This window comes from Mycobacterium sp. NPDC006124 (genome assembly GCF_040614235.1).
Lineage (GTDB): Bacteria > Actinomycetota > Actinomycetes > Mycobacteriales > Mycobacteriaceae > Mycobacterium.
This window is the reverse complement of sequence record NZ_JBEXUA010000016.1, coordinates 57,672-114,622: the sequence shown is the minus strand read 5'-3', so window position 1 is coordinate 114,622 and position 56,951 is coordinate 57,672. Positions and strand designations below refer to the sequence as shown.

Here is a 56,951-nt window from a genome sequence, read left to right as displayed (position 1 = left end):
CATTCAACGAGGGGTGTGGCCAAGACCCGCGCATCGGCGGCGCCGGACACGAGCAGGCTGACGCCCGCACGTTCGCCGCGTGGGGCGTCGACTACCTGAAGTACGACTGGTGCCGGCTCGACGCAGGCCACAACGACCAGGTGAAGTACTTCGGGGCGATGCGAGACGCGTTGCGCGCCAGCGGCCGTCACATCGTCTACAGCATCAACCCCAACAGTTCGGGTGACACCGACGCCGGCACCGAATACGACTGGTCCCGCATCGCCGACGTCAGCCGCGACGCCATCGACCTGGTGCCCGCCTGGGGGGACGAGGAACTGTGGGCCGAGGGGCTGGCCGGCGTCACCCAGGCATTCGCGGCCGCGGGTCCCAGCGCGCCTCACGACGGCCCGAGGCACGTCAACGACCCGGACATGCTGGTGGTCGGCATCGGATGGTCGCAGTTCGCCTCCGGCCACCCCACGATGGCGCTCGGCTCGCAGCGGCCCGACCTGACCGACGTCGAACAGCGGGCGCACTTCTCGCTGTGGGCCATGCTGGCGGCACCGCTGCTCGCGGGCAACGACGTGCGGTCGATGGACGAGCAGACCCGCACCATCCTGACCAATCGCGAGGTCATCGCGGTCGACCAGGACCCGCTGGTGCTGCAGGGATTACCGCTTCTGGAGGATCCGCGAATCATCGTCAAGCCGCTGGCCGACGGTTCGGTGGCGGTGGCGCTGTTCGATTCCGACGCGGTGCCCGTCGTCATCCACACCGACGCTCACGCCATCGGCTTGCCGGGCGCCGCGTGCTTCACGGTGCGTGATCTGTGGCAGCACGACGAGACGACGACGAAGGGCGCCCTGGCCCAGACGGTTCCGGCGCACGGCGTCGCGATGCTTCGCGTATCGCGGTGCCGCTGACGCTCAGTTGGCGTGCAGTGCGTCGTTGAGGGTGATGCCGGTTCCGTCGCGCGAGACCACCTCGACGGCTCCGGAGACCGAATTGCGCCGGAACAGAAGGTTGTTGGCGCCGGAGAGCTCCCGTGCCTTCACGGTCTGACCGTCCGACGTGGTCACCTTGGTGCCGCCGGTGACGTAGAGGCCGGCCTCCACGACGCAGTCGTCGCCAAGGGAGATGCCGAGTCCGGAGTTGGCGCCCAGCAGGCAGCGCCGACCCACGGAGATGACGTCCTTGCCCCCACCGGAGAGGGTGCCCATGATCGACGCGCCACCGCCGACGTCGGAGCCGTCGCCGACCACCACGCCCGCCGAGATGCGGCCCTCGACCATCGAGGTGCCCAGGGTGCCGGCGTTGAAGTTGACGAAGCCCTCGTGCATGACGGTGGTTCCGGACGCCAGGTGGGCGCCCAGGCGCACCCGGTCGGCGTCGGCGATCCGGACACCGGTCGGCATCACGTAGTCGACCATCCGCGGGAACTTGTCGACGCCGTACACGGTCACCGGACCGCGCCGCCGCAGCCGGGCGCGGGTCAGTTCGAAGCCGTCGACCGCACACGGGCCATGGTTCGTCCAGACCACGTTGGCGAGCAGTCCGAAGATGCCGTCCACGTTGGCCCCGTGGGGGGCGATCAGCCGGTGTGACAACAGATGCAGCCGCAGGTAGGCGTCGAACGCGTCGACCGGCTTGTCCTCCAGCGACGCGATCGTGGTGCGCACGATGACGACGTCGACGTCGCGTTGGTCGTCGCGGGTCTCCAGTTCGCCGAGGTCTGGGCCCACCTCGGCGACCGACAGGCGCACCGTGCCGGTGTCACCGTCGGTGCCCAACTCGGGTTCGGGGAACCACGCGTCGAGTACCGTCCCCTCGGCCGTGATGGTTGCCACGCCTACGCCTGATGCAGAAGTCACGGTGCCAAAGGCTACTGGAATGTCATCCCCGGTCGCTGCGCTCCCGCCCGCCGGAACTACCGTTGACCCCCGTGGGCCTGGACTTACGCGCCGATCCGATCGCACTCACCGCTGCACTGGTGGACATCCCCAGCGAGTCACGACACGAACGACGCATCGCCGACGAGGTCGAGGCGGCGCTGCGCGCGCAGGCACCTGGCTACGAGGTGATCCGCAACGGCGACGCGGTGCTGGCTCGCACCACCTTCGGTCGGCCCACGCGCGTGCTTCTCGCCGGCCATCTCGACACCGTGCCGGCCGCCGACAACGTGCCCAGCCGCCGGGTGGGCGACGATCTGTTCGGCTGCGGCACGTCGGACATGAAGTCCGGGGACGCGGTCTTCCTGCACCTGGCCGCCACCGTCGCCGACCCGTCGCACGACGTCACGCTGGTGATGTACGACTGCGAGGAGATCGAGTCGAGCGCCAACGGACTCGGGCGCATCGAGCGCGAACTGCCCGACTGGCTCCGCGCGGACGTCGCGATCCTCGGTGAACCGTCCGGCGGCTTCATCGAGGCGGGTTGCCAGGGCACCATCCGCGTCGTGGTCCGGACGACGGGCACTCGGGCGCACTCGGCGCGATCGTGGCTGGGCGACAACGCCATTCACAAGCTGGGCGCCGTTCTGGACAGGCTGAGGTCGTATCGGGCACGCAGCGTCGACCTCGACGGCTGCACCTATCGCGAGGGGTTGTCCGCGGTCCGCGTCGACGGCGGTGTCGCCGGCAACGTCATCCCGGATGCGGCGTCGGTCACGGTGAACTTCCGCTTCGCACCCGACCGCAGCGTCGAGCAGGCCACGGCGCACGTGCTGGAGGTCCTCGACGGCCTCGACGTCGAGATCGAACGGACCGACGCCGCCGCCGGAGCGTTGCCCGGGCTGACGGCACCCGCCGCGGCGGCGCTGGTGGCGGCAGCCGGCGGCCAGGTGCGCGCCAAGTTCGGTTGGACCGACGTCGCCCGCTTCGCGGCGCTGGGCATCCCGGCGGTGAACTTCGGTCCCGGTGATCCGAACATGGCCCACCGCGTCGACGAGCGGGTCGACGTCAGGCAGATCACCGCGGCGACGGAGATGCTGCGCCAATATTTGGTTGACTGACGCCGCTACCATGGAACACATGCTGGGTGACGACTTCTCCGGATAGCTCGGAGCACGTTCTCCGTCGTCGTCTGCCCCCGTGCGGGGCACCAGCAAGAAAGCTCTCCCATGTCTTCCATCGTCTCCTCGCGGCTGTCCTTCGGCTGGGCCGACGAGGTGCCCTTGTTCGCCGACCTGTCGTTCACCGTCGCGGGTGGTCGCACCGGTCTGGTCGCACCCAACGGCGCCGGTAAGAGCACACTTCTCGAAATCGTTGCGGGAGAACTGCTTCCGACCTCTGGTGGCGTGGTCGTCGACGGCACCGTCGGCTACCTGCCGCAGACCCTGACGTTCGACACCGATCGGACCGTCGCCGAGGTGCTGGGCGTCGCGCCCGTCATCGCAGCGCTGGACGCCCTGGCGGCGGGTGACGCGTCCGACGAGGTGTTCGCCACCATCGGCGACGACTGGGACGTCGAGGAGCGGCTGCGGGTCCAACTGGACCGCCTGGGTCTGGGACACGTGTCGGCCGATCGGCCCCTTGGCTCACTCAGCGGCGGGGAGGTGGTCTCGCTCGGGCTGGCGGCTCAGCTGCTCGCCCGGCCGGACGTCCTACTGCTCGACGAGCCGACGAACAACCTCGACGCCGAGGCCCGCGGGCGGCTCTACGCCGCGCTCGACGACTTCGGCGGAACGCTGGTGGTCGTCAGCCACGACCGGGTCCTGCTGGATCGGATGGATCGCATCGCCGAGCTGCGGCGCGGCGACATCCGTTTCTACGGCGGCTCGTTCAGCGACTACGAGGCGGCCGTCGACGCGGCGAGGAGCGTCGCCGAGGCCGATGTGCGCACCGCCGAACAGCTGTTGAAGCGCGAGAGACGCCAGATGCAGCAGGCGCGAGAACGGGCGGCGAAGCGCTCGAGCACCGCCGCACGCAACGTCAAGGACGCGGGCTTGCCGAAGATCGTGGCGGGCAAGCTCAAGCGCGACGCCCAGGAGTCGGCGGCCAAGGCCGACGACGTCCACGCCAAACGCGTCGACGGCGCGCGGAGTCGGTTGGATCAAGCCGAGCGGGCGCTGCGCGACGACGACGTCATCACCCTCGATCTGCCCGAGACCGACGTGCCGGCCGGTCGCACGGTGTTCTCCGCTCGCGGTCTTCAGGTGCGGGTCGGGGATCGGGACCTGTTCGCGCCCAACGGCATCGACCTCGACATCCGAGGTCCGGAGCGCATCGCGTTGACCGGAGCCAATGGTGCCGGCAAGTCGACGCTGCTGAGACTGGTCAGCGGTGACCTTCGGCCCGAACGTGGCGAGGTGCACCCGGCCGACGGACGGATCGCGTATCTGTCGCAGCGGCTCGACCTGCTCGAGCTCCGGCGCACCGTCGGGGAGAGCCTGGCCGCCTACGCACCCGGATTGACCCACACCCGGCGCATGCACCTGTTGGCGCAGTTCCTGTTTCGTGGCGAGCACGTCGACCTGCCCGTGGGAGCGCTCTCGGGTGGGCAACGACTGCGGGCGACGCTGGCCTGCGTGCTCAACGCCGAACCGGCACCCCGGCTACTGCTGCTCGACGAGCCGACCAACAATCTCGACCTGGTCAGCACCACGCAACTGGAGGCGGCGCTGAACGCCTACCGGGGAGCCTTCGTGGTGGTCAGCCATGATGAGAGCTTCCTCGACGTCATCGGGGTTCAGCGCCGGCTGCACCTCGCCCACGGCGTGCTGTCCTAGAGCGAGAACTGTTGCGGCCGTGTCTGTGCCGGCTGCGGACGTTCCGGAGCCGGCGGTGCCACGGGTGCGGGCCCGGACTCGGTCGTCCGGCCAGGCTGGGCGCCGTCGGCCCAGGCGGGCGGTCGCTGCTGGGCGCGCTCCTCCTCGGCGCGCTTGGCGGCGTCCTCCTCGCGCTCGCGCTCGTCGGCGTCGCGGTCCTCGTCGGTGCCGGTCTTCTCCTCGGCGGCCTTGGCCAGTGCCTCGGCGTCGGTGCCCTTGCCCGCTGAGCCGGCCATGCTCTGGATGCCCTGCATGATCTGCTGTGGCAACTGGGTGAGGCCCTGGGCCAGCCCCTGCACCGACTGCGCCATGCCCTGGGCGAGTTGGCCCACCTGCTGCCCGACCTGGCTGGCCATCTGACCCGCCATCTCGGCGCCACCGCCACCGGCCGCGCCGGCACCCGCACCACCTGCGGCCGCCCCGGGACCCGCGGCGCCGCCGGCCGCCGCTGCGCCGCCGGGGCCCTCGAGCGCCTCGGCGGCCGCGCGGAGCTTGGCCGCGCCCTCCTCGTCGCCGGCGGCGTACATCTGATCGGCCTTGCCCAGCAGTTCGGCGATGGTGTCGCTGGATCCCTTCGTGGCCTGCAACGTGTTGCCGCGGCTCTGAGTCACGCCGTCGAGGGCGTCGTTGACCGAGGACGCGATGTTGCCGAAGGACTTGGCGACGTCGGCCGCCTGCGGCCCGCCCGGCCCGGTCAACTGAGACAGTCCCGAGGCGACCTGCGAGTGGATCTGGGCCAGCGGCGCAAGGCCGTTGCCGTCGAGGGTGAATGGGCCGCCCATGGTCATCCTTCCGTGTTGCTCGTCAACCGATTCTATGGCCGGCGGCGACCGGTGTGGAGCGGCAGTTCGGCTGCGGCGGTGTTACGTGCCCTCGGTCGGCCAGCCGGGCACCGGGGGGTCCATCGTGGGCGGCGTCGACGCTGCGGTCTGCGCGCGACTCGCACGTCCTGCCGCGTCGAGCGGATAGCGGTCGAGACACTGCTGCCGCATCGCCGCCTCGGCATCCTGGGCTTCCTGAAACCGTTGCCGCTGTTCGGGACTGCCGTCGACGAGATTGGGGTGATCGCTGTCGGACCAGCCTCCGACGCCGAGCGCCCCCGTCACGAACCACGGACCGAACACGTCGTTTCGCGGTGCCGGCAGCGGGCCGGTCTGGGGTGCGTCGGGCGAGGCGGGCGCCCCCGACGTCACACGCGGATCGCGGTTGCTGAACTCGATTCGCCAGACCTTCATGTTCTCGTAGTCGGTGGGTTGGAACCCCGGGTAGGACTCGACGGGGACGTAGCGGGACTCGCTGGCGGACCACTTGTAGGTCTCGAAGGTCGCGTCGCACACGAATGCTCGGAAACCGTCCGCGAGGGGCTCGGTGCGGAGCACGTCGAAGTCCTCGTTGCCGGCGAGGCGTTGGCCGGGATCGTCGAACCTCGACGGGCCGCGCGGCATGCGGATCTCGCGCTGCGCGTACGGGAGCTTCAGCAACTCGGGCGAGCCGGGCTCGACGGGCGGCGGGGTGGCGCGCTCGAAACCCAGGTAAGCCGTGGCGACGTCGTCGGTGTATTCGACGACGCGCCGGGACTCGAGGTAGGCGCGCAGCGGCACCGCCCAGCCGGTCGCGAGATCGAAGCCCGGATCGGCCCACCATCTGAAGCGAAAGTCCGCCAGCTTCTCGGGCCACTGGTAGGCGCGCTGTGCCTGTGGCGGCGCGGAAACGGGTGGTGGCGCGGCCGGAGTCGACCGGCAGCCCGCTATCGAGACGAGCAGTATCAGCCCGAGCTGCAATGCAATTCGGCCTCGAGGCGTGACGCGTGACGCGGTCAGCTGACTCATCCCTCCGGTGGCTTGATCTTGTCGAATTCACCCTCCGACACGTAGATCGACGCCTGGTAGGCCTCCGACCACTTGAGGTAGGGAAACTCGTTACGGCCCGCGGCCTTCGACAGGTATTCGTCGATCAGGTATTGCGGCGTGTCGGGCGACAGCACGCCGGTCTGAGCCGCCGGGCCCAAAGTGGATAGGTCGCCGACCTTTTCGTGGACCAGGTAACTGGCAATGGAGCGCGTCACCTCGTCCATGTCGCGCAAGGGCATTGGCGTCACAGTTCCTGGCGTCGGTTCCTTGCCGACGAAGAGCTCCCTCAACGGATCGCCGGGGAGCTTGTCGTAGATCCCGACCGCATCCTTGACCCTGGGCACTTCCGAGGCGACGTCGTGGATGGTGTCGTACCACTCGCCCTTCTTCTTCCACGCTTCCTGCGAGGCTTCGTACTCGTTCTTGCCCATGTCGAGTTGGTGGATGTACTGGCCCATGTCCTGGGCGCCGCCGAGCTTGCCCGCGGCGGCCAGCAGGTCCCCGTTGGGAACGCCGTTGTGGGCGAGGTTCTGCGAGTAGTCGGCGACGATGTCACGCCACGTCGCGGTCGCGTGTTCGTTGAAGCTCTTCTCGGCCGTGGGATCGGAGTCGATCACGGCGAAGAGCCCGCGCATGTTGTTGGCGTTCGCTCCACTGTCGAGTTGCTCGAAGCCCTGGGTGCCGTCGATGTTCGCGCCGGCCATGTCGTCGAGGTAGGGCTTGTTCGCCTCGGCCAGAGACTGAACGAGATGGGGGTTGACCTCCCCGAGCGACTCCCTGCCGCCGTTCATGTTGAGCAGGTCCTGATACTTCTCGCCGGCGTAGGCGTCGAACGCGTGCATGGTCTGACCGGCGCGCGCCGAATGATCCGAGGTGTCGGGGAACAACTCGCCGGCCGCCCTGCCGTCGTCGGCCCAATCGTGCTGGTAGACGTCGCGGATGAACGCGTCGTTCGGCGATCGGCCGTCGACGCCGGCGAACGCGTCGTGCACGGCGATCGGGTCGTGCGACGACGCGGAGAGCAAGTCCTGCAGGGTCGGGTCGAGATTGCGATGGTTCCAATCGGTGCCCCAGTCGGGGAAGGTGTGTCCCTCGGCGTCCTCGAGCAATTCGCGCGACTCGGCCAGCATGCCCTCGTTCAGGGCACTGCTGCGCTGCATGTCCGGGTCGCCGTAATTGGAGATCGCGGCGATGTCGCGGTACTCGTCGAGGTACTTGTACGGCTTGTCGTAGTCGGGCGGTATGTGGGTCTTCGAGCCGTCGGGGTTGTGAATCCATTCGCCCGTCGGGTTGTTTCGCAGAGGCGCGTCGAAGACGTCCTGGATGCTCTTCGGCAGATTCTCCTTGCCGCCGGTCGCCGGCACGTAGCCGGGATCGCCGGGCTTGAGCGACGGGTCGACGGTGGTCTTGACGGCGTCGGAACCAACCAGGTGCAGTCCGTTGGAGACCGCCTTGGCGTCGGCGGGTGGAAGACCGTCCAGAGTGGCCTTGATCTCGGCGGGTGACTTTCCGTCCAGGGACTCGGAGAGACCGTTGAGGTAAGCCATCCGCTCCGGGGGAATGGTCACGTCACCGTGGTCGAGCGCCGCCTTCTGCTCGGGGGTCAGGGTGGTCGCATCCTGGAGTCGCTTCTCCTCCTCCGGAGAGAGCTTCCCGTCGGCGAGAGATTCGCCGTCCTTGCGGCCCTGCTCGGCGCCTTCCTCGGTCTTCTTCTTCTCGTCGTCCTTCTCGTCGTCGCCCTTGACGCCGAGAGGGCCGTCGCCCGTGCCCTCCTTGGCGAATTTCTGATTGCCGAGCGCGTCGTACTCCACGCCGAGGACGCGGATCTTGCCCCCGAGAGCGGCCAAGTCTCCGTTGGACTTGGTGACGACGTCGTGGATCTGGCCGAGGCCGCGATTCACGACCTGCATCACCATCTGGTCGTGGTTCTTGCCTGGCGGGATGGCCGCGGCCGTGTCGACGACCCACTTGCGAATGGCCTCGAGATTCTGCCGACCGGCCGCCACGACCTCGGAGGACGCGGTCACGTGGTTGCTCAGCTGCTTGTCCAGCGCCGCCAGTTGGCCGAAGACCTTGCCGTGGTCGGCATTGGCGGAGTGGTAGGCCGCCGCGGCGGTGCCGGTCCAGCGCGACCCGGGGGCTGCCGACTCCACCGTCGACTGCATCGTGGTGAGCGGCCCGCTCTGGTCGAACTGCTCACCCGTGGCGGGAACGCCCTGGCCAAAGGTGTCGCGAGCATTGGTCCACGTCGAGAGAAACCCGTCGAGCACGCCCACCGACAGCCCCCTTGATCGTTCGAACACCCAATTCTAAGTCCGCCGGCTCACCCGCCGACGCGTCAACTACCCGCTTGCCGGCGAGCGTCCGCGGCGACCCCTCGCATCCCGATGGCCTCGAAGTCGTTTGCTGCCACGATCAGGCCGTCGGCGTCCTTCGCCGCGGCGGCCTGCGCGTAGGCCAGCGCCAGCGGGCCGACCGCGCAGCGCACCTGCAGCCGCTCGATCGCATCGGCCGCTCGGACGTCGCCCAGCCGGACCGCGTCCACCAGTGCACGGAGGGCGACCGCCGACTGCCCGCCGCGTTCGGCCGCACGGGCCGACTCCCGCGCGGCGCCGATGGCGCCCGGCCCGTCACCCTGCGCCGCGGCCGTCCAGGCTCGCGCCAGCGACAGTTCGGGCGCGAAGAGCATCGACTTGAGGCCGTGACGCGCCTCGGCCTTGGCAAGTGCGCGCCCCGCGTCGGCGGTCCGCCCCAGCTGACCAAGTGCCTGCGCCAACGTCATCCACGCCAGCGGCCCCCACGAGTAACCGGTCGGGGCGAGCGTCGCCGCTGCCTCCTCCAGCATCGGCACCGCGGCCTCGGCGTCGCCGCCGGCGATCGACACGTCGGCCGTCAACAGCCGGGCGATCGCATGGCTCGGCTGCGACGGTGATGACGCGTCGACCAACTCCTGCGTCAGTGCGCGCGCACGGTCGAGTCGACCCGACATCAGCAGCGCCGTGGTCTGCCCGAACGCACTGGTGAAGCGCAGCAGGCCGGGATGGCCGGCGGCGATGGCCCGTTCGGCGAGTGCGTCGACGTCGCCGAAATTGCCCATCCTGGCGTTGCACAGAGCGGCCGCGGCGGCTGCCCAGCCGACGGCCTGCTCGTCGGCGTTCGGGGAGTCGAGCACCTCGTTCGCCAGCGCGATCGCGCGGACCGGGCTGCCGGCATTCATGGTGAACGTGCCCAACAGCGCGTCCACCGTCGCCCCGGCGCCTGAGGTGCCCACCCGGCCGCGGATGGTCTGCAGGAACGCGGTCGCCCGCTCCGGCTGGTCCAGCATCCAGAACTGGTTGGCCGCCCTCGGCAGCGCCCATGCCATCAAATCCGCGTCGTCCAAGGCGGTTTCGTCGACCTCGGACATCACCGCGTCGGCGTCGCGGCCCCGGCCCTGCCACGCCAGCGTCTGCGCGAGGGTCAACCGGGCCGTCAGCGATCCGTCGTCGCGCAGCGCGGCGCGGGAAAGCTCCTCGGCAGCGGCGAGGTCGCCCCGCGCCAACGCCTCCTCGGCTGCGGTCGTCTCGTCTGAACCATCGGACACCGCCGCAGTATGGCGGTTCGGGCCGCCGCGATCGGTTGAATCGGCGACCGGAGTATCGGGGTACCTTGCACCCGTGTCCGCTGAATCCTCAGATGCCCCAGAATCTCGCGGTCCGTGGGCGGTCTGCGTCTACTGCGCCTCCGGCCCCACCCATCGCGAGTTGCTGACGTTGGCCTCCGACGTCGGTGCGTCGATCGCCGACCGCGGTTGGACGCTGGTGTCGGGCGGCGGGAACGTCTCGGCGATGGGCGCGGTGGCCGGTGCCGCCCGGGCGCACAGCGGTCGCACCGTCGGAGTGATCCCGAAGGCCCTGGTGCACCGCGAGCTGGCCGACGTCGACGCCGAGGAACTCGTCGTCACCGACACGATGCGGCAGCGAAAGCAGGTGATGGAGGACCGGGCCGACGCGTTCCTGGTGCTGCCCGGCGGCATCGGCACGCTGGAGGAGTTCTTCGAGGCCTGGACGGCGGGCTACCTCGGCATGCACGACAAACCGTTGGTCATGCTCGACCCCTTCGGCCACTATGACGGCCTGTTGGCCTGGTTGCGAGGTTTGGTCGGCACCGGCTACGTCGGCGCGGGTGCACTCGACCGGTTGATCGTCGCCACGGAGGTGGACGCGGCCCTGGACGCGTGCGCGCCGGTGACCGGCAGCGACCCACCACCTGTGTGACGGTTGCCACGGCGCGGTTATGGTTGCGGCGTGAGCGACGAGAAATCCGGTACCCGCAGTAACGTCGGCCTCCTGGACATCGCCCCGCGGTTGCCCGGACTCATCAAGGACGCGCCGGTCATCGCACGCGGTGTCGTGACCGGATTTCTGGCTCGGCCCACGGCGAAGACCTCCATTGGCAAGGTGTTTCAGGACCGTGCCGCGCGCTATGGCGACAAGACCTTCATCACGTTCGAGGACGAGCGGCTGACATACCGCGAGGCCAACGAGACCGTCAACCGTTACGCGGCGGTGCTGGCCTCGCGCGGTGTCGGCCCCGGCGACGTCGTCGGCGTCATGTTGCGAAACTCGCCGCATTCGGTGCTCCTGATGCTCGCCGTCGTCAAGTGCGGTGCCGTCGCCGGGATGCTCAACTACCACCAGCGCGGCAAGGTGCTGGCGCACAGCATCGGTTTGCTCAAGGCCAAGGTCGTCGTCGCGGAGAACGACTTCGTCGACCCGATCGGCGAGAGCGAGGCCGACACCAACGGGCTGATGACGCTCGACGAGTTGATCCAGCAGGCCACCTCGGCGCCCTCCACCAACCCTGCCACCACGAGCTCGGTCCAGGCCAAGGACAAGGCGTTCTACATCTTCACCTCCGGCACCACGGGCATGCCGAAGGCCAGTGTGATGACGCACTACCGCTGGCTGCGCGCCCTGGCCGGTTTCGGCGGGCTCGGCATGCGCCTGACCAGTGACGACACCCTGTACTGCTGCCTGCCGCTCTACCACAACAACGCGTTGACGGTGGCGCTGTCATCGGTGCTCAACTCCGGCTCCACGATCGCCCTTGGCAAGTCCTTCTCGGCGTCGAAGTTCTGGGACGAGGTGATCCGGCACGACGCAACGGCGTTCGTCTACATCGGCGAGATCTGCGCCTACCTGCTCAACCAGCCGGAGAAGCCCACCGACCGCAGGCATCGCGTGCGGGTGATCGCCGGCAACGGTCTGCGCCCGACCATCTGGGATGACTTCACCAAGCGCTTCGGCATTTCGCGGGTCTGCGAGTTCTATGCCGCCAGCGAGGGCAACACCGCGTTCCTCAACGTCTTCAACGTCGACAAGACCACGGGCATCTGCCCGTCGCCGATCGCCTTCGTCGAGTACGACGAGGAGACCGGCGAGCCCGCCCGTGGCGAGGACGGTCGCGTGCACAAGGTCAAGACGGGGCAACCGGGACTGCTGCTGTCCAAGGTCAGCAGCTTCCAGCCCTTCGACGGCTACACCGACAAGGAAGCCACCGAGAAGAAATTGGTGCGCGACGCCTTCAAGGACGGCGACGTCTGGTTCAACACCGGTGACCTGATGCGCTCCCAGGGCTTCGGTCACGCCGCCTTCACCGACCGCCTGGGTGACACCTTTCGGTGGAAGGGCGAGAACGTCGCCACCACCGAGGTCGAGGCCGCGGTGTCCACCGACCCGCAGGTCGAGGAGGCGACGGTCTTCGGTGTCGAGGTCGAGGGTGCAGGCGGCAAGGCCGGCATGGCGGCCATCCAGCTCAAGGACGGCAAGGAGTTCGACGGCAAGGCGCTGGCCAAGGCCGTCTACGAGCACCTGCCCGGATACGCCGTCCCACTGTTCGTGCGCATCACCGGCGAATTGGCCCATACGTCGACGTTCAAGAGTCAGAAGGTCGACCTGCGCAAGCAGGGCTATGGCGGCAGTACCGGCGAGGGCGACGAGGACGCGGGCGAGACCGGCGACCTGGACGACCCGATCTACGTGCTCGCCGGCCGCGAGGAGGGCTACGTCGAGTTCTACGACGAGTACCCGGCCGAGGTCGTGGACGGAAAACGCCCCAAGAACTGAGCGATTCGTGGAGTCTTAGCGGCGCTCATCGCCGGTAGAACTCCACGAATCGCGAGAAAACGTAGCCTGGCAGGCATGCAGTCGACGTTTCTGGGCCGCCCCGTGGCGGGCGATCGCGCCATGATCATGGCGATCGTGAACCGGACGCCCGATTCGTTCTACGACCGTGGTGCGAACTTCACCGACGAGGCCGCCAAGGCGGCGGTGCACCGGGTCGTCGCCGAGGGCGCCGACGTGGTCGACGTCGGCGGGGTGAAGGCCGGTCCCGGGGACGCGGTCGACGCCGCGGAGGAAATCGTCCGCGTCGTTCCGTTCATCGAGTGGCTGCGCGACGCGTACCCCGACCAGTTGATCAGCGTGGACACCTGGCGCGCCACCGTCGCCAAGCAGGCGTGCGCGGCCGGTGCCGACATCATCAACGACACGTGGGGCGGGTCCGATCCTGACCTCGCGGGTGTCGCCGCCGAGTTCGGCGCCGGGTTGGTGTGTTCGCACACCGGGGGAGCCGTACCCCGGACGCGGCCGTTCCGAGTCAACTACGGGCTGTCCGAACGGGGGGTGGTCGACGACGTCGTCGCAGAGGTGACCTCGGCCGCGGAGAGGGCCGTCGTGGCGGGCGTCGCCCGAGACGCGATCCTGATCGACCCGACCCACGACTTCGGTAAGAACACTCACCATGGTCTTAGTTTGTTGCGCCACGTAAAAGACCTTGTAAACACTGGATGGCCCGTCCTGATGGCCCTGAGCAACAAGGATTTCGTCGGGGAGACTCTGGGAGTGGGCTTGACCGAACGCCTCGAGGGAACTCTGGCCGCGACCGCACTCGCCGCGCAGGCGGGTGCTGCCATGTTCCGAGTCCACGAGGTGGGGTCCACGCGGCGCGTCCTGGAAATGGTCGCGTCGATCCAGGGCGTGCGTCCACCGACGCGGACCGTAAGGGGACTGGCATGAGTCTGACACCTGAACTCGACGCCGTGGAGGCCATCGCACGACACCGCTGGCTCTCCGACCACACGTGGCGTCGGCCGCAGTGGACCGTCGCCGAGTTGGAGGCCGCCAAGGCCGGCCGGACCGTCTCCGTGGTGCTTCCGGCACTGAACGAGGAGGAGACCGTCGCGTCGGTCGTGGACACCATCACCCCGCTGCTGGGCGGACTGGTCGACGAGATCGTGGTCTTGGACTCCGGTTCCACCGACGACACCGAGATCCGCGCGGTCGCCGCCGGGGCCAGGGTGGTCAGCCGCGAGGCGGCGCTGCCGGAGGTGGCGCCCCAGCCCGGCAAGGGTGAGGTCCTGTGGCGCTCACTGGCGGCCACCACCGGTGACCTGGTGGTCTTCGTCGACTCCGATCTGATCGACCCCGATCCGATGTTCGTGCCCAAGCTGCTGGGTCCGTTGCTGACTGCCGACGGCGTGCACCTGGTGAAGGGCTTCTACCGTCGCCCGCTCAAGGTCAGCGGCAGCGAGGACGCCAACGGCGGCGGCCGGGTCACCGAGTTGGTCGCGCGGCCCCTGCTGGCGGCGCTGCGACCCGAGCTGACCTGCCTGCTTCAGCCCCTGGGCGGCGAGTACGCGGGCACCCGCGAATTGCTGACGGCGCTGCCGTTCGCGCCGGCCTACGGCGTCGAGATCGGGCTGCTGATCGACACCTACGACCGGTTGGGCCTCGACGCCATCGCGCAGGTGAACCTCGGCGTCCGTACCCACCGCAACCGGCCACTGACCGAGCTGGCCGCGATGAGCCGTCAGGTGATCGCGACGCTGCTGTCGCGCTGCGGGGTGCTCGACTCCGGGGTCGGGCTCACCCAGTTCTTCGCCGACGGCGAGGACTACACCGCCCGCACCTCGACGGTGTCGCTGGCCGACCGTCCGCCGATGAACACGATGCGCCCCCGCTGACCTCCTGGCTGTCATGACGGTCAGGCAGTATCGACGTCGTGACGTTGATCCTGCTGTATCTGGTGGTGCTCATCCTGGTGGCCGTCGTGCTGTTCGGCGTCGGCAGTGTGCTGTTCGGTCGCGGGGAGCGGTTGCCTCCACTGCCCCGCGGGACCACTGCGACCATGCTCCCCGCCGCGGAGATCACCGGCGCTGACGTCGAGGCGTTGAAGTTCACCCAGACGCTGCGCGGCTACAAGGTCGCCGAGGTGGACTGGGCGCTCGACCGGCTCGGTCAGGAGGTCGACCAGTTGCGCGGTCAGGTCGCGGCGCTTCGGGCTGCCTACGGGGTAGACGACTTCACCACGGGTCCCGAGGTCGACGGCGCGGTCGAGGAGCACGCGCATGCCGCCGAGGGACGCGACGAGTCATGAGCGAGGTCGTCGGCGACGACGGTCGAACGCGTTGCAGCTGGGCCGATTTCAGCGGCGAGCGCTGGGCGACCGACGATTCGGTGCTCTACCGCGACTACCACGACACCGAATGGGGTCAGCCGTTGCGCGGTGACCGCGAGCTGTTCGAGCGGTTGACGCTGGAAGCCTTTCAGAGCGGGCTGTCGTGGCTGATCATCCTCCGCAAGCGAGACGCGTTCCGCCGGGCGTTCCGGCACTTCGAGGCCGAGGAGGTCGCCCGTTTCGGCGACGAGGACGTCGAGCGGTTGATGGCTGACGCCGGGATCGTGCGCAACCGCGCCAAGATCGAAGCGACGATCGCCAACGCGAGGGCCGCCGTCGACCTCGACGTCGGACTCGGCGAGTTGCTGTGGTCGTTCGCGCCGCCGCCGAGGCCACGCCCGACCGCCATGACCGAGGTCCCGGCAGTCACGCCGGAGTCCAGAGCGATGGCCAAGGAGCTCAAGCGGCGCGGCTTCAAGTTCGTGGGCCCGACGACGGCATATGCCCTGATGCAGGCGACCGGGATGGTCGACGACCACGTGGCGTCGTGCTGGGTGCGCACCGGCGCGCGAAGCGGCCAACTCGGCGTCTAACCCGGGTCTTTGCACATCGACTGCCCCGGATAGGGAACAATGGTCGGAAGATCAGTTCAGTGCCGAGTGCTGTCGCCGAGTGGGCAGTCTCGGCCCCGACCCGTTTCGCGAACGCGAGACGGAGCACGCGGAAGGGAGCACTCGATGGCGGCGATGAAGCCCCGGACCGGCGACGGTCCTCTCGAAGCAACCAAGGAGGGGCGGGGCATCGTGATGCGAGTACCACTCGAGGGTGGCGGGCGTCTCGTCGTCGAATTGACTCCCGATGAAGCCGCCGCACTCGGCGACGAATTGAAGAACGTCACCGCGTAGTCGCGCGCCGGATGCTCCGCTAGGAGGAGACCATCCGGTAGATGTCGAGCGTCTGCTCGGCGATGCGCTCCCAGGAGAACTCGTCGATGCAGCGCTGACGTCCGGTCCGGCCGAACCGGGCCGCCCGGTCGGGATCGGCGACCAAGGTGTTGACCGCCTCGGCGAGGCGGGTCTCGAAACCGGTGGCGTCCGCGGCGTCGTAGTGGACCAGCAGGCCGGTCTCCCCGTCGTCGACGACCTCGGGAATCCCACCGACGTCGGAGGCGACGACGGCCGTCGAGCAGGCCATCGCCTCGAGATTCACGATGCCCAAGGGCTCGTACACCGACGGGCAGACGAAGACCGTTGCCGCGGAGAGTATTTCGCGGATCTGGTCGAGGGGCAGCATTTCCTGGACCCAGAAGATGCCGTCGCGTGACGCGGCGAGCTTCTCGACGGCGCCCCCCACCTCCGCGGCGATCTCCGGGGTGTCCGGAGCTCCCGCGCACAGCACCAGCTGCACGTCCGGCGCGAAGTGGTGGGCGGCGGCGACCAGGTGGGCGACACCCTTCTGCCGCGTGATGCGTCCGACGAAGGCCACGATGGGCCGGGCCGGGTCGACGCCGATGCGGGCGAGCGCAGAGCCGAACTCGACCGGGTACCACTTCTCGGTGTCGATGCCGTTGCGCACCACGTGCACGCGGTCGGGATTCAGTGCCGGATAGGTGGCCAGCACGTCCTTGCGCATTCCCGAACTCACCGCGATCACTGCGGCGGCCGCCTCGACCGCGGTGCGTTCCACCCACGACGACACCTGATAGCCGCCACCGAGTTGTTCTGCCTTCCACGGCCGCATCGGCTCCAACGAGTGCGCCGTCAAGACATGGGGGATGCCGTACAGCATCGCGGCCAGGTGACCGGCGAGCCCGGCGTACCAGGTGTGTGAGTGCGCGACGGTCGCCCCGGCCGCGGCGTTAACCATCACCATGTCGGCCGAGAGCGTGACGAGCGCGGGGTTGGCCCCGTCGAGGGCGGGGTCGGGCGCGGCGACGTAGACGTCGGGTTCGCCGGGACGCGGTGCACCCATGCAGTGCACGTCGACGTCGCACATCTTCTTGAGCTGGGCGACCAATTCGGTGACGTGTACTCCCGCGCCGCCGTAGACCTCCGGTGGGTATTCCCGTGTCATCATCGCCACTCGCATGTGCACGACGGTAGTTCACCGCAAGGGTGTCGTAGGCGAGTCGGACCCAATTGTCTTGACTGACAGTCCGACACCACTTTGGTCAATCGTGTCGGAATACCGTGAATGGCTAGCCGCGGCCCCTGAGGGCCGATAGGTTTGACGTATGAGGGAACTGCCAACCGTTTTGGGCATCGTCCTGGCAGGCGGCGAAGGCAAGCGGCTATACCCGCTGACCGCGGATCGGGCCAAGCCCGCGGTTCCCTTCGGCGGTGCCTATCGGCTCATCGACTTCGTTCTGTCGAACCTGGTCAACGCTCGCTACTTGAAGATCTGCGTTCTGACGCAATACAAGTCGCATTCGCTGGATCGCCACATTTCGCAGAACTGGCGGTTATCGGGGCTTGCCGGGGAGTACATCACCCCGGTTCCCGCCCAGCAGCGTCTCGGCCCGCGCTGGTACACCGGTTCCGGTGACGCGATCCTGCAGTCGCTGAATCTGATCTACGACGAGGATCCCGATTACGTCGTCGTCTTCGGCGCCGACCACATCTATCGGATGGATCCCGAGCAGATGTTGCAGTTCCACATCGAGAGTGGAGCCGGCGCGACGGTCGCGGGCATTCGGGTGCCGCGCGCGGAGGCAACGGCATTCGGGTGCATCGACGCCGACGAGTCCGGACTGATTCGCGCGTTCGTCGAGAAGCCGGCCGACCCGCCGGGGACGCCCGACGACCCCGAGCAGACGTTCGCCTCGATGGGCAATTACATCTTCACCACCAAGGTCCTCGTCGACGCGATCCGCGCCGACGCCGACGACGACGACTCCGACCACGACATGGGTGGCGACATCATCCCGCGTCTGGTGGCCGACGGCATGGCCGCGGTCTACGACTTCAACGACAACGAGGTGCCGGGGTCGACGGAGCGCGATCACGGCTACTGGCGTGACGTCGGAACGCTGGACGCGTTCTACGACGCACACATGGACCTGGTGTCCGTGCACCCCATCTTCAACCTGTACAACCGCCGCTGGCCGATCCGGGGCGAACCGGAGAACCTGGCCCCCGCCAAGTTCGTCAACGGCGGCTCGGCGCAGGAGTCGGTCGTGGGAGCGGGCAGCATCGTCTCGGCTGCCTCGGTGCGCAATTCGGTGCTCTCGTCGAACGTGGTGATCAACGACGGCGCGATCGTCGAGGGCAGCGTGATCATGCCCGGCGTGCGCATCGGGCGGGGTGCGGTCGTGCGGCACGCGATCCTCGACAAGAACGTCGTGGTCGGGCCAGGCGAACACGTCGGAGTCGACCTCGAACGTGACCGTGAGCGGTTCGCGATCAGTGCCGGTGGCGTCGTGGCCGTCGGCAAGGGCATCTGGATCTAGCGCTGGTAGCGGCCCGGCCGATCGTGCCGGGGCACCTTGGGTGTGTTGCTGACGGTCTTCCCCTTGCCGGCGACGGTCGACAATGCGCGGCGGCATCGCGGGCAGATCGGTTTGCCTGCGATGTCCACCGTCCACGGCTTGCCGGCGCCCATGCAGGGCTTCTCTACCTTCACCCGATCAGTATGAGGCGTCCTCAGGCGGCGTCGTGCCAGGCGAGGTGGTCGGCGAAGGCGATCTCGACGTCGCTTCGGTGGTGGGTGGTGCGGCCGGGTAGTGGTGGGGCTTGGGAGTGGTGGCGGGCGCCGGTGGGGGTGGTGAATTCTGCCGCGTGGCGACCATGTTCGAGGGTGGTGGTCACCACCCAGCCGGGTGCTTCCTTGGTGTAGTTGCAGGCTTCGCGGTCGCCGAGGCCGTTGACTGCGGTGGTGGGTCCACCGCGGGCGTGGGGGTGGGCGTGGTCGGTGTGGCGGATGGGGGCGTCGCAGTAGGGGGTGCGGCAGGTGTCGTCGCGGACGGCGGTGAACCGGGTCAACCCCTTCGGGAAGGTTCGGGCCCGAGATTCCATCGCGATCAGGTTTCCGGAGCTGGGGTGGCGGTAGAGCAGGGTGGCCTTGGATCGGGCGTCGGTGGCGGCGCGGTCGACCAGTTGGCAGGCGATGGCGGCGGGGATGGGTCCGTACCCGGGCACTCGGGCCGGGGTCTGGTCGCCGCCGAGGAGAGTCTCGTCGGTGATCACCGCCTCGACCGCGATCGGAACGGGCACCGCGGCGGGGCGGCCGGTGACGCGTTCGACCAGGGTGTCGGCCATGACCTGGCCGCGGGTGCGGCCGTCTCCGCACGTGTCGGCTTCCCTGCGCAGTGCGCCGTAGACCGCGACGCCCTGGGTCATGGGGAGCAGTGCGGTCACGTAGGTCATGGCGTCGGGTGCAGGTCGGACCCAGACCGAGCGTTCGGCTTCGGCGCGCACAGCCCGGTCCACGACGGCGTGCGGGTCGAGTTCGTAGGCGACGGCCTTGGCGTCCGCGGTGATCCGCTGATCACCCTTGCCGTCCAAACTCTCAAGGTCCGCACACATCCGGGCGTCGAGGATTGTGCGGTCGGTGACGTCGAGGCAGGCCGATTCGCGCACGATGAGGGTGGCCCGCCACTCCGACAACGCCCCGGCGCGCAACGCAGCTAGGGTGTGGGGCATCTCGTGGACCAGGGCGCGGGCCAATCCGAGGTGGCGGCCTCCCTGGTTGGGGGAGTCACGGCGGGCCAGGGCGATCTCACCGGACAACCCCTTGCCCCGCCTGGCCGCGGGTATTCCGGCGGCGGCTTCCCGTGCCCGGCGGGTGGTGTCGAGGCGGGCGGTCAGGACGGCTTGTTCGGCCGCGGCCGCGGACTTGGCGCGTTCGAGTGCGGCGATGCGGTCCACCAAGTGCGCTTCCTCCGCCATGTCGAACATGTGTTCGATTGTACAACGGCCCGCCGACACACACGTCACCACAAACCAGGCACCAACCGGTAGCGCACCCGTCCTACGTACTCGCCATACCCTGGCAACTCCTCGGCGAGCATCTTCTCTTCGTCGCCGATGCGGGCGGCGAGTGCGACTGCGCCGGGGATCAGGAGGGTCAGGCCCCAGAGGGAGTCGAGCGCCAGCGGAGCGCCCACCATCATGACCAAGGCCCCGAGGTACATCGGGTGACGCACCACCCCGTAGAGGCCCGTGGAGACGAGCGACTGATTGGCTTCGACGGTGATCGTCGCCGCGGCATAGCCGTTCTGGATGATGACGAACTGCGCGAGCAGCAGGCCGACGCCCACCAGGACATCGCCGCCGACGACGACGGCACCGGGCACCGTGGACCAGCCGAACCGGTGGTCGAGCGCGCTCACCACCACCTGCGCCAAGACCGCCAGAACCGTCGCGACCATGACGATCCGCTGTACGGGGCGAGTCTCGGCGGTCGGGCCACCCTTCATCCGACGCTGCAGCGCGGCGGGGTACTTCGCGGCCAGATAGAGACTCGGCAGCAGCGTTGCCGCGACGAACACGACGAGATACACCCACGCCTGCCAGTAGTCGAGCGTTCCGGCCGGCAGGAACAGCGCCAAGCCGAAGAAGGCGACGCTGAACCCGAAGGACGCGAGCAACTCAAGGGCGAGTTTCACTCCTGCTCCTCAGCGCAGGTCTCTACGACGGAATGCGATGGCGCCCAGCGCGATCAGTGCGGCGTCGATCGCCAGGAGCCACCCGAGCGCAGTGGCGTCGAGGTCGCCGCCACCGACGCGCGGTACGTGGGTGAACGGTTCGAGGTCGAGCAACCACTGCGGTGAATTCGACAGCGAGCCAAGCAGGTAGAGCCCGATGAAGGCACTCAGGACGCCCCAGGCCACCGGCGTGAACCGGGGCAGCAGGCCGAACAATGCGACCGTGACGCCGACCGAGAGCCAGACCGCGGGTAGTTGTACGGCCGCGGTCGCGAGCACCGTGGGCAGCTTGCCGGGCAGGTCGCCTGCGGCCGCTCCGTAGGTCAACCCCGCTACTACGGCCGAGAGCATCATGGCGATCCCGGTGGCGACGACGGCGAACCCCACATGGCTTGCCAGCCAACGACTTCGACTCACGGCGCCGGCCAACACCATCTCGGCGCGCTGGCTCGTCTCCTCGTGGTGGAGTCGCAGGGTCAGGGAGATCGCGAGCGCCGACGCGACCATGCCGAGCATCCCGAACGCCACCGCGACGAACGCCTGCTCGAGCTGATCGGTGCCGCCGAGGCGGGCCACGACGTCGCGGGCGGTCTGACTGCCGCCGATCTCGCCACCCACTCCTTTCGCGACGCTGCCGATCAACAGCCCGTAGAGGCACAGGCCCACCGTCCACAGCGTCGTCGCGGCCCGGTTGAGCCGCCACACCAGGCTGCTCGGCCCCCGTAGGCTCCGTCCGGCACTGGGCGCACCCGGGCGCTCGGCGATCATCCCAGCGCCCACGTCGCGTCCCGCCAGCAGCCGGTAGGCAACCGCGACCAGCACGGCCGTCGTCAGCACGTGCAAGAGGAGGATCCACAACCGGTCACCGGCATAGGGGCGCACCTGCAGCGACCAACCCAAAGGCGAGAGCCACGACAGGAATTCGGCTCGTGACCCCGCGTCACCGACGGCGCGAAGCGTGAATGCCGCGGCCAGCACGCTGAATGCCGCGCCTCGGGCGAACCGAGCACTCGGCGACAGCTGTGCCGTGACTGCGGCGACGGCGGTGAAGACGAGTCCCGTCGCGGCCAGTGCGAGACCGAAGGCCACGGAACCGCCGGCGGGCACGTCGACCGGCAGCAGGCCGATGATGCCGATGACTCCGGCGGCGATCGAGCCGCCGCCGACTAGCAGCAGTGCGGCAGTGAGGCTGGCGTAGCGTCCGACCGCCGTCGAGTCGACGAGCTCGGTGCGGCCGGACTCCTCCTCGGCGCGGGTATGCCGGACCACGGTCAAGATGACGGCCACGGCGATCAGCACGTGGAACATGCCGGCCTTCCAGATGCCGGCGGCGCCCAGGCTGTCGCCGTATACGTTGCCGTAGAGGGCCCGCTGAGCGGGGCTGGCCATGATCGTCGCGGCGAAGTTCGCGCGGTCGGCGGCCGTCGGATAGACCGCGGCGATGCTCTTGACGTAGACCGTGCCCAGCGGCACCGACAGAAGCAGCACCCACGCCGGCAGCACGATGCGGTCGCGACGAAGGTAGAGACGCAGCAGCGCAAGGGTTCCCGCGAAATTGGATCCTTGGGGCGGCGCCTGATGGGCGGGGTGGTGGGGGCGCTCCAGGATCGTCATGCGGTCACCTGCTGCGAGGGCTCACTCTCGTCGTTCCCGTAGTGGCGCAGGAACAGATCCTCCAACGTCGGGGGCTGGCTGATCAGGCTGCGCACGCCGGCATCGCCGAGCATCTTGATTACCTCACCGAGACTCTCGCCGTCCACCTGAGCGCGCAGTGTGTGCCCCTCGACGGTGACGTCCTCGACGCCGTCGAGGCGGCCGATGTCACCGGGATCGCCGATCATCTCAGCCTTGATGGACGTGCGGGACAGGTGGCGCATCGACTCGAGCGTGCCGCTCTCGACGGTCCGCCCGGCGCGGATGATGGTGACGCGCTGGCACAGCGCCTCGGTCTCGGCGAGGATGTGGCTCGACAGCAGGACCGTGGCGCCGCGGTCCCGGGCCTCGGTGACGCACTGCTGAAAGACGTTCTCCATCAACGGGTCCAGGCCACTGCTGGGCTCGTCGAGGAGTAGCAGTCGGGCGTGGGAGGCGAAGGCCGAGACCAGCGACACCTTCTGCCGGTTGCCCTTGGAGTAGGTGCGCGCCTTCTTCGACGGGTCCAGGTCGAAGCGCTCGACGAGTTCGGCTCGCCGCGTCTCGTCGACGCCGCCGCGCATGCGGGCCAGGAGGTCGATGGTCTCGCCGCCGGTCAGCGAGGGCCACAGGGTGACGTCGCCTGGTACGTAGGCGATCTGGCGGTGCAGCGCGACCGCTTCGATCCACGGGTTTCCGCCGAGCAGGCGCACGGTACCGGAGTCGGCGCGCGCCAGACCGAGCAAGATTCGGATGGTCGTCGACTTGCCGGCGCCGTTGGGGCCGAGGAACCCGTGCACTTCACCCTCGGCGACCTCCAGGTTCAGCCCGTCGAGGGCGCGTACCGAGCCGAAGTCCTTCCGCAGATCACGGACGTCGACGGCGACGCCGTCGTTGTCGGTTCCCATCGATCACTCCTCCTTCGTCGACGCGGCGATTGCGTCGAACATCGTCGAATCCGTCATGAGCCCTTCGGTGTAGAGCTCCAGGGCGGGCAGCACCGAGTCCCGGGCATAGTCGTGCAGCACGGCGCGCATGTCGCCGGGGTCGTCGTGCATTTGCAGGTAGAGCAGGAAGCCGCCGCCGTTGGACAGGGCGAGGAATCTGGCCCGCGCCTTGGGATCACGGCTTGGCTTGACCGTGCCGGCCCGCACGCCGTCGTCGAGATATTGCTCGGTGTTGTCGATCATGTTGCGCCACAACGCCTTCGCCAGTTCGCCACCGGACTGCATGCTGCGAACCAGATAGGCCATCAGGGGCGCGAAGGACTCGATGTCGGCCAACTGGGCAAGCCAGGAGGCCGGGTCCGAGGATTGAATGGACTCACTCTTGGCTGCTCGCACGGACTCGGCGACGAAGTCGTCGCACGCCTTGCGTAGTCCGTCCTTGGAGCCGAAGTGGTGGATCACCAGGGCGGCGCTCACCCCAGCGGCCTTGGCGATGACGCGCAAACCCACGTCGAAGCCGTGTTCGCCGAACTGTTCGATCGCCGCATCGCGGATGCGGGCGGTGGCCGTCAGATCGTCGGCTGAACGCATGTTTAGTACGCTAAACGCGCGTTCAGTCGGGTGTCAAGGGGTAGCGCCGAGACAGCGTCGACGGTCGTCAAGGGTCGGTCTAGACGACCGTGAACGCTGGCTGGGCGGGAGTTGCGAAGAGAACGTGCTCAGTCGCGGGCGGCGGCCAGCAGGCCGTCACCCAGGGGCACCAGGACGGGCGTGAGCCGCTCGTCCTCGGCGATCAGCCGAGCGGCCTCCCGGACGGCGGTCACGTCGCGGTCGCTGGCGTTCGCGTCACCGGCCCGGCCGCCGAGCGCCGCGCGGTGGATCACGATCGCACCGCCTGAGCGCAGCAGGCGCACACCCTCGGCGACGAACTGAGGTTGGTCGACCGGATCGGCGTCGATGAACACCAGGTCGTAGGACTCGTCGGCGAGGCGCGTCAACACCTCTTCGGCGCGGCCGCTGATGAGCCGGGTGCGCGACGGCCCGATGCCCGCCTCGAGGAAGGCTTGCTTGGCGAGGCGCTGATGCTCCGGCTCGACGTCGATGGTGGTGAGCACGCCGTCGTCACGCATGCCCGACAGGAGCCACAACCCGCTGACGCCGACGCCGGTGCCGACCTCGACGACGGCCTTGGCCTGTGCGACCTTCGCCAACACGCTCAGCAGGGCACCGACGGCCGGCGTCACGGCGCCCGCGCCGCTGTCGTCGGCGCGTTCCCTGGCCGCAGCCGTCAGCGCGTCCTCGGAGATCGAATTCTCGGCGTGCGCGACGATCGCGTCGGCCCGGCTTGGCCGCGGTGCGCCGCCCTCGGGCTGACCCGTCGAATCATCGCTGCTGGTCATGCCCGCAGCGTAGAGCGAAGGCCGAATGCTCGCCGTCCCGACACGCCCGCGCGCCAACGCGGGATTGACCGGAAATTCCGTTGTTTGCGCTGTTCGCGTGGTGGAGGATCGACATTCTCAGGGAAAGCTCAGTTTGCTCATATGCGGACCCTAACGGGGTCGGGAACGGTAAGTGCATGGAAGACGGCGCGAGCTCGGGCCCCGGGAATATTGATGCTCGCGTGGCAGTTTCCGCCGATGCCGATACGGGAACAGTCTCCGGCATCGGCACGAATGATCTGGAGGATCCGACGACCACCACCAGCACGTCCCCCGTGTTCATGGCCCACTTCGAGCAGGCCGGCGATGGCGACTGGGTGCAGCCCGCCGACGAACTGTCGGGTACCGCCGTATTCGACGCCACCGGCGACAAGACGACGATGCCCTCGTGGGACGAACTAGTCCGGCAGCACGCCGACCGGGTCTACCGTCTCGCGTACCGCTTGTCGGGCAGCCAGCACGACGCCGAGGACTTGACGCAGGAGACGTTCATCCGCGTCTTCCGGTCGGTGCAGAACTATCAGCCTGGCACCTTCGAGGGCTGGTTGCACCGCATCACCACCAACCTCTTCCTCGACATGGTCCGCCGCCGCAGCCGCATCCGCATGGAGGCGCTGCCCGAGGACTACGACCGCGTGCCGGCCGACGAGCCGAACCCCGAGCAGATCTACCACGACTCGCGGTTGGGCCCCGACCTGCAGGCGGCGCTGGACTCCCTGGCGCCGGAGTTCCGCGCCGCGGTGGTCCTGTGCGACATCGAAGGCCTGTCCTACGAGGAGATCGGTGCGACGCTTGGCGTCAAGCTGGGCACCGTCCGTAGCCGCATCCACCGCGGCCGCCAGGCGCTGCGCGACTACCTCGCCAGCCACCCGGACGCCTACGCCGAGGGCGCTGCGCGCTCGGCCTGATCTCGATGCCGTCTCGTGCGTGATCAATCCCGCCGGCCGCGCTACATTCGATTGTGTTGGGTTTGACGGTTCAGAGAGGAGCAGGTCGATGGCGGACCCGGGACACGTGTTCCGTCGTGCATTTTCGTGGCTGCCCACTCAGTTCGCGTCGCAGAGCGACCACCCCGTCGGCCCGCGGAGGTTCGGCTCCACCGAGCACCTGTCCACCGAGGCCGTCGCGGCGTTCGTGGACGGTGAGCTGCGGATGAGTGCCCACCTCCGCGCCGCCCATCACATGTCGATGTGTCCACAGTGCGCGGCGGAGGTCGACGCGCAGGGGCAGGCCCGGTCCGCGCTGCGCGACTCGTGCCCGATCAGCATTCCGTCGTCACTGCTCGGGGCGCTGTCGGAGATTCCCCGGCACGCGCCGCTGCAACCCCCGGTCGAGGACGCTACGGCGCAGTTCCTCGCTGGCGAGACGCGGTCTCGTCGCAAGCGCCGGTAGGCTGAAAATCGTCCAAGGTAGAGGCGTGCGTCGTTGACGGCGGACGCTCCAACGGAGAGTGAACACGGGTGACCAACCAGGACCAGTTTGGAAACCGTCCCCGGATGGAACCGAAGCCCGTCTCGCGCCCCCCGGTCGATCCGGCGCAATGCCGCGCGTTCGGTCGGCCCGACGGTGTGTCCGGTTCGTTCCTCGGCGCCGACCAGCACCGCGACCAGGGTGACTACACCCCGCGCGACCAAGCACCCGACCCCGTGCTCGCCGATGCCTTCGGCCGGCCCGACGGGGTGTCGGACACTCTTCAGCGTCATCCCGCCGACGCGGGCGCCCTTCAGGCCGAGCAGAACCGCGCTGAAGGCGACGTCGAGCCGGATCCGTGGCGCGACCCCGCCGCCACCCCGTCACTCGGCGTGCCTGCCCAGTCGGCTCCGGCGCCGGTGGCCGTCGACGCCGCACCCACCGGCAAGCTCGGCGTCCGCGACGTGTTCTTCGGTGGCCGCGTGTCCTGGGTGGCGCTCGCCGCCATCGTGATCGTCGCCCTGGTCATCGGCGCCCTCGGCGGCGTCATCGGCAACAAGACCGCCGAGATCGTGCCCGCATTCACCACCTCGAAGGTCACGCTGCAGACCGGGGCCACCGACGAGCAGGAGCCCACCAGCAGGTTTGCCCAGGTCGCCGCCAACGTCGCCGATTCGGTCGTGACGATCGAGGCGACCAGCAAGGGCGAGGGGTCGCAGGGCTCGGGTGTCGTCGTCGACGGCCGCGGCTACATCGTGACCAACAACCACGTCATCTCCGACGCCGCGAAGAATCCCGCGGACTACCAGATCTCGGTGGTGTTCAACGACGGTCACGAGGTGCCCGCCAACCTCGTCGGCCGCGACCAGAAGACCGACCTCGCCGTGCTCAAGGTCGACAACGTCGACAACCTCGTCGTCGCCCGATTCGGTGACTCCGAGAAGCTGCGCGTCGGTGAAGAGGTCATCGCGGCGGGCGCCCCGCTCGGCCTGCGCAGCACCGTCACCCACGGCATCATCAGTGCCCTGCACCGGCCCGTCCCGCTCTCCGGCGACGGATCCGACACCGACACCGTCATCGACGGCGTGCAGACCGATGCGTCGATCAACCACGGCAACTCCGGCGGCCCGTTGATCAACATGAACTCCGAGATCATCGGCATCAACACGGCCGGAAAGTCGTTGTCGGACAGCGCGAGTGGCCTCGGCTTCGCCATCCCCGTCAACGAGGTCAAGGAAGTCGTCGAGGGTCTGATCAAGGACGGCAAGATGTCGCACCCGACCCTCGGCCTCAACGCCGTGTCGGTGAGCAACGACGTGGCCTCCGGCGCGCTGGTGAAGAACGTCGTGGCCGGTGGGCCCGCGGACCGGGCCGGGGTCAAGGAGAACGACGTCGTCGTCAAGGTCGGCACCCGCAAGGTCGCCGACGCCGACGAGATGGTCGTCGCCGTGCGTCAGCTCAAGATCGGCGTCGACGCCCCCATCGAGGTCCTCCGAGACGGGCGCCCCGTCACGCTGACGGTCACCCCCGGCTCCGACAACCCCGCCGCGTAGCCCCGTGTTCGGCAACATCGGCTGGGGCGAGATGCTGGTGCTCGTCGTCGCCGGTCTGGTAATCCTTGGGCCGGAACGACTTCCGGGTGCCATCCGATGGACCACCGGCGCGGTGCGCCAAGCCCGGGAGTATCTCAGCGGCGCGACCAGTCAACTGCGAGAGGACCTGGGCCCCGAATTCGAGGACCTCCGTCAACCGCTGAGCGAATTGCAGAAGCTTCGGGGCATGACGCCGCGCGCGGCGCTGACCAAGCACCTGCTCGACGGTGACGACTCGTTCCTGACCGGAAACTTCGACAAGCCGGTCAAGCCGGTGTCGGACAATGCGCCCCAGCCGCACACCCCGCCGCCGACGCCCGAACCGCGAACGCCCGGCGTCACGCCGTTCGACAGCGACGCGACCTAACGGCCGATCGGATTGAGGCCGAGCGACACCCCGGCCAAACTGCGCTTGCGCGCGGTCAACGCGTCGGCGATGGACCGAAGTTCCTTCGCGGCGGCCGAATCCGGAGCGCTGAGCACCAGCGGCACGCCCGCATCGCCGGCCTCCATCAGTGCCTGGTCCAGCGGGACCTGGCCGAGCAGCGGCACGTCGGCACCGATGGAGCGGGTCAGGCTCTCGGCGACCTGCTTGCCGCCACCCTCGCCGAAGACGTTCAGCACGGTGCCGTCGGGAAGTGTCAGACCGGACATGTTCTCCACGACGCCGACGATGCGCTGGCGGGTTTGCAGTGCGATGGCGCCCGCGCGCTCGGCGACCTCGGCGGCCGCGAGCTGAGGCGTGGTGACCACCAGGATCTCGGCGCCGGGTATCAGCTGGGACACCGAGATGGCGATGTCACCGGTGCCGGGCGGCAGGTCCAGCAGCAGGACGTCGAGATCGCCCCAGTACACGTCGGCCAGGAACTGCTGAAGAGCCCGGTGCAACATCGGTCCGCGCCACACCACGGGCGTGTTGCCCTGGGTGAACATCGCGATGGAGATGACCTTCACGTCGTGGGCGATCGGCGGCAGGATCATGGAGTCGACCTGCGTGGGCCGCTCGGCGGTGCCCATCATCCGCGGCACCGAATGGCCGTAGATGTCGGCGTCGAGAACACCGACGGACAATCCGCGGGCGGCCAGTGCCGCCGCCAGGTTCACCGTCACGCTCGACTTGCCGACGCCGCCCTTGCCCGAGGCAACGGCGTACACGCGGGTCAGGGATCCGGGCTGGGCGAACGGGATCACCGGTTCGCGGGAGTCTCCGCGCAGCTGCTTGCGCAGTTCCGCGCGCTGCTCGTCGTTCATCACGTCCAAGGTCACCTTGACCGTGCCGGTGCCCGGCACGTCGACCACGGCCTGCTTCACCCGGTCGGTGATCTCGGTCTTCTTGGGGCAGGCCGACGTGGTCAGGTAGATCTCGACGTGGACGGCTGCGTCAGCGGGGTCGACCGTGACGTCCTTGACCATGCCGACCTCGGTGATCGGCTTGCGAAGTTCGGGGTCGACGACCTTGGACAGGGCCGAGCGGACGGCCGATTCCAGCGCGTCGGAGTCGTGTGACGAGTGCGGAGACATCACCCGCTAGTGTAGGCGCAGCCCTCAGCCGGTCGGACCGGGCATCGGTCCCGTCGGCGTCGCGGGTGCCGCAGGTGGCAGTGCAGGTGGTGGTGGCGGCGGTGCCTCCGCGGGTGGTCCGCCGAACGGGAATTGCATCGGCGCGGGCGGCGCGACCATGGGCGCCGGAGCCGCTGCCGGCTGTGGCGTCAGGCAGAACACCTGGCAATTCTGCGGCGGTGCCGCGGGTGCCTGTGGCGTCAGGCAGAAGACCTGGCAGTTCTGCTGAGGTGCCGGGGGCACACCTGCACCCGGGCCCGGCGGAATGCCGAGCTGATTCTGGCCGCCCAGGTCGGCGACGTTCATGGCGGCGAGCGGATCGTTGGCGGGCAGCCCGATGCCGGGGCCGAGGCCCTCGGGACTGGTGGCCAGGTGCGCGTCACCGATCGGTGGGGCAACGCCAATGGGCGGCAGGTCCACCGGTGCCACGCCGGTGGCGTAGGCGGCCGCCCAACCGAGCACGTTCTGGGCGTAGGCCATCGAGTTGTTGTAGCGCAGGATCGCCGAGAGCACCTGGGAGCGGTCACGGAGGTTGAGGTTGCCGCTGCACAGGTAGCGGGCGGCTCCCAGCGAGGCGTCGTAGAGGTTCTGGATGTCGGCCTTGCCGTCGCCGTTGCCGTCGGAGGCGTAGCGCGCCCACGTGCCAGGCAGGAACTGCATCGGTCCCATCGCCCTGGCGTAGGTCACCCGGCCTGCGGCGACGCTCTGCACGATGACCTCGTTGCCGGCGAGGGTGCCGTCCAGGGCGGGGCCGAAGATGCCCTGCAGAGGATTGCCCTGCGGATCGGTGGCGCCGCCGTTGGCGTGCATCGACTCGATGCGGCCGATCCCGGCCAACAGGTTCCAGCTCACCCCGCACCCGGGGTAGGCCGAGGCCATCATGCGCTCGGCGTTGCGGTACGCACTCAGGGCAATGGCAGGAATGCGAAGACTGCCAGGCGAACTCACCACGACCGGCGGTGGGGGAGCCGAGAGATTGGCCATGGCGAAGCGGAACGGGGTCGGCGGCCGGGGGGCTGCGACGACGACGACGCCCGCGTCGTCACCGGTGCTGGCCACTGCCGCCAGGGGGGTGATGCCGGCGTCGGCAACGGCGTGCCGCGGGGTCGGTGCCGACGCTCCGACGGCCATCAGAAGGATCAGCGGTGCCAGGACGACGACGCCCAAGGCGGGGGTCGCCTTGGCGCGGCGCACGTGGCGTCGCAACGCTGCATACGCCGACCCGCCTCGAATCTGCACTCGACCGTCCTCGATCCAGGTGACCAAACGTCGCCCCGGGCACACCATGGCAAACGTCGTGAACGACGCCACCATACCGATCTGGTGTTGCCCGTGTTACGGCATTGACTAGACGGATTCATCCCATTCACGGACGGTCTTGGATGGAGCGTTCTTCTTGGGCTTCTTGGCGGCCTTGAGCTCGTCGAGCAATTCGCGAACCTCTTCGAGTTCGCGGCGGAGGTAGTCGCGCGTCACGACCTCGCCGACGGCGATGCGCAGCGCCGCCAACTCACGGGCCAGGTATTCGGTGTCGGCCTTGGTCTGCTCGGCGCGGCGCCGGTCCTCCTCCAGCGCCACCCGGTCGCGGTTCTCCTGCCGGTTCTGCGCCAACAGGATCAGCGGCGCCGCGTAGGCGGCCTGCGTGGAGAACGCGAGGTTCAGCAGGATGAACGGATAGGGGTCGAACCGCAGCGACACCGCGATCAGGTTGAAGGCGATCCACACGATCACCAACACCGTCTGCATGGCGAGGTAGCGCCCGGTGCCGAGGAACCGGGCGATCGACTCGCTGTACCGGCCGACGGCCTCGATGTCGACTCTCGGGGTGAACCGCCGGCGGCGGGTGCGCGGGGTGTCGAGCCGTTGCCGTGAGGACAGGTCGCTCACGACGGACCCCCCGCGGCGGGCACGGGCGAATCGGTCAGCTCGTCCTCACCGGGCAGCTCGGGATCCTCCTGGCGAACCCGCCAGTCGTGAGGCAGCAGATGGTCGAGGAGGTCGTCGACGGTGACGGCGCCCAGCAGGTGCTTCTCGTCGTCGACCACCGGACCGCACACCAGGTTGTAGGCCGCGAAGTAGCGGGTCACCGCGGCCAGCGTCGTCTCGGGGTCCAGGCTGGGCAGGTCCGAGTCCATGATGCCGCTGACCAGGGACGCCGGCGGTTCCCGGAGCAGCCGTTGCAGATGGACGCAGCCGAGGTAGCGACCGGTCGGGGTGGAGGTCGGCGGCCGCACCACGAAGACCAGCGACGACAGTGCCGGGGTGAGCTCGGGATCGCGCACCCGGGCCAGTGCCTCGGCCACGGTGGTGCCGGGGCCGAGCACCACGGGCTCGGAGGTCATCAGACCGCCTGCGGTGTCGGGGGAGTGCTGCAGCAGCCGTCGCACCGATTCGGAGTCCTCGGGATCCATCCGAGCCAGCAGGGCCTCGGCCGCCGAGGCGCCCAACTCGCCGAGGAGGTCGGCGGCGTCGTCGGGGTCCATCGCCTCGAGCACGTCGGCGGCCCGTTCGGGCTCGAGCCGCTCCATCAGATCGGCCTGCTCGCTCTCGGGAAGCTCCTGCAGGATGTCGGCGAGGCGTTCGTCGTCGAGTGCGTTGACCACCTCGTAGCGACGCTTGGCGGGAAGCTCGCGGATGGCGTCGGCGACGACTATGGGGCGCTGGCCCGCGAACTGCGCCAGCAGGTAGGCCACGCCCTGGCCGGGCAGCGACATCGCCGAGTGGGTCAACCCCGTCACGTTCTGCCAGTCGACGATGTGCACGGCGGTGCGACGGCCGAGACGGCGGTGGCTGCGCACGGCGACCCTGGTCACCACCCAGTCCCTGGTACGGATCTGCTCGAGGGCGAGGTCGACCACCACGAGGTCGACACCGGCGAGCTCTTCGAGCTCGGGATCCTGCACGCGCACGCGGGTGTCGAGCACTTGACCGAAGACCAGGACCTCACCGGGCCGCTGCGCGAAGCGGCGCAGCGAGACGTTGGCGGTGTTCAGGGTGACGGCGTTGGGTTCGATCGCGGTGACCCGCAGCAAACCAACGAAGATCCTTCTGCGGGTGAGCAATTCGACGACCAGGCCGAGCACGCGCGGTTGTTGGCGGCCGATGCCGATGCTGATCACCACGTCGCGGACGCGGCCCACCGACTCACCGTCGGGGCCAAGCACCAGCAGCCCCGCTAGTCGGGCCGCATAGACCCTGTTCACCGCCACCATGGGTCAAAGAGTAGAGAGTGATCTCGTGGAGAACCTCTATCGCCCCCGCAGAACGTGCCTTTCGGTTCCCGGCAGCAGCTCCAAGATGATCGAGAAGGCCAAGCAGCTCCCCGCCGATCAGGTGTTCCTCGACCTGGAGGACTCGGTGGCCTCAGATGCCAAGGCGCACGCCCGCACTCGGGTGGCCGAGAGTCTCGCCGCCGGCGGCTGGGCCGGGCAGCTGCGCGGGGTGCGCGTCAACGACTGGACGACGCCGTGGACGCACGCCGACGTCATCGAGGTCGTCGCGACGGCGGGCAGCGTCCTCGACGTCGTCGTCCTGCCGAAGGTGACCGACGTCTCCCACGTGCACGCTCTGGACCTCCTGCTGACCCAGCTGGAGATCACCCACGGATTGCCGTTGGGGCGCATCGGCGTCGAGGCGCAGATCGAGAACGCCCAGGGGCTCACCAACGTCGACGCGATCGCCGCGGCACCTCGGGTGCAAGCCCTCGTGCTCGGCCCCGCCGACATGATGGCGAGCCTGAACATGCGCACCCTGGTCGTCGGCGAGCAACCCGAGGGGTACGACGTCGGCGACGCGCACCATCACGTGTTCATGCGCATCCTCGTCGCGGCGCGGGCCCGGGGGATCAACGCGATCGACGGCCCGTTCCTCAAGGTGCGCGACGTCGAGGCCTTCCGGCGGGTGGCCGGGCGCGCCGCGGCGCTCGGTTACGACGGCAAGTGGGTGTTGCACCCGGACCAGATCGCGGCCGGCAACGAGATCTTCAGCCCGAGGCAGGCCGACTACGACCACGCCGAGCTGATCCTCGAAGCCTACGAGTGGCACACGTCGAGGGCCGGTGGGGCCAGGGGCGCGGTGATGCTCGGCGACGAGATGATCGACGAGGCGAGCCGCAAGATGGCGCTGGTGGTCGCGGGCAAGGGTCGGGCCGCGGGCCTGGCGCGGACCTCGGCCCCGTTCGAACTGCCGGTTCAGTAGCCGTACGTGGGCGTCGACGTGACCGCGATCGCCAGGAAGATGACGACGGCGTAGACCACCCAACCCGCGACGGCGAGTGCGCCGACGATGACACCCGCCAACGCCATGCCGTGGCCCTCCTGCCCCGTCCGCCGGGTCTCGCGCATCGCGATGACGCCGAGGATCAGGCCGAAGATGGCGGGCACACCGCAGAAGAACAGCCCGACCAACGACGTCACCAACGCGGCGATGGCCTTGCCGTTGGTGCCCGCGGGTCGCGCCGGGGCGTAGGGGTCGTAGGCGTAGCCGCCTTGATACTGAGGCGGGTAACCGGGCGGCGGGTAACCGGGCGGCGGGTAACCGGGCGGCGGGTAGCCACCTTGGGGATGGCCCGGCTGGGGATACCCCGGCGGTGGGTAGCCGGCCTGCTGGTAGGGGGCCTGCTGGTAATCGGGTTGCTGATAGCCGGACTGCTGATAGCCGGGCTGCTGGTACTCGGTCGGCGCGCCGTAGTTCTGTGGCGGGTTGGTCGACTCGGTCGGATAGTCCACTGGCGCATACGGATCGCCCTGCTGCGGGGAGTTCTCCAGCGGCGGGTACTCCCGGCCGTGGTTGGGTTCGTCGGATCCAGTGCTCATAGCGTGCTCAGTCCCATCACGATTGCCGTCATGCTCAACAGGAGGGTGACGGCGCCGACGAGGATGCCCGCCGTCGCCAGTCCGCGACCGCGTTCACCGGTCACCACGATCTGATTCAGGGCGAAGACGCCCAGGGCGATGCCGAGGATCGATCCGATCCCGAACACCGTCACCACCGACGCCGCCAGCGACGCGACGGCCGTGCGATTGGTGCGCCTCGCCGTCGTGGTGGGCGGTGTCATGGGGTCCAAGACTACCGGAGCACGGATTTGCCAGAGTTCCTCGCCCGGACGGCACTCATCGGGTACCTCGAACGTTGAGAATGGCAGGAGGGATCACCCTCGACCACGACCCGATACGACAGAACGAGGACACAGACGATGACGAACCCACTTCAGAATCCGGGGCGGGCTGGGCAGAACCAGGGCCGTGGAGGATTCGCTTCGCTTCCGACTCCGCCCAAGGGCTGGCCCATCGCCTCCTACCCGACCTATGCCGAGGCGCAGCGCGCCGTCGACCACCTCTCCGACCAAGAGTTCCCGGTGCAGCAGGTGACGATCGTGGGCGTGGACCTCATGCAGGTCGAGCGCGTCACCGGCCGGCTCACCTGGCCACGCGTGCTCGGCGGCGGCGCGTTGACGGGCGCGTGGTTGGGTCTGTTCATCGGACTCGTCCTCGGATTCTTCGGTCCGAGTCCGTGGGGATCGCTGATCGCGGGGCTGATCGCGGGCGTGTTCTTCGGGCTGATCACATCGGGGCTGCAGTACGCGATGGCGCGGGGCACAAGAGATTTCAGCTCGACGATGCAGTTGGTTGCCGGGCGCTACGACGTGCTGTGCGATCCCCAGAGCGCCGAGCAGGGCCGGGATCTGTTGGCGCGCTTGACCATCTAGGGTCACGCGGCGCCGCGCGCCCACCCGCCGGTGATAACGCACGAAGGTTGCCGGAGCATCACGATCGAGACGCGATGGTGCAGAAGTGTTGCGCATCGCTCGTAACTCGCTCTACGGTTCGAGCGCGGGACGGTCCCGCCCGAAGCTGCCCCGGCGGCGACCTCGGGGATGCGGACGGGAGACGGTGTGCGGGTTGGGCGGCTGGGCGCTGCGGCGTTGGCTGGACTGACGGCCGCGTCACTCGTTTCGGCTTGCGGTGCTGCCAGCGGCGGCATCGTCGTCAATTACTACACCCCCGCCAACGAGATGGCGACCTTCACCGCGGTCGCGAAGCGGTGCAACGACGAGCTCGGCGGCCGCTTCACCATCAAGCAGATCAGTCTCCCCAAGGGTGCCGACGATCAGCGGCTTCAGCTGGCGCGCCGGCTGACGGGCAACGACGCGTCGCTCGACGTCATGGCTCTCGACGTCGTCTGGACCGCCGAGTTCGCCGAGGCGGGTTGGGCATTGCCGTTGTCGGACGATCCGGCCGGCCAAGCCGAGGCCGACGCCCGGGCCGACACGCTGCCCGGACCGCTGCAGACGGCCACGTGGCACGACCAGCTCTACGCCTCGCCCATCACCACCAACACCCAATTGCTGTGGTATCGGGCCGATTTGATGCCCAGCCCGCCGCAGACCTGGGACGACATGATCAGTGAGGCGACCCGCCTGCACGACGAGGGCAAGCCGAGCTGGATAGCGTTGCAGGCCAAGCAGTACGAAGGCCTGGTCGTCTGGTTCAACACGCTGCTGGCCAGCGCCGGCGGCCAAGTGCTCTCCGACGACGGCAAGACCGTCACGCTCACCGACACCCCCGAACACCGGGCGGCCACGGTGAAGGCCCTGCAGATCATCAAGGCCGTCGCCACCGCGCCGGGGGCCGATCCGTCGATCACCCAGACCGACGAGGCCTCTGCGCGACTTGCTCTCGAGCAGGGCAAGGCCGCCCTGGAGGTCAACTGGCCGTTCGTCCTTCCGTCGATGCTCGAGAACGCCGTCAAGGGTGGCGTGCCCTTCCTGCCGCTCGACGAACGCGACGACCTCAAGGGCAGCATCGACGACCTCGGGACGTTCAAGCCCAGCGACGAACAGTTCGACGCCGCCTACGACGCCAGCAAGGCGGTGTTCGGGTTCGCCAACTATCCCGGCGTCGTGCCCGGGCAGCAGGCCAAGGTGACACTTGGCGGCCTCAACCTCGCGGTGGGCAAGAACACCCGGCATCGCGCCGAGGCGTTCGAGGCGATCCGCTGCCTGCGCAACGTCGAGAATCAGCGGTACACCTCCGTCGAAGGTGGCCTGCCCGCCGTCCGCACGTCGCTGTACGACGACCCCGAGTTCCAGAAGAAGTATCCGCAGTACGCCATCATTCGGGACCAGCTGACCAACGCCGCCGTACGGCCCGCCACGCCGGTCTACCAGTCGGTGTCGACCCGGATCTCGGCGACGCTCGCCCCGATCACCGGCATCGACCCGGAGCGCACCGCCGACGAACTGGCCGAACAGGTGCAGAAGGCCATCGACGGCAAGGGCCTGATCCCGTGACCGCTCCCGCGCAGGACGACCGCAAATCCGAACGCCGCCTGGCGTTCTGGTTGATCAGTCCCGCCGTCGTGCTCATGCTGGCGGTGACCGCCTATCCGATCGTGTACGCCGTGTGGCTCAGCCTGCAGCGCTACAACCTGGCGGCGCCCAACGACACCGCGTTCGTCTGGTTCGACAACTACGCGACCATTCTCGGTGACCGGTACTGGTGGACGGCCTTTGGCGTCACGCTGGCGATCACCGTCGTCTCGGTGGCCATCGAGTTCGTGCTCGGCATGGCGCTCGCCTTGGTGATGCACCGCACGATCTTCGGCAAGGGCGTCGTCCGCACGGCCATCCTGATTCCCTACGGCATCGTCACCGTGGCCGCGTCCTACAGCTGGTACTACGCGTGGACCCCGGGCACCGGCTATCTGGCCAACCTGCTGCCCGCCGGTGTGGCCCCCCTGACCGAGCAGATCCCGTCCCTGGCCATCGTGGTGCTCGCCGAGGTGTGGAAGACGACCCCCTTCATGGCGCTGCTGTTGCTGGCCGGTCTGGCCCTGGTGCCCCAGGACCTGCTCAACGCGGCCCAGATGGACGGCGCCGGCGCGTGGAAGCGGCTGACCAAGGTGATCCTGCCGCTCATCAAGCCGGCGATCCTGGTGGCCCTGCTGTTCCGCACACTGGACGCGTTCCGGATCTTCGACAACGTCTACGTGTTGACCGGCGGCGCGAACGACACCGGATCGGTGTCGATCCTGGGCTATGACAACCTGTTCAAGGCCTTCAACCTCGGACTTGGTTCGGCCATCAGCGTTCTCATCTTCCTGACCGTCGCGGTGATCGCGTTCGTCTACGTCAAGCTGTTCGGGGCGGCGGCACCCGGTGCCGACCAGGAGTCCCGATGAGTGAACGGGTGAGCCCGCGTCGCGCCACCGGGTGGATCGTCGTCAACGTCCTGGTCGTCCTCTATGCGCTGTTCCCGGTGCTGTGGATCCTGTCGCTGTCGCTCAAACCCACCTCGACGGTCAAGGACGGCAACTTCATTCCGACGCAGGTGACGTTCGACAACTACAAGGCGATCTTCCAGGGCAACACGTTCAGCTCGGCTCTGGTCAACTCCATCGGCATCGGGCTCATCACCACGGTGATCGCCGTCGTCGTCGGCGGCATGGCCGCCTACGCGATCGCCAGGCTGGCGTTCCCGGGCAAGCGGGTGCTGGTGGGAGTCGCGCTGCTGATCGCGATGTTCCCCCAGATCTCGCTGGTGACACCGCTGTTCAACATCGAACGCTCGATCGGGTTGTTCGACACCTGGCCCGGGCTCGTCATCCCGTACATCACGTTCGCCCTTCCGCTGGCCATCTACACCATGTCGGCGTTCTTCAAGGAGATCCCGTGGGATCTGGAGAAGGCGGCGAAGATGGACGGCGCCACGCCGTGGCAGGCGTTCAGCAAGGTGGTCGCCCCGCTCGCGGCGCCGGGTATCGTGACCGCGGCCATCCTGGTGTTCATCTTCGCGTGGAACGACCTGTTGCTGGCGTTGTCGCTGACCGCGACGCAACGGGCCATCACCGCGCCCGTGGCGATCGCGAACTTCACGGGCAGTTCACAATTCGAGGAGCCGACCGGATCGATTGCCGCGGGCGCGATGGTCATCACGGTGCCGATCGTCGTCTTCGTACTCATCTTCCAACGACGTATCGTCGCCGGGCTGACGTCCGGCGCGGTGAAGGGGTAGGCCATGGCCGAGATCGTGTTGGACCGCGTCGCGAAGAGCTACGCCGGAGGCGCGCCGGCGGTGAAGGACCTGTCCATCACCATCGCCGACGGCGAGTTCATCATCCTGGTCGGCCCGTCGGGATGCGGAAAGTCCACGACGCTGAACATGATCGCCGGGTTGGAGGACATCACCTCCGGTGAGTTGCGCATCGGGGGCGACCGCGTCAACGAGAAGGCCGCCAAGGACCGCGACATCGCGATGGTCTTCCAGTCCTACGCGCTCTACCCCCACATGACGGTGCGCCAGAACATCGCCTTCCCCCTCGTGTTGGCGAAGATGGCCAAGGCCGACGTCGCGGCCAAGGTCGAGGAGACCGCCAGGATCCTCGACCTGACCGAACTGCTCGATCGCAAGCCCGGGCAACTCTCCGGCGGTCAGCGGCAGCGCGTCGCGATGGGACGTGCAATCGTCCGCAGCCCCAAGGCCTTTCTGATGGACGAGCCGTTGAGCAACCTCGACGCGAAGCTGCGGGTGCAGATGCGGGCCGAGATCGCACGGCTGCAGAACCGGTTGGGCACCACCACCGTCTACGTCACCCACGACCAGACCGAGGCCATGACGCTCGGCGACCGCGTCGTGGTGATGCTCGCCGGGGTGGCTCAGCAGATCGGCACGCCCGACGAGCTCTACCACCGACCGGCCAACCTGTTCGTCGCCGGCTTCATCGGGTCCCCGTCGATGAACTTCTTCCCGGCCACGTTGACCGACGTCGGGGTGCGGTTGCCCTTCGGCGAGGTCACCCTGACCACCGAGGTCCACGACATGCTGGCGCGGCATCCCAAGCCCCGCAACGTGATCGCCGGTGTGCGGCCCGAGCACATCGACGACGCGGCGCTGATCGACACTTATGCCCGCATCAAGGCGCTGACCTTCGAGGTCACGGTCGACCTCGTCGAGTCGCTCGGGTCCGACAAGTACGTCCACTTCCACACCGAGGGTGAGGGCGCCCAGGCCGCTCAGCTCGCGGAGCTGAGCACGGAGTCCGGCATCGGTGCCAACCAGTTCGTGGCACGCGTTCCCGCCGAGACGAAGGCCGTTGCCGGGCAGCCGGCCGAGCTGGCCTTCGACACCTCGAAGCTGACGCTGTTCGACGCGGACACCGGCGCGAACCTGTCCATCCCGCCCGCCGAGTGACCGACGTACTCGCCGCGGTCCGCGCCCGGCTGGCCGAGCACTTCGACCGCATTGGCGCCGGAGGTGAACCGACCGTCGCCAGCGTCACCTTCCTCGGTGCCGAGTCGATCGACGTGCTGCGCTTCGGGCCGGATCCCGACGGCACCATGCACCACGTGTCGCTGGGCTGTTCCCGACACGCGATGCTCGACCCGACCTCGATGGTCGTCGACTCGACGAGCGGTCCGCGTGCCGAAGTCGTAGTGGCGCTTCGTGGTTCGACTCCGGCGGGACTGGCTCGCTCGATCGCCGTCGTCGCGGCGGCACCGGCGGTCGAGGGTCTCGTGCTGGTGCCGGATGCCCTGGTCGACCTCGAGACGCCACTGTGGGAGGGTGCGCCGTTCACGGCGGTGCTGCTGGGTCCCGGCGACGTCGACGACGTGGAACTGCCGCCCCCCTTCGAGCCGGTGCGGATCCTGTCGGCGATCCCGATCACGCCGACGGAGGCGGCCTGGGTGCGGCTCAAGGGTGCCGAGGCGATGCGGGAGGCCTGGAGGGTCGACGGGGTCGACGTTCGGGACCAACGGCGGCGGGCGGCCAGCCCGAGCTGAGTCAGTCGGTCACAGCCAGTGGTTGCGACGGAAGGTGAAGTACAGGCCCGAACACACCGTCGCCATGATCAGCAGCACCATGGGGTAGCCGAAGGTCCAGGCCAGCTCGGGCATGTGCTCGAAGTTCATCCCGTAGATACCGGCGATCGCGGTCGGAACGGCCGCGATCGCCACCCACGCCGAGATCTTGCGCATGTCCATGTTCTGCTGCATCGACACCTTGCCGACGGCGGCCTGCACCAGCGAGCTGAGCACCTCGTCGTAGCTGGCGATGCGGTCCGAGGCCTGGGTGTTGTGGTCGACGACGTCGCGGATGTAGCGCCGGACCTCCTTGGAGATGAGGTCGTTGTGATCGGTGCCAAGGCGTTGTAGCGCGAGGTTCAGCGGGCCCACCGCCCGCCGCATCTCGACGACCTCCCGCTTGAGCAGGTAGATGTGCTCGATGTCGGTCTCGGAGGTGGGGGAGAAGACGTTCTCCTCCATCGCGTCGATGTCGGTCTCGACGAGGTCGGTGACCTCTAGGTAGTGGTCCACGACGTGGTCGGCGATCGCGTGCAGCACCGCATACGGCCCCAGCGCACAGTTGGCCGGGGTGGCGTCCATGCGCTTGCGCACGGTGGCCAGGCCACCGTGGTCGCCGTGGCGGACCGTCACGACGAAGTCCGGGCCGACGAAGATCATGATCTCGCCGGTCTCGACGATCTCCCTGGCCTTCGCCACCGATTCGTGCTCGACGTACATGATGGTCTTGAGCACCAGGAACAAGGTGTTGTCGTAACGCTCCAGCTTGGGCCGCTGGTGGGCGTGCACGGCGTCCTCGACGGCGAGTTCGTGAAGGCCGAACACGTCGGCGACGGCCTGCATCTGGCGGTCGTCGGGTTCGTGCAGTCCGATCCAGACGAAGGCCTTCACCTCCTCGCGCTGAAGCTCCCTGACCTTGGCCAGCGCCGCGGCGTGGGTGTACTTGCCGGGCAGGCGCCCACCGTCGGCGTAGACGCCGCAGTCCACCATCGCCCTGGCGACCGGGACGTGGATCGAACTGGCATCCGGCTCGGACGTCCGCCGGTTGGGCGGACGCAGCATCGACGGCTGCAAGGCACGAAAAGACGGCACGAACGTCCTCCCCTCGGCGGGCGGAGCAGCTCCGTTGAGCCCCGAATTGACCGCTGCGAATCGTACGCCCAAAGCCTGTGTGGCGGGCCGACGCGGACGGTCGGCGGCCGGCGGTCGTGAAGTAGCCTGGCGCGGTGGTCTTGGCACGGGTGGCGGCGCTGCTCGCCGTGCTGGTGGTCGCCGCGTGCGGCAATTCGACGCCGGCGACGTCGCTGGCCGTCGGGACCGGGCCGGACGCCGTCACCACTCTGCTCGCCCACCTCTACGCGGCAGCGCTGCGGTCCTACGGCAGCGCGGCTCACGTCGAGCAGGGTCCCGATCCCCTGGCCGAACTCGACACCGGCGACGTCGAAGTGGCGCCGGGTTTCACCGGACGGCTGCTGGTCCGCTTCGATCCCGATGCGACGGCGCGCGCACCCGAACAGGTCTACCGCTCGATGATCTCGGCGCTGCCGGAGGGCATCGGCGCCGGCGACTACGCGCAGTCCGCGCAGGACAAACCCGCGCTGGCGGTCACCGAGGCGACGGCCCGCACGTGGGGTGGCCGCGACGTCGCGGCGGTGGCCCGTCGCTGCCCGGGGCTGACGGTCGGCAAGGTCGCCGGTGCCCCCGCCCCGACGGCGGTGGCGACGTGCCGGCTGCCCGCGGCCGTCGAATTCCCCACGGCCGCAGCGTTGGTGGCAGCCCTGCGATCGGGCCGGGTCGTCGCGGCGTGGACGTCGACCGCGGTGCCGCAGACTCCCGACGACGTCGTGGTCCTCAGTGACGAGACCTCGGCCATTCGCGCCGAGAACGTGGTGCCGCTGTATCGGCGCAACGAGCTCGACGAGCGGCAAGTGCTGGCGCTCAACGAGATTGCCGGCGAGCTGGACACCGGCTCACTGGCCGACATGCTGGGCAAGGTGGCCAAGGGTGCCGAACCCGGTGCGGTCGCCGAGGACTGGCTCTCGGCGCATCCGCTGGGCCACTAGCCCTAGTGGACGTTGGGCAGGGCCCTCGAGATCGCCGAGGAGAACAGTCGCTGGTAGCCCGAGCCGGTGAGACGCACGATGACGTCGAGCACCTTGGCGTCGGCGCCGACGAGCACGCGGGGCTTGTTCTTGCGCACGGCCTCGAGGATGATCTTCGCCGCCTTCTCCGGTGAGGTGTAGGCCAGCTTCTTGTCGAACACCTTCGCGAGTTCTTGGGCGTCGATGCCCTCGGCCGCGGTGGCGTTGCGGGCGATGGCGGTCTTGATGCCACCGGGATGCACCGTGGTCACCTTCACGGGACGCTTGCCGGAGATCATCTCCTGGCGCAGCGCCTCGGTGAACCCGCGCACCGCGAACTTGGCCGCGTTGTAGGCGGCTTGGCCGGGCACCGCGAAGATGCCGAAGAGGCTCGAGACGTTGACCACGTGCCCGTCGCCGGACTCGATGAGGTGCGGCAGGAAGGCCTTCGTGCCGTTGACGACGCCCCAGAAGTCGACGTCCATCACGCGTTCGATGTCCTTGTACGAGCTGACCTCGACGTCGCCGGTGTAGGCGATGCCGGCGTTGTTGTAGATCTGGTTGACCTTGCCGAAGTGCGCCTTGACGGCGTCGGCGTACAACTCGAACGCCTCGCGCTCGGTGACGTCGAGGCGGTCGGCCTTGACTGGCGCCCCAATCGCCTTGAGCCGAGCCTCGGTCACGGCCAGACCCTCGACGTCGACGTCGCTGATGGCGACCTTGGCCCCCGAGCGGCCAAGCTCGATGGCCAGTGCCTGGCCGATGCCCGACCCGGCGCCCGTGACGACGGCGACCTTACCGGCGAAGCCCTCCATGAACACTCCCTCGTCTCGCGTATCGAACTGGCGTCGACCTTAAACGGTACCGACGGTATCGACCGCGCCGGGTAACGGATGCCACCTCCGATGCGAAGGACGACTCGTGAACCGCTTCCACAGAATGACCGTTGCGTCGCTGGCCGCGTCCGTAACGATCATGGGTGCCGCGAGCACGCTGGCCGCTCCCGCCGGGGCCGACACCGGTGCCGACGCATTCCTCGGCGCGCTCACGTCGTCCGGCTTCGGAGCCGTCGATCCGACGACCGCGGTGTCGGTCGGCCAGTCGGTCTGCCCGATGCTGTCCGAGCCGGGACAGCAGGTGGCGAACGTGGCGGCGAACGTGTCCGACGCACTTGGGAAGCCACTGGGACCCGCGACCATGTTCACCGGTATTGCCATTTCGATGTTCTGCCCGGCGGCGGTCGCGTCCCTGGTCAACGGGCAGACCCCGATCCCGCTGGCGATGCTCGGCATCTAGTTGGAACGAGGGACTGGTTCGGTGACTCCGACGGTCAGTTAACTGACGAGTAGGGAACTGGCACGGGTTGACCACGACCCACTCGACACGGAGTCGCACCTACCTGGACGCCAGGTCATTGTGCGCTCTCGACGCACAACCCGTCGTCACCCGATCGACCGCATGTTGACAGCAATAACATCGGGTGCCATGCTCGCAATGTTACTTCTGTCAACATTACGGCGGTAGATTCGTGACCACTGAGATTCCCAAGCACCCCTCCGATGGTGTGGACTCATCTTCCAAAATCGTGCGGCCCGCGCTGGTACTGACCGTGGTGCTCATCGCGGCACTGGCCATCAACGTGGAGACCACGATCGTGAACGTCGCTCTGCCAACCCTGAATTCGGAACTCAACGCATCGACGCGCGGGTTGCAGTGGATCGTCGACGCGTACAACCTCGCATTCGCCGCGCTGGTTCTGGCTGGCGGCACGGCCGGCGACAAGTTCGGCAGACGCGGCACGCTGATCACCGGACTCGCGCTCTTCGTGGCGAGCAGTATCGGCGCCGCGTCGTGCACGTCGACCGAAGCGTTGATCGGCATGCGCTTGGTGATGGGGATCGCCGCGGCGTTGATCTACCCGACCACGCTGGCGATCATCACCGAGACCTTTCGCGACCCCAAGCAACGCGCCGCCGCGATCGGAATATGGGGTGCCGTTACCGGGTTTGGCGTCGCGCTCGGACCGATCCTCGGCGGGGCCCTACTCGAATCATTTTGGTGGGGAAGCCTTTTCCTGGCCCTAGCCCCCATCGCCTTGGTTGCCGCCGCAGGCGCCGTGCTATTCCTGCCCGGCTCTTCAGCGACGGAGCCGGGCGCCCGCGTCGACCGCGGTGGCCTCCTGCTGTCCGTCGTGATGCTCGGCGCGTTGGTCTACACCATCATCGAGGCACCCGAACGCGGCTGGACGGCATCCCGGTCGCTGCTTGGGTTCGGCGTCGCGCTGACGGCAGCGGCCGCGTTCGTCTGGTGGGAACGACGCCAGCGCGACCCACTGATCGACGTCAGCTTGTTCGCCAACCTGCGGTTCAGTGCGGCCAGCGGCGCGGTCACCGTCGCGTTCTTCGCGCTGTTCGGCTTCATCTTCCTCATCACCCAGTTCTTCCAGCTATTGCAGGGGTACGGGCCCCTGGAGACCGGTGTGCGCATCCTGCCGGTGGCGTTGTCGATCGCGGTGGGATCCGTTCTCGGCACCCAGCTGGCCGTGACCCGTCTCGGCACCAAGGTGGTGGTGTTCAGTGGCCTGCTCATGCTCGCCGCGGCGTTCGCCTGGGTTACCACGATCCAAGTAGACGTGTCCTACCTCCAGGTTGCGGCGCAGATGGTGCTCCTCGGCGGCGGCCTCGGCTTGACGACCGCGCCAGCAACGGATTCGATCATGGGGGTGGTCAGACCTGAGCAGGCCGGCGCCGGGTCGGCGGTCAACGACGCAACTCGTCAGATTGGCGGCACGCTCGGCGTGGCCGTGGTCGGCAGCATCTTCGCCACGCTGTACGTCCGCCAGCTCGCCGAGAGCGAGGTCCTTCGCACGGCCCCGGCTGCCGCCGAGGCCACCGCCCGCGAGGGATTGGCCCAGGGCCTGCAGGTGGCAGCTCAATCTCCGCCGTCGGTCGCCGGCGCGCTGCGCGACACGGTCAGCGATGCGTTCATCACCGGACTGCACGCCGGCTGCCTGACCGCCGCCGCGGTGTGCCTGGTCGGCGCGTTCTTCGTGCTCGCCGTCCTGCCCGCGCACCCCGCCGAGGCGGTGCGGGCATGAGCAAACGCAGCCTGGTTCGGCACATGGGCGCTCGTCACCGAAGCCAGTTACGTCCCAGCGTGAGCGTGAGCGTGCACGTCGCGGCGCCGGCTCCGCTGGTGTGGACATTGGTATCCGACATGGAACTGCTGCCGAGATTCAGTGACGAATTGCAGTCGGCTCGCTGGATCGACGGCGCCTCGGCTCGGGTCGGAGCGCAGTTCGCCGGCACCAACACCCATCCGTTGATGGGAACGTGGACGACGCATTCGCGCATCGTGGAGTGCGATGAGCCGAGGTGTCTGGCGTGGGCGGTGGGCAATCCCGAGAAGCCAGCCGCAACATGGCGTTTCGACCTAGACGCTGTCGGCGCCGAGACGGACCTCCGCTACACGGCGTGCATCGGTCCGGGACGCTCGGGGGTGTCGATGATGGTGGCTCGCGAGCCGCATCGGCGCGATGACATCGTCGCCAGCCGGCTACGCCAGTTCGAGCGCGGCATGACGGCCACCCTCGCTGGAATCAAAGCGCTCGCCGAGTCCGTTTCTCGCTCGGAGGGATGGGCCGGACCTGCTCTCGACGCGGGGAATGTGTGAAATCCCGTATGCGTCAGGTGTCCTTTTCGGCTGCGCTCCGTTCGTCTCCTTGATGAGATCCCAGCACGGGGATCCAACGAATCAAGGAGTAGTCATGCCTCAGTACGCCGCAATCCTCTACACCGCCGACGTCGACTGGTCGGCTCCCGAACGGGCCGCCGAGACGGCCGAATACGGCGAGTTTGGCGTTGCACACGCTGACGCCATCCGCGGCGGTGCCGCGCTCCACCCGACCAGCACCGCGACCACGCTGCGAGTGAACGGCGCCCGTGGTGGGGACGTCGTTCTCAGTGACGGGCCGTACGCCGAGACGAAGGAGGCCCTGACGGGCTTTTACCTCATCGAGGCCGCCGATCTGGACGAGGCACTACGAATCGCCGCCGACATCCCGGCGGCGTGGGGCGGAGCGGTCGAGGTCCGCCCCGTCATCGACTTCGGCGGATGACCCACGTCCCCGATCGGCTCGCCGAGGTGATTCGGACCGAGGGCACGCTCATCCTGGCCACCCTCGTCCGGATCCTCGGCGATCTGCAGATCGCCGAGGACGCCGTGCAGGAGGCGGCGATCCGCGCCCTGCGGCAGTGGCCCGTCAGCGGTGTACCCGACTCGCCTCGGGCCTGGCTGACCGTGACGGCGAAGCGCGCCGCCATCGACGCGCTGCGCCGTGAATCCGTCCGAACCAGCAGGGAGCGTGACGCGGTGCACCTGGACTTCGACGAACCGTCGGAGCAAGTCCTGCGCGACGACATGCTCAGGCTCATCTTCACCTGCGCTCATCCTGCGTTGTCGCTGGAATCCAGGGTCGTACTCGCGCTGCGCACGCTGTGCGGGCTCAGCACCACCGAACTCGCCGTGGTGCTGCTCACCACGGAATCCGCTGTCGCCAAACGGCTCACGCGAACCAGAACGAAGATCGCCCGCGCCGGTATCCCGTATGAGATTCCACCTGATGACGAGCTTCCGCAGCGTCTTTCCGCGGTGTGCGCAGTGCTGCACGCCGCCTATACCAGCGCGCACACTGCGTCGGGACGCGCTTGGCTCTCCGACGTCGACGGTTGCCGGGAAGCGATCCGTCTAGCCCGGCTGGTGTGCACGCTGATGCCCGACGAGGCCGCACCGATGGCGGTGCTGTCACTGATGCTGCTCACAGAAGCCCGGCGGAGCGCCCGCACGGACGGCAACGGAGGCCCGGTTCCGTTGGCCGAGCAGAATCGTCACGCATGGGACGCAGCGATGATCGAGCAGGGCCGCATGCTGCTGAACGAATCGCTGCGACGCACCGGCTGCGTAGCCGATCCGTATCAGTTGCAGGCGGCGATCGCTGCCGAGCACGCTGTCGCACCTGGCTACGCCGAGACCGACTGGGCGGAGGTGGTGCGGCTCTACGACCTCCTGGTCGACGTGCACCCGAGTTCCGCCGCGCGGCTGGCGAGAGCGGTGGCAGTCGGCGAGCTGGCCGGACCCGTCGCTGGCTTGACGGAGCTGGCGCACTGCAAGCTCGGGGCCGGTGATCATCGATGGCATGCCGTTCGCGGCGAACTGCTGGCCCGGATGGGTTGTTTCGACGACGCAGTCGCCGCGATGGAGGCGTCCCTGACCAGTGCGGTGAACGCACCGGAGGCGGCCCATCGTCGGCGGCTCATCGCCGAGTGGACTCGACGGGAGCCTTGATGTCAGCGACGGTCATGGCCTGCCAATCCCACGTCTGCACCCGCGTCGTCCTGCGCACGGTTCGTCGGCTCGGCCTGGACGGCGCGCCTGGCTGCGGCCAGACCGAGCAGCGCGAACAGCGCGGCACCTCCACCGCCGCTGACCAGGCTGTAGACCGAGATCCGCCCGCGGGCGAACTCCACCACCGACGATGCCAGGTCCGCGGTGTCGATGCACGCGCCGATCCGGGCCACCGTCGGCACCTGGTCGCCGGGGGCGGCCAACAGTGCAGCGGCGAGGGCGAGCTCGCGGGAGCCGAACAGTCGGGTGACCCACCCGCTGGACACGTCGGGGTCGATGCCAAAGGCCCGTGCGGCCAGATCAGGTGACGTCAGTGACAGCAGGCCCACGGCGAGGCGGAGTCCGCCCAGAAGGTTTTGCGAGAACGATTCACTCATGGACGGAGCGTGCTCGTCGGGGCACTGCCAAATCCATGCCGGTTACTGCCAGATGCTGCCGTTGGTCGTGGACTGGTTGCTCGCCCTGCTTCCTCCGGTGACCTCGGCACTTCGCGCTGCGATGGCGTTAGGGTTGGCATCACCGACGGTTTGAGAGAGGCGCTGTGACAGTTCGACGTTCGCGTGCCACCGCCGACAACTACCACCACGGCAACCTGCGCCAGGCACTCCTCGAGCACGCCGTGGAGCTTGCGCGCATCGGCGGACCGGGCGCGGTGGTGTTGCGCGATGTGCAGCGGATGGCCGGGGTGAGCAATTCCGCGGCGTACCGACACTATGCGGATCGTGTCGCGCTTCTCGCCGCTGTCACCGAGTACGCCTTGACGCAGATCGCCGATGCAATGGTCGCACGAATGAACGCGGTGCCCGCTGGAGGTCCGCGGGCCCAGCGCGCGCTCGACCGCTTGCGCGCCACCGGCCAGGGGTACATCGACTTTGCCCTTGCCGAACCGGGGCTTTTCCGAACGGCTTTCGCACCCGAGGCCTCAGCCCGTGACGGCGGCCAATCGCGGGTCCCCGACGGCGATGGCGAACCGCGCTCCGAACACCATCCGTACCAGATTCTGATCCGGTGCATCGACGATTTGGTGGCCACCGGAGTGCTCCCTCGCGAGCGCCGCGACGGCCTCGACGAAGCCGCGTGGGCCGCCGTCCACGGTCTGTCGACGCTGTTTCTCGACGGACCCCTGCGCGAAGCCGATCCTTCGCGCAAGCAGACCATCGCAGACCGGTTGCTCGACGTCATCGGCGAAGGCCTGCACTAGCCGGCGCCGCTCCGTGTCGGGAACACGCCACGACTGGTGACCGTCCCACCGCGAGCGGCGTGTCGAGACGCGGACACGCACGCTCGCGGCACGAGAACTAGGCGAACGCCTCGTCGATGATCTCCTGTTGCTCGACTGCGTGCACCTTCGACGAACCCGACGACGGCGCCGACATCGCGCGACGAGAGATCCGCTTGATGCCGGTCAGCTTGTCGGGCACCTGCTCGGGCAGCGCGAGGCCGAACGTCGGCCAGGCGCCCTGGTTGGCCGGCTCCTCCTGCACCCAGAAGAACTCCGTGGCGTTCGGGTACTCGTCGAGCGTGGCCCGCAGGCGGCGCTTGGCCAGCGGGTAGAGCTGCTCGATGCGCACGATGCCGACGTCGTCACGACCGTCCTTGGCCTTGCGTGCGGCGAGGTCGTAGTAGATCTTGCCGCTGGTGAGCAGGATCCGCTTGACCTTCGAGCGGTCGCCGTCGCCGTCGGTGTACGTCGGCTCCTCCATGATCGAGCGGAACTTCTGCTCGGTGAAGTCGCGGATGTCGCTGACGGCTTCCTTCTTGCGCAGCATCGACTTCGGGGTGAAGACGATCAGCGGCCGGTGAATGCCGTCCAGCGAGTGCCGGCGCAGCAGATGGAAGTAGTTGGCCGGCGTCGACGGCATCGCCACCGTCATCGACCCCTCGGCGCACACCTGCAGGAATCGCTCGATGCGGCCCGACGTGTGGTCGGGACCCTGGCCCTCGTGGCCGTGCGGCAACAGCAGCACGACGTCGGAGAGCTGACCCCACTTGGCCTCACCGGAGCTGATGAATTCGTCGATGATCGACTGGGCGCCGTTGACGAAGTCGCCGAACTGCGCCTCCCACAACACCATTGCGTCGGGGTTGCCCACGGAGTAGCCGTATTCGAAGCCCACCGCGGCGTACTCCGAGAGCGCCGAGTCGTAGACCATGAACCTGCCGCCGGTCGGTGCGCCCTCCTCGTCGAGCGTCAACAGCTCGAGCGGGGTGAACTCGGCACCGGTCTTGCGGTCAATGATCACCGAGTGCCGCTGGGTGAACGTGCCGCGGCGGGTGTCCTGACCGGTGAGGCGGATCAGCTTGCCCTCCGAGAGCAGACTGCCCAGGGCGAGCAACTCGCCGAACGCCCAGTCGACCTTGCCCTCGTAGGCCATCTCGCGGCGCTTGTCGAGCACCGGCTTGACGCGGGGGTGGACGGTAAAGCCCTCCGGCAGCGCCAGATGCGCGTCGCCAATCCTGGCGAGCAGCGACTTGTCCACCGCGGTACTGAGTTTCGCGGGCAACTGCTGGTCGGCCTCGACGGACTCGCTGGGCTCGATGTCGTGCTTCTCGAGGTCACGGACCTCGTTGAAGACTCGCTCGAGCTGGCCCTGGTAGTCGCGCAGCGCGTCCTCGGCCTCCTTGATGGAGATGTCGCCGCGGCCGATGAGCGCTTCGGTGTAGGTCTTGCGGACGCCACGCTTGGTGTCGATGACGTCGTACATTCCCGGCTGCGTCATCGACGGGTCGTCGCCCTCGTTGTGCCCGCGGCGGCGGTAGCACAGCATGTCGATGATGACGTCCTTGTTGAACTTCTGCCGGAAGTCGACCGCGAGCCGGGCCACCCACGACGCCGCCTCGGGATCGTCGCCGTTGACGTGGAAGATGGGCGCTCCCACCATCTTCGCCACGTCGGTGCAGTACTCCGACGAGCGGGAGTCCAGCGGCGAGGTGGTGAAGCCGATCTGGTTGTTGACGATGATGTGAATGGTGCCGCCGGTGCGGTAGCCGCGCAGGAGTGCGAGGTTCAGCGTCTCGGCCACCACGCCCTGGCCCGCGAAGGCCGCGTCGCCGTGCAGCATCAGCGGGACGACGGAGAACTTCTCGGGGCCGTCGGCGCCGTTGGTCGACTCCACCAGATCCTGCTTGGCGCGCACCAGTCCCTCCAGGACCGGGTCGACGGCCTCGAGGTGACTGGGGTTGGCCACCAGCGAGACGTCGATGTCGTTGTCGCCGAACATCTGCAGGTAGTTGCCGGTGGCGCCGAGGTGGTACTTCACGTCGCCGGAGCCGTGCGCCTGACTCGGGTTCAGGTTGCCCTCGAACTCCGAGAAGATCTGCGAGGCGGGCTTGCCGACGATGTTGGCCAGCACGTTGAGCCGTCCGCGGTGGGGCATGCCGATGACGACCTCGTCGAGGCCGTGTTCGGCGGCCTGGTCGAGCACGGCATCCATCATCGGGATGACGGTCTCGGCGCCCTCGAGCGAGAAGCGCTTCTGCCCAACGTACTTCGTCTGCAGGAACGTCTCGAACGCCTCGGCGGCGTTGAGCTTGCTCAGGATGTACTTCTGCTCGGCGACGGTGAACTTGTCGTGCTTGACCTCGACGCGTTCCTGAATCCACTTCTGCTGCTCGGGTTCCAGGATGTGGGTGTACTCCACGCCGACGTGGCGGCAGTACGCGTCGCGCAGCACCGACAGCACGTCGCGCAGCTTCTTGTACTCGGCGCCGGCGAAGCCGTCGACCTTGAACACCCGGTCGAGGTCCCACAGCGTCAGCCCGTGGGTCAGCACGTCGAGGTCGGGGTGGCTGCGGAATCGCGTCTTGTCCAACCGCAGCGGGTCGATGTCGGCCATCAGGTGACCCCGATTGCGGTATGCCGCAATCAGTTCGATGATCCGCGCGTTCTTGTCGAAGATCGAGTCTGGGTTGTCGGTACGCCAGCGGACGGGCTCGTACGGGATGCCCAGTTCGCGGAAGATCTCGTCGAAGAAGTCGTCGGAGAGAAGAAGCTCGTGGATCTTGCGCAGGAAGTCGCCGGACTCGGCGCCCTGGATGATGCGGTGATCGTAGGTCGAGGTCAGGGTGATGAGCTTGCCCAGGCCCATCTCGGCGATCCGCTCCTCGCTGGCGCCCTGGAACTCGGCGGGGTACTCCATGGCTCCCGCGCCGATGATGGCGCCCTGGCCGCTCATCAACCGAGGCACCGAGTGGACGGTGCCGATGGTGCCCGGGTTGGTCAGCGAGATCGTGACGCCTGCGAAGTCCTCGGCGGTGAGCTTGCCGTCACGCGCCCGGCGCACGATGTCCTCGTAGGCCGCGATGAACTGGCCGAAGCGCATGGTCTCGCAGCGCTTGATGGCGGCGACCACCAGCTGGCGGCCGTTCTTGGTCTGCAGGTCGATCGCGAGACCGAGGTTCGTGTGAGCCGGCGTGACCACGTTCGGCTTGCCGTCGACCTCGGTGAAGTGTCGGTTGAGGTTCGGGAAGCTCTTGATGGCCTGCACGATCGCGTACCCCAGCAGGTGGGTGAAGCTGATCTTGCCGCCGCGGGTGCGCTTGAGGTGGTTGTTGATGACGACGCGGTTGTCGATCATCAGCTTCGCGGGGATGGCCCGCACGCTGGTGGCGGTCGGCACCGTCAGCGAGGCGTTCATGTTCTTCACGACCGCGGCCGACGCGCCACGGATGACCGACACCTGGTCTTCGTCGCCGGCCTTGTCGGCCTCGGCCTTGGCGGGTTCTGCCTTCGGCGTGGCCGGCTCGGCCTTCGGCTTCGGCTGCTGCTTCGGCGCGGGCTTGGACTCGGTCTTCGCCTCGGCCTTGGGCTTCGGCTCGGTCTTCGACTCGGGCTTCGGTGCGGGCTTGGACTCGGTCGTCGTCACGGTCTTCGCGGGAGCCGACCCGTTGCCGTTGGAACTGGCCGAGGGCGGGGAGCTCGACTCGGTCGACGGCTCCGGGGAGTAGTCGACGAGGAATTCGTGCCAACTCGAGTCGACCGACGAGGGATCCTCGCGAAACTTGCGATACATCTCCTCGACAAGCCACTCGTTCTGTCCAAATGGTGAAGGTGAACTGCTCACGGCAGCTACTCGCCTCGATTCCTTCTAACTCCGCGGGCGCGCCGTCTGCCGCTCGCTCTCTCGCCGCATAAAGGCTAGCGCTTCGCTGGCGACCGGCGACGGTCAACGCCCTTACTCAACTGGAGCCGACGTCGGTGGCGGCGTGCGCACGTCCATGGGGACGCGCGCCCTACTTCTCCAACCCAGGCAGAACGTGAAGCGTCGCGGGCCACCGCTGCGGTGGATTGCCGAACGCGCCGCGCGCATTGGAGATGATCTTCTTGCCCATTGCCCGGTTGCCGACGCCACCGATGACGGCGCCGATGCCGACCGGGAGCAGCTTGCCGAAGGCGATGGCACCGCGCTTGAGCGCGTACTTCTTGACGAAGAACTTGAGCAGCCGGCCGTTGAGCTGCGACACGGCTGGCAGCGGCAGCGATGCCGCGCCGTCGGCCAACCATCCTCCGCCCGTGCGGCCCGCTCCGATGAGGTCTGCGACCGCGCGCTTGCCGTCGTCTCCGACCAGCACCGCCAACACCAGGGCGCGCCGGCGCTCGCGGTGGGTGGCCGGGATGCCGTGGACCTCTGCGACGGCGAGCACGAACACGGCCGTCGCCTCGAGGAACACCACGGTCTCACCGGCGACCGCCGACATCGCGACCAGCGTGCCGATGCCCGGGAACGCCGCGGCCGAACCGACGGCCGCACCGCTGGCCATCACCGCGGCCAGATAGTGGCTCTCCAGCTTGTCGACGATCTCGGCGGGGGTGGCGCCCGGGGCGTGCTCGCGGAGGCGGTCGACGTAGGCCTTCACCGCCGGCGCCTGCACGCGGGCGCCCCGTTCGATGATCTGCGACAGCGCTCGCGCGGCGACGCTCGGGTCGTCGTCGATCTTGGCGGGCACCTGGCTCTTGGCACCGGAGCGAGCGCTCATTCGTGGCCTCCCCGTTTGCGGACTGGCTCGTACAGGCTAGTCCGTCGTCCTGCTACTCCAACGTACTGTGGCGCACCAGCGTGCCCGGCGGTGACGGCGGTCACGGTTCGTTCACCCGTGGAAGAAAATCCTCGTAACCCTTGCTAACCACTTTCATGGCAGCATCTGGATACGTGGACCTCGAGAACACCGCAGCCAAGGCGCCAGGCGGGTCGAACGCGGTCACGGCGCCGAGCCGATTCAAGGTGATCGTGGTGCTCGGGCTGCTGGTGGCCCTGGGCCCCCTGACGATCGACATGTACCTGCCCGCGCTCCCGCAGATCGCCGAGGACTACGCGGTGTCGTCGTCGGTGGTGCAGCTGACGCTGACCGGCACGCTCGCGGGGCTGGCACTGGGCCAGCTGGTGATCGGTCCGCTGTCGGATTCGCTGGGCCGCCGACGCCCGCTGATGGCCGGCATCGTCCTGCACATGGTGGCGTCTCTTATTTGCCTCGTCGCGCCGAACATCGTGGTGCTGGGAATCGCGCGCGGCCTGCAGGGCGTCGGTGCGGCGGCCACCATGGTCGTCGCGTTGGCCATCGTCGGTGACCTCTTCGCCGACAACACCGCGGCCACCGTGATGTCTCGCCTGATGCTCGTCCTCGGCGTGGCTCCCGTCATCGCGCCGTCGCTGGGCGCCGCCGTGCTGCTGCGGTTCTCGTGGCACTGGGTCTTCGCGGTCCTGGTGGTCCTGGCCGGGTTGCTCCTGCTGCTCGCCGCGCTCGCGCTGCCCGAGACCCTGCAGGTGAGCCACCGCCGGCCGCTGCGCGTGCGCGGCATCCTGGGCACCTACGGCGAACTGCTGCGTGACCGGCGCTTCGTGATCCTGGTCCTGGTGGCCGCGCTGGGAATGTCCGGACTGTTCGCCTACATCGCCGGTGCCTCGTTCGTGCTGCAGGGCAGGCACGGCCTCGACCAGCAGAGCTTCGCCCTGGTGTTCGGCGCCGGCGCCGTCGCCCTGATCGGCGCCACCCAGTTCAACGTGGTCCTGCTGCGGCGCTTCACGCCGCAGACCATCACGATGTTCGCGCTCGGAGCCTCGGTGGCCGCCGGGGTGGTGTTCGTCTCGCTGGCCGTGACCGGCGTCGGCGGGATCTACGCCTTCGTGCTGCCCGTGTGGGCGATCCTGGCCGCGATGGGCTTCGTCATCCCCAACGCGCCCGCCGTCGCCCTGTCGCGGCACCCCGACGCGGCAGGCACCGCGGCGGCGCTGCTCGGCGCGGGACAGTTCGGGCTGGGGGCGGCTGTGGCGCCGCTCGTCGGCGTGCTCGGCAACGACGAACTCGCCCTCGCCGCGGTCATGACCGCCGGCTCGGTGATCGCGCTGCTGGCCCTGCTCGCGGTCGGGTCGACCTCACCGGCCGACGACGACGCGGTGCCCGCGGGCGCCGTGGCCGAGGCCGCCTGAGGCGCGTCCAGCCAACTTGTCGTCGCTCCGGCTGATCCGTAGCGTCGGCTGTTCAGCTACGCAACGCCTGGTGAACAGAAGCCGCAGATGAGGAACCTCCCGCCGATGCCCTACGCCGTCCTGGTGCTCGAGGCACGTCGATGACGGCGGTGTCTCAGCTGCTGCGGCCCCGCACCGGCAACCCGTGGCACGCGTTGTGGGCGTTGCTGGTCGGCTTCTTCATGATCCTGCTCGACGCCACGATCGTCGCGGTCGCCAATCCGTCGATCATGGACAGCCTGCACGCGGACTACGACGCCGTGATCTGGGTGACCAGCGCCTACCTGCTCGCCTACGCGGTGCCACTACTTCTCGCCGGCCGACTCGGCGACCGGTTCGGCCCGCGCAACCTCTATCTGGCCGGGTTGGCCGTGTTCACCGCCGCGTCGCTGTGGTGCGGGCTGGCCGGCAGCATCGAGGTTCTGGTCGCCGCGCGGGTGGTGCAGGGCGTCGGCGCCGCCCTGCTGACCCCGCAGACGCTCTCGACGATCACCCGGGTCTTCCCTCCCGAGCGGCGCGGCGTCGCGCTGAGCGTGTGGGGTGCCACCGCGGGTGTGGCCACCCTGGTGGGCCCCTTGGCCGGCGGCGTGCTGGTCGACGGTCTCGGCTGGCAGTGGATCTTCATCGTCAACGTGCCGATCGGCGTGCTGGGACTCGCGCTGGCGCTGATCTTCGTCCCGGTGCTGCCGACCGAGAAACACGGCTACGACGTGATCGGCGTACTGCTCTCGGGCGTCGCGCTGTTCCTGATCGTGTTCGCTCTTCAGGAGGGTCAGTCGCACGACTGGGCACCCTGGATCTGGGGCACGCTCGTGGCGGGCGTCGTCGCGATGGGGGCCTTCGTCTACTGGCAGTCCGTCACCACCGGCGAGCCGCTGATCCCGCTGCGGATCTTTCGGGACAACGACTTCAGCCTGTCCAATCTCGGCATCGCGGTGATCGGCTTCGCGGTCACCGCGATGATCGTGCCCGTGATGTTCTACGCCCAGGCGGTGTGCGGACTCTCGCCCACCCGCTCGGCCCTGCTGACGGCGCCGATGGCGATCGCCTCGGGCGGCCTCGCGCCGTTCGTGGGCAAGCTCGTCGACCGGTCGCACCCACGACCGCTCATCGGCTTCGGCTTCTCCGCGGTGGCCATCGCCCTGACGTGGCTGTCGTTCGAGATGACGCCCACGACGCCGATCTGGCGGCTGGTGTTGCCGCTGATCCTGATGGGTGTGGGGATGGCGTTCATCTGGTCGCCCTTGGCGGCCACGGCCACCCGCAACCTGCCGCCCCGGCTGGCCGGGGCGGGCTCGGGTGTCTACAACACCACCCGACAGGTCGGCAGCGTGCTGGGCAGCGCGGGCATCGCCGCGCTGATGACGTCGCAGATCAGCAAGGCGCTCCCGGCCCAGGCCGATCCCGGGGTGGGGCAGGGTGCGGTCACCCAGTTGCCGAGCTTCCTGCACGAGCCGTTCTCCGAGGCGCTGTCACGGTCGCTGCTGCTGTCCGCCTTCGTCGCACTGTTCGGCGTGATCGCCGCGCTGTTCCTGCGCGGCTTCGGGGACCCCTCCGCGTTGGAGGGCCCACCGGCCGGTGCCGGTCCGCCGGTGGAACCCGATTACTTCCCCGACGACGACGATTACGTGGAGTACACCGTCGACTGGTCCGCCGGTGACGAGGACGAGGAGTGGGACGACTCCGAGCGCGCCGCGCGCCGCCACGCCGAGGTGCTCGAACGCGACGCACCCCCCGCCGACGACAGCGAGACCTCTCCGCTGGCGGTCCGCATCGGTCATCCGCTGCCGGCGCCGGCGGACACCTGGCACGCGCGACCTGCCGACGAGTGGCAGAGCCTGATGAACGGGCACTCGCCGGAGATCACGGCCGACGACGACCCCGACACGGTGCCCGAACTGATCGATCTGAACGACCGGTACCGCACCCCCGAACCCATCCCC

At 68.5% G+C, this 56,951-nt stretch carries 54 protein-coding genes and 1 pseudogene (2 of these 55 cut by a window edge); 31 read left to right on the top strand and 24 right to left on the bottom strand.

Annotated elements, in window-relative coordinates; all coding sequences use genetic code 11:
* A protein-coding gene (locus ABZ195_RS24935; RefSeq protein WP_355222507.1) for a glycoside hydrolase family 27 protein crosses the window boundary here: on the top strand, positions 1-905 show its 3' portion. Its footprint begins 346 nt before the window's first position; 905 of the gene's 1,251 nt are visible here — the last part of the coding sequence; the start codon falls outside the window, past its left edge; it ends in the stop codon at positions 903-905.
* A 3-nt stretch (positions 906-908) separates the two neighbouring features.
* Here the strand turns inward: ABZ195_RS24935 and dapD are convergent, their stop codons facing one another.
* Positions 909-1,874, bottom strand: coding sequence for a 2,3,4,5-tetrahydropyridine-2,6-dicarboxylate N-succinyltransferase (gene dapD / locus ABZ195_RS24930; RefSeq protein ID WP_355222545.1), 966 nt, complete (start codon positions 1,872-1,874; stop codon positions 909-911).
* A gap of 50 nt (positions 1,875-1,924) precedes the next feature.
* On the opposite strand from dapD, the gene dapE reads away from it, so the two are divergent.
* Together dapE and ABZ195_RS24920 are read left to right on the top strand one after the other, a co-directional pair.
* Positions 1,925-2,992, top strand: a complete 1,068-nt coding sequence (dapE, locus tag ABZ195_RS24925; protein WP_355222505.1) for a succinyl-diaminopimelate desuccinylase — start codon at positions 1,925-1,927, stop codon at positions 2,990-2,992.
* Positions 2,993-3,100: 108 nt separating this feature from the next.
* Positions 3,101-4,708: an ABC-F family ATP-binding cassette domain-containing protein gene (locus ABZ195_RS24920; protein WP_355222503.1), complete on the top strand. Its 1,608-nt coding sequence runs from the start codon at positions 3,101-3,103 to the stop codon at positions 4,706-4,708.
* Here ABZ195_RS24920 and ABZ195_RS24915 read toward each other — a convergent pair.
* The 4 genes and pseudogenes from ABZ195_RS24915 to ABZ195_RS24900 all read right to left on the bottom strand — a co-directional run.
* On the bottom strand, positions 4,705-5,529 hold the full coding sequence (locus ABZ195_RS24915) for a type VII secretion target (protein WP_355222501.1): 825 nt from the start codon (positions 5,527-5,529) through the stop codon (positions 4,705-4,707). The genes ABZ195_RS24920 and ABZ195_RS24915 overlap by 4 nt on opposite strands.
* Before the next feature lie 81 nt (positions 5,530-5,610).
* The gene (locus ABZ195_RS24910) at positions 5,611-6,576 is read right to left on the bottom strand and encodes a hypothetical protein (protein WP_355222499.1); all 966 of its coding nucleotides are present in this window, start codon (positions 6,574-6,576) and stop codon (positions 5,611-5,613) included.
* Positions 6,573-8,900: an EspA/EspE family type VII secretion system effector gene (locus ABZ195_RS24905; protein WP_355222497.1), complete on the bottom strand. Its 2,328-nt coding sequence runs from the start codon at positions 8,898-8,900 to the stop codon at positions 6,573-6,575. The genes ABZ195_RS24910 and ABZ195_RS24905 overlap by 4 nt, the downstream gene beginning before the upstream one ends.
* A 35-nt stretch (positions 8,901-8,935) precedes the next feature.
* Positions 8,936-10,156 (bottom strand): annotated as a pseudogene (locus ABZ195_RS24900) (AAA family ATPase); the annotation flags it as partial.
* Between the two features lie 97 nt (positions 10,157-10,253).
* Between ABZ195_RS24900 and ABZ195_RS24895 the strand changes: the two are divergent.
* The 7 genes from ABZ195_RS24895 to ABZ195_RS24865 all read left to right on the top strand — a co-directional run bounded on the left by ABZ195_RS24895 (position 10,254) and on the right by ABZ195_RS24865 (position 15,941).
* Entirely contained in the window at positions 10,254-10,853 is a 600-nt protein-coding gene (locus ABZ195_RS24895) for a TIGR00730 family Rossman fold protein (protein ID WP_355222495.1), read from the top strand.
* A gap of 30 nt (positions 10,854-10,883) precedes the next feature.
* The gene (gene fadD6, locus ABZ195_RS24890; protein ID WP_355222494.1) at positions 10,884-12,704 is read left to right on the top strand and encodes a long-chain-acyl-CoA synthetase FadD6; all 1,821 of its coding nucleotides are present in this window, start codon (positions 10,884-10,886) and stop codon (positions 12,702-12,704) included.
* Between the two features lie 75 nt (positions 12,705-12,779).
* Complete coding sequence (gene folP, locus ABZ195_RS24885; protein ID WP_355222492.1) at positions 12,780-13,655, top strand: dihydropteroate synthase; 876 nt, start codon at positions 12,780-12,782, stop codon at positions 13,653-13,655.
* Positions 13,652-14,602, top strand: coding sequence for a glucosyl-3-phosphoglycerate synthase (locus tag ABZ195_RS24880; protein WP_355222491.1), 951 nt, complete (start codon positions 13,652-13,654; stop codon positions 14,600-14,602). Before folP ends, ABZ195_RS24880 begins: the two co-directional genes overlap by 4 nt.
* A 38-nt stretch (positions 14,603-14,640) precedes the next feature.
* A complete protein-coding gene (locus tag ABZ195_RS24875) occupies positions 14,641-15,015 on the top strand; it encodes a DivIVA domain-containing protein (RefSeq protein ID WP_355222489.1) in 375 nt (124 codons plus the stop codon).
* On the top strand, positions 15,012-15,629 hold the full coding sequence (locus ABZ195_RS24870) for a DNA-3-methyladenine glycosylase I (RefSeq protein WP_355222487.1): 618 nt from the start codon (positions 15,012-15,014) through the stop codon (positions 15,627-15,629). Before ABZ195_RS24875 ends, ABZ195_RS24870 begins: the two co-directional genes overlap by 4 nt.
* A gap of 144 nt (positions 15,630-15,773) precedes the next feature.
* Positions 15,774-15,941 (top strand): DUF3117 domain-containing protein, encoded by a 168-nt coding sequence (locus ABZ195_RS24865; RefSeq protein WP_069392118.1) that lies wholly within the window; start codon positions 15,774-15,776, stop codon positions 15,939-15,941.
* A gap of 19 nt (positions 15,942-15,960) precedes the next feature.
* On the opposite strand, the gene glgA is transcribed toward ABZ195_RS24865, so the two are convergent.
* Entirely contained in the window at positions 15,961-17,124 is a 1,164-nt protein-coding gene (glgA, locus tag ABZ195_RS24860; protein WP_355222485.1) for a glycogen synthase, read from the bottom strand.
* Between the two features lie 145 nt (positions 17,125-17,269).
* On the opposite strand from glgA, the gene glgC reads away from it, so the two are divergent.
* Positions 17,270-18,484, top strand: coding sequence for a glucose-1-phosphate adenylyltransferase (gene glgC, locus ABZ195_RS24855; RefSeq protein WP_355222484.1), 1,215 nt, complete (start codon positions 17,270-17,272; stop codon positions 18,482-18,484).
* On the opposite strand, the gene ABZ195_RS24850 is transcribed toward glgC, so the two are convergent.
* The 7 genes from ABZ195_RS24850 to ABZ195_RS24820 form a co-directional block, all read right to left on the bottom strand.
* Entirely contained in the window at positions 18,481-18,657 is a 177-nt protein-coding gene (locus tag ABZ195_RS24850; RefSeq protein ID WP_355222482.1) for a hypothetical protein, read from the bottom strand. The two genes, glgC and ABZ195_RS24850, sit on opposite strands and share 4 nt — an antisense overlap.
* Before the next feature lie 20 nt (positions 18,658-18,677).
* On the bottom strand, positions 18,678-19,931 hold the full coding sequence (locus tag ABZ195_RS24845; RefSeq protein WP_355222481.1) for a DUF222 domain-containing protein: 1,254 nt from the start codon (positions 19,929-19,931) through the stop codon (positions 18,678-18,680).
* 35 nt (positions 19,932-19,966) lie between these two features.
* On the bottom strand, positions 19,967-20,641 hold the full coding sequence (locus tag ABZ195_RS24840) for an isoprenylcysteine carboxylmethyltransferase family protein (RefSeq protein ID WP_355222479.1): 675 nt from the start codon (positions 20,639-20,641) through the stop codon (positions 19,967-19,969).
* 9 nt (positions 20,642-20,650) lie between these two features.
* Positions 20,651-22,294 carry an ABC transporter permease gene (locus tag ABZ195_RS24835; RefSeq protein ID WP_355222477.1) on the bottom strand — a complete coding sequence of 548 codons (1,644 nt, stop codon included), beginning with the start codon at positions 22,292-22,294 and terminating at the stop codon, positions 20,651-20,653.
* A complete protein-coding gene (locus ABZ195_RS24830; RefSeq protein ID WP_355222476.1) occupies positions 22,291-23,220 on the bottom strand; it encodes an ABC transporter ATP-binding protein in 930 nt (309 codons plus the stop codon). The genes ABZ195_RS24835 and ABZ195_RS24830 overlap by 4 nt, the downstream gene beginning before the upstream one ends.
* 3 nt (positions 23,221-23,223) lie before the next feature.
* The gene (locus tag ABZ195_RS24825; protein ID WP_355222474.1) at positions 23,224-23,850 is read right to left on the bottom strand and encodes a TetR family transcriptional regulator; all 627 of its coding nucleotides are present in this window, start codon (positions 23,848-23,850) and stop codon (positions 23,224-23,226) included.
* Positions 23,851-23,978: 128 nt separating this feature from the next.
* Entirely contained in the window at positions 23,979-24,659 is a 681-nt protein-coding gene (locus ABZ195_RS24820; protein WP_355222472.1) for an O-methyltransferase, read from the bottom strand.
* Positions 24,660-24,835: 176 nt separating this feature from the next.
* Between ABZ195_RS24820 and sigE the strand changes: the two genes are divergently transcribed.
* The 4 genes from sigE (at position 24,836) to tatB (ending at position 28,067) form a co-directional block, all read left to right on the top strand.
* Positions 24,836-25,606 carry an RNA polymerase sigma factor SigE gene (sigE, locus tag ABZ195_RS24815; protein WP_355222470.1) on the top strand — a complete coding sequence of 257 codons (771 nt, stop codon included), beginning with the start codon at positions 24,836-24,838 and terminating at the stop codon, positions 25,604-25,606.
* A gap of 88 nt (positions 25,607-25,694) precedes the next feature.
* Entirely contained in the window at positions 25,695-26,090 is a 396-nt protein-coding gene (gene rseA, locus ABZ195_RS24810) for an anti-sigma E factor RseA (RefSeq protein ID WP_355222468.1), read from the top strand.
* A 68-nt stretch (positions 26,091-26,158) separates the two neighbouring features.
* Complete coding sequence (locus ABZ195_RS24805) at positions 26,159-27,661, top strand: trypsin-like peptidase domain-containing protein (RefSeq protein ID WP_355222466.1); 1,503 nt, start codon at positions 26,159-26,161, stop codon at positions 27,659-27,661.
* A 4-nt stretch (positions 27,662-27,665) separates the two neighbouring features.
* Positions 27,666-28,067 carry a Sec-independent protein translocase protein TatB gene (tatB, locus tag ABZ195_RS24800; RefSeq protein WP_355222464.1) on the top strand — a complete coding sequence of 134 codons (402 nt, stop codon included), beginning with the start codon at positions 27,666-27,668 and terminating at the stop codon, positions 28,065-28,067.
* On the opposite strand, the gene ABZ195_RS24795 is transcribed toward tatB, so the two are convergent.
* The 4 genes from ABZ195_RS24795 to ABZ195_RS24780 form a co-directional block, all read right to left on the bottom strand.
* Positions 28,064-29,221 carry an Mrp/NBP35 family ATP-binding protein gene (locus ABZ195_RS24795; RefSeq protein ID WP_355222462.1) on the bottom strand — a complete coding sequence of 386 codons (1,158 nt, stop codon included), beginning with the start codon at positions 29,219-29,221 and terminating at the stop codon, positions 28,064-28,066. The genes tatB and ABZ195_RS24795 overlap by 4 nt on opposite strands.
* A 24-nt stretch (positions 29,222-29,245) precedes the next feature.
* Complete coding sequence (locus ABZ195_RS24790; protein ID WP_355222543.1) at positions 29,246-30,391, bottom strand: lytic murein transglycosylase; 1,146 nt, start codon at positions 30,389-30,391, stop codon at positions 29,246-29,248.
* 216 nt (positions 30,392-30,607) lie between these two features.
* Positions 30,608-31,147, bottom strand: coding sequence for a DUF1003 domain-containing protein (locus ABZ195_RS24785; protein WP_355222460.1), 540 nt, complete (start codon positions 31,145-31,147; stop codon positions 30,608-30,610).
* Complete coding sequence (locus tag ABZ195_RS24780) at positions 31,144-32,472, bottom strand: CBS domain-containing protein (protein ID WP_355222458.1); 1,329 nt, start codon at positions 32,470-32,472, stop codon at positions 31,144-31,146. The genes ABZ195_RS24785 and ABZ195_RS24780 overlap by 4 nt, the downstream gene beginning before the upstream one ends.
* A gap of 25 nt (positions 32,473-32,497) precedes the next feature.
* On the opposite strand from ABZ195_RS24780, the gene ABZ195_RS24775 reads away from it, so the two are divergent.
* Positions 32,498-33,457 carry a CoA ester lyase gene (locus ABZ195_RS24775; protein WP_355222456.1) on the top strand — a complete coding sequence of 320 codons (960 nt, stop codon included), beginning with the start codon at positions 32,498-32,500 and terminating at the stop codon, positions 33,455-33,457.
* Here ABZ195_RS24775 and ABZ195_RS24770 read toward each other — a convergent pair.
* Together ABZ195_RS24770 and ABZ195_RS24765 are read right to left on the bottom strand one after the other, a co-directional pair.
* Complete coding sequence (locus ABZ195_RS24770) at positions 33,451-34,074, bottom strand: DUF4190 domain-containing protein (protein ID WP_355222454.1); 624 nt, start codon at positions 34,072-34,074, stop codon at positions 33,451-33,453. The two genes, ABZ195_RS24775 and ABZ195_RS24770, sit on opposite strands and share 7 nt — an antisense overlap.
* On the bottom strand, positions 34,071-34,316 hold the full coding sequence (locus ABZ195_RS24765) for a DUF4190 domain-containing protein (protein ID WP_355222452.1): 246 nt from the start codon (positions 34,314-34,316) through the stop codon (positions 34,071-34,073). The genes ABZ195_RS24770 and ABZ195_RS24765 overlap by 4 nt, the downstream gene beginning before the upstream one ends.
* A gap of 138 nt (positions 34,317-34,454) precedes the next feature.
* On the opposite strand from ABZ195_RS24765, the gene ABZ195_RS24760 reads away from it, so the two are divergent.
* From ABZ195_RS24760 to ABZ195_RS24735, 6 genes are all read left to right on the top strand, one after another.
* Complete coding sequence (locus ABZ195_RS24760) at positions 34,455-34,967, top strand: general stress protein (protein WP_355222450.1); 513 nt, start codon at positions 34,455-34,457, stop codon at positions 34,965-34,967.
* A 186-nt stretch (positions 34,968-35,153) separates the two neighbouring features.
* On the top strand, positions 35,154-36,551 hold the full coding sequence (locus ABZ195_RS24755) for an ABC transporter substrate-binding protein (RefSeq protein WP_355222448.1): 1,398 nt from the start codon (positions 35,154-35,156) through the stop codon (positions 36,549-36,551).
* Positions 36,548-37,441: a sugar ABC transporter permease gene (locus tag ABZ195_RS24750; RefSeq protein ID WP_355222446.1), complete on the top strand. Its 894-nt coding sequence runs from the start codon at positions 36,548-36,550 to the stop codon at positions 37,439-37,441. Before ABZ195_RS24755 ends, ABZ195_RS24750 begins: the two co-directional genes overlap by 4 nt.
* Before the next feature lie 8 nt (positions 37,442-37,449).
* Entirely contained in the window at positions 37,450-38,274 is an 825-nt protein-coding gene (locus ABZ195_RS24745) for a carbohydrate ABC transporter permease (protein ID WP_355222541.1), read from the top strand.
* A 3-nt stretch (positions 38,275-38,277) separates the two neighbouring features.
* Positions 38,278-39,450 (top strand): sn-glycerol-3-phosphate ABC transporter ATP-binding protein UgpC, encoded by a 1,173-nt coding sequence (ugpC, locus tag ABZ195_RS24740; RefSeq protein ID WP_355222444.1) that lies wholly within the window; start codon positions 38,278-38,280, stop codon positions 39,448-39,450.
* Complete coding sequence (locus ABZ195_RS24735) at positions 39,447-40,040, top strand: suppressor of fused domain protein (RefSeq protein ID WP_355222443.1); 594 nt, start codon at positions 39,447-39,449, stop codon at positions 40,038-40,040. Before ugpC ends, ABZ195_RS24735 begins: the two co-directional genes overlap by 4 nt.
* Before the next feature lie 9 nt (positions 40,041-40,049).
* Here ABZ195_RS24735 and corA read toward each other — a convergent pair whose 3' ends face one another.
* The gene (corA, locus tag ABZ195_RS24730) at positions 40,050-41,153 is read right to left on the bottom strand and encodes a magnesium/cobalt transporter CorA (protein ID WP_355222441.1); all 1,104 of its coding nucleotides are present in this window, start codon (positions 41,151-41,153) and stop codon (positions 40,050-40,052) included.
* Between the two features lie 140 nt (positions 41,154-41,293).
* Between corA and ABZ195_RS24725 the strand changes: the two genes are divergently transcribed.
* Positions 41,294-42,124: a glycine betaine ABC transporter substrate-binding protein gene (locus tag ABZ195_RS24725; protein ID WP_355222539.1), complete on the top strand. Its 831-nt coding sequence runs from the start codon at positions 41,294-41,296 to the stop codon at positions 42,122-42,124.
* A 2-nt stretch (positions 42,125-42,126) separates the two neighbouring features.
* Here ABZ195_RS24725 and ABZ195_RS24720 read toward each other — a convergent pair whose 3' ends face one another.
* Positions 42,127-42,957: an SDR family NAD(P)-dependent oxidoreductase gene (locus ABZ195_RS24720; RefSeq protein WP_355222439.1), complete on the bottom strand. Its 831-nt coding sequence runs from the start codon at positions 42,955-42,957 to the stop codon at positions 42,127-42,129.
* Positions 42,958-43,081: 124 nt separating this feature from the next.
* Here ABZ195_RS24720 and ABZ195_RS24715 point away from each other — a divergent pair, with 124 nt between their 5' ends.
* The 5 genes from ABZ195_RS24715 to ABZ195_RS24695 all read left to right on the top strand — a co-directional run bounded on the left by ABZ195_RS24715 (position 43,082) and on the right by ABZ195_RS24695 (position 47,485).
* Positions 43,082-43,438: a DUF732 domain-containing protein gene (locus ABZ195_RS24715; protein ID WP_355222537.1), complete on the top strand. Its 357-nt coding sequence runs from the start codon at positions 43,082-43,084 to the stop codon at positions 43,436-43,438.
* Positions 43,439-43,727: 289 nt separating this feature from the next.
* The gene (locus ABZ195_RS24710) at positions 43,728-45,239 is read left to right on the top strand and encodes a DHA2 family efflux MFS transporter permease subunit (protein WP_355222437.1); all 1,512 of its coding nucleotides are present in this window, start codon (positions 43,728-43,730) and stop codon (positions 45,237-45,239) included.
* Between the two features lie 59 nt (positions 45,240-45,298).
* On the top strand, positions 45,299-45,814 hold the full coding sequence (locus tag ABZ195_RS24705) for an SRPBCC family protein (protein WP_355222436.1): 516 nt from the start codon (positions 45,299-45,301) through the stop codon (positions 45,812-45,814).
* Between the two features lie 94 nt (positions 45,815-45,908).
* Positions 45,909-46,259, top strand: coding sequence for a YciI family protein (locus ABZ195_RS24700; RefSeq protein ID WP_355222434.1), 351 nt, complete (start codon positions 45,909-45,911; stop codon positions 46,257-46,259).
* On the top strand, positions 46,256-47,485 hold the full coding sequence (locus ABZ195_RS24695; protein WP_355222433.1) for a sigma-70 family RNA polymerase sigma factor: 1,230 nt from the start codon (positions 46,256-46,258) through the stop codon (positions 47,483-47,485). Before ABZ195_RS24700 ends, ABZ195_RS24695 begins: the two co-directional genes overlap by 4 nt.
* 2 nt (positions 47,486-47,487) lie before the next feature.
* Here ABZ195_RS24695 and ABZ195_RS24690 read toward each other — a convergent pair whose 3' ends face one another.
* The gene (locus tag ABZ195_RS24690; RefSeq protein ID WP_355222431.1) at positions 47,488-47,922 is read right to left on the bottom strand and encodes a hypothetical protein; all 435 of its coding nucleotides are present in this window, start codon (positions 47,920-47,922) and stop codon (positions 47,488-47,490) included.
* Positions 47,923-48,164: 242 nt separating this feature from the next.
* On the opposite strand from ABZ195_RS24690, the gene ABZ195_RS24685 reads away from it, so the two are divergent.
* Positions 48,165-48,746 carry a TetR-like C-terminal domain-containing protein gene (locus ABZ195_RS24685; RefSeq protein ID WP_355222429.1) on the top strand — a complete coding sequence of 194 codons (582 nt, stop codon included), beginning with the start codon at positions 48,165-48,167 and terminating at the stop codon, positions 48,744-48,746.
* 97 nt (positions 48,747-48,843) lie between these two features.
* Here the strand turns inward: ABZ195_RS24685 and ABZ195_RS24680 are convergent, their stop codons facing one another.
* On the bottom strand, positions 48,844-52,608 hold the full coding sequence (locus ABZ195_RS24680) for a multifunctional oxoglutarate decarboxylase/oxoglutarate dehydrogenase thiamine pyrophosphate-binding subunit/dihydrolipoyllysine-residue succinyltransferase subunit (protein ID WP_355222427.1): 3,765 nt from the start codon (positions 52,606-52,608) through the stop codon (positions 48,844-48,846).
* A gap of 169 nt (positions 52,609-52,777) precedes the next feature.
* Positions 52,778-53,521 (bottom strand): hypothetical protein, encoded by a 744-nt coding sequence (locus tag ABZ195_RS24675; RefSeq protein ID WP_355222425.1) that lies wholly within the window; start codon positions 53,519-53,521, stop codon positions 52,778-52,780.
* 155 nt (positions 53,522-53,676) lie between these two features.
* On the opposite strand from ABZ195_RS24675, the gene ABZ195_RS24670 reads away from it, so the two are divergent.
* Both ABZ195_RS24670 and ABZ195_RS24665 read left to right on the top strand, forming a co-directional pair.
* Entirely contained in the window at positions 53,677-54,969 is a 1,293-nt protein-coding gene (locus ABZ195_RS24670) for a multidrug effflux MFS transporter (protein ID WP_355222424.1), read from the top strand.
* A gap of 140 nt (positions 54,970-55,109) precedes the next feature.
* On the top strand, positions 55,110-56,951 hold the 5' portion of the coding sequence (locus tag ABZ195_RS24665) for an MFS transporter (RefSeq protein ID WP_355222422.1). It continues 216 nt past the right edge of the window; 1,842 of the gene's 2,058 nt are visible here — the first part of the coding sequence; it begins with the start codon at positions 55,110-55,112; the stop codon falls past the right edge of the window.

What these genes read in the sequence shown, in the direction of transcription:
- ABZ195_RS24915 (WP_355222501.1), bottom strand. Translation starts at nt 5,529, where the DNA reads ATGGGCGGCCCATTCACCCTCGACGGCAACGGCCTTGCGCCGCTGGCC.
- ABZ195_RS24910 (WP_355222499.1), bottom strand. Translation starts at nt 6,576, where the DNA reads ATGAGTCAGCTGACCGCGTCACGCGTCACGCCTCGAGGCCGAATTGCA.
- ABZ195_RS24700 (WP_355222434.1), top strand. Translation starts at nt 45,909, where the DNA reads ATGCCTCAGTACGCCGCAATCCTCTACACCGCCGACGTCGACTGGTCG.
- folP (WP_355222492.1), top strand. Translation starts at nt 12,780, where the DNA reads ATGCAGTCGACGTTTCTGGGCCGCCCCGTGGCGGGCGATCGCGCCATG.
- ABZ195_RS24825 (WP_355222474.1), bottom strand. Translation starts at nt 23,850, where the DNA reads ATGCGTTCAGCCGACGATCTGACGGCCACCGCCCGCATCCGCGATGCG.
- ABZ195_RS24790 (WP_355222543.1), bottom strand. Translation starts at nt 30,391, where the DNA reads ATGGCCGTCGGAGCGTCGGCACCGACCCCGCGGCACGCCGTTGCCGAC.
- ABZ195_RS24835 (WP_355222477.1), bottom strand. Translation starts at nt 22,294, where the DNA reads ATGACGATCCTGGAGCGCCCCCACCACCCCGCCCATCAGGCGCCGCCC.
- sigE (WP_355222470.1), top strand. Translation starts at nt 24,836, where the DNA reads ATGGAAGACGGCGCGAGCTCGGGCCCCGGGAATATTGATGCTCGCGTG.
- glgA (WP_355222485.1), bottom strand. Translation starts at nt 17,124, where the DNA reads ATGCGAGTGGCGATGATGACACGGGAATACCCACCGGAGGTCTACGGC.
- ABZ195_RS24695 (WP_355222433.1), top strand. Translation starts at nt 46,256, where the DNA reads ATGACCCACGTCCCCGATCGGCTCGCCGAGGTGATTCGGACCGAGGGC.
- ABZ195_RS24820 (WP_355222472.1), bottom strand. Translation starts at nt 24,659, where the DNA reads ATGACCAGCAGCGATGATTCGACGGGTCAGCCCGAGGGCGGCGCACCG.
- ABZ195_RS24870 (WP_355222487.1), top strand. Translation starts at nt 15,012, where the DNA reads ATGAGCGAGGTCGTCGGCGACGACGGTCGAACGCGTTGCAGCTGGGCC.
- ABZ195_RS24920 (WP_355222503.1), top strand. Translation starts at nt 3,101, where the DNA reads ATGTCTTCCATCGTCTCCTCGCGGCTGTCCTTCGGCTGGGCCGACGAG.
- ABZ195_RS24770 (WP_355222454.1), bottom strand. Translation starts at nt 34,074, where the DNA reads ATGAGCACTGGATCCGACGAACCCAACCACGGCCGGGAGTACCCGCCG.
- ABZ195_RS24720 (WP_355222439.1), bottom strand. Translation starts at nt 42,957, where the DNA reads ATGGAGGGCTTCGCCGGTAAGGTCGCCGTCGTCACGGGCGCCGGGTCG.
- ABZ195_RS24765 (WP_355222452.1), bottom strand. Translation starts at nt 34,316, where the DNA reads ATGACACCGCCCACCACGACGGCGAGGCGCACCAATCGCACGGCCGTC.
- ABZ195_RS24880 (WP_355222491.1), top strand. Translation starts at nt 13,652, where the DNA reads ATGAGTCTGACACCTGAACTCGACGCCGTGGAGGCCATCGCACGACAC.
- glgC (WP_355222484.1), top strand. Translation starts at nt 17,270, where the DNA reads ATGAGGGAACTGCCAACCGTTTTGGGCATCGTCCTGGCAGGCGGCGAA.
- ABZ195_RS24760 (WP_355222450.1), top strand. Translation starts at nt 34,455, where the DNA reads ATGACGAACCCACTTCAGAATCCGGGGCGGGCTGGGCAGAACCAGGGC.
- ugpC (WP_355222444.1), top strand. Translation starts at nt 38,278, where the DNA reads ATGGCCGAGATCGTGTTGGACCGCGTCGCGAAGAGCTACGCCGGAGGC.
- ABZ195_RS24690 (WP_355222431.1), bottom strand. Translation starts at nt 47,922, where the DNA reads ATGAGTGAATCGTTCTCGCAAAACCTTCTGGGCGGACTCCGCCTCGCC.
- ABZ195_RS24780 (WP_355222458.1), bottom strand. Translation starts at nt 32,472, where the DNA reads ATGGTGGCGGTGAACAGGGTCTATGCGGCCCGACTAGCGGGGCTGCTG.
- rseA (WP_355222468.1), top strand. Translation starts at nt 25,695, where the DNA reads ATGGCGGACCCGGGACACGTGTTCCGTCGTGCATTTTCGTGGCTGCCC.
- ABZ195_RS24845 (WP_355222481.1), bottom strand. Translation starts at nt 19,931, where the DNA reads ATGTTCGACATGGCGGAGGAAGCGCACTTGGTGGACCGCATCGCCGCA.
- ABZ195_RS24670 (WP_355222424.1), top strand. Translation starts at nt 53,677, where the DNA reads ATGGCAGCATCTGGATACGTGGACCTCGAGAACACCGCAGCCAAGGCG.
- ABZ195_RS24675 (WP_355222425.1), bottom strand. Translation starts at nt 53,521, where the DNA reads ATGAGCGCTCGCTCCGGTGCCAAGAGCCAGGTGCCCGCCAAGATCGAC.
- ABZ195_RS24715 (WP_355222537.1), top strand. Translation starts at nt 43,082, where the DNA reads ATGACCGTTGCGTCGCTGGCCGCGTCCGTAACGATCATGGGTGCCGCG.
- ABZ195_RS24830 (WP_355222476.1), bottom strand. Translation starts at nt 23,220, where the DNA reads ATGGGAACCGACAACGACGGCGTCGCCGTCGACGTCCGTGATCTGCGG.
- ABZ195_RS24865 (WP_069392118.1), top strand. Translation starts at nt 15,774, where the DNA reads ATGGCGGCGATGAAGCCCCGGACCGGCGACGGTCCTCTCGAAGCAACC.
- ABZ195_RS24795 (WP_355222462.1), bottom strand. Translation starts at nt 29,221, where the DNA reads ATGTCTCCGCACTCGTCACACGACTCCGACGCGCTGGAATCGGCCGTC.